We start from the raw sequence: 57,671 nt of genomic DNA on the forward strand, positions 1-57,671 counted from the left end.
TCTCTCAAAATTAGTTTCGTACATATAATTGGGGAGGGTACAAAAATGAAGAAAAAGATGAAAAAGTTCACGGCGGTTGTAGCGCCAGTTTTAGCGATGAGCATGGCGTTGACAGCGTGTTCTGGATCAGGTGGGGAGAAGAAAACAACTACGACGTCTAATGGTGGTGGGGAAGAGAACAAATCCGAAATTAAATACGCAGCAAAACAAGTATTAAATCGTACAGAGAATCAAGAAATTCCGACGATGGATACGTCTAAATCTACTGATACGTTAGGGTCACAAATTTTAGGGAACACGATGGAAGGATTATATCGTCTTGATAAAGATAATAAGCCAATCCCAGCTGCTGCAGAATCTAGTACGAAAAGCGAGGATGGCAAAAAATATACATTTAAACTACGTAAAGATGCAAAATGGTCGAATGGTGATCCTGTAACAGCGAAAGATTTCGTATTTGCATGGCAGCGCTTACTTGATAAAAATACAGCGTCAGAATACGCATTTATTGCTTACTATATTAAAAACGCAGAAGCAATTAATAAAGGTGAAAAACCTCTAACAGATTTGGGGGCAAAAGCAGTAGATGATTATACACTAGAAGTAGAATTAGAAAAGCCAGTACCATATTTCTTGAATTTACTAGCATTCCCGTCATACTATCCGTTAAATGAAAAATTCGTAAAAGAAAAAGGAGATAAGTACGGTTTAGAAGCAGATACAACGGTGTATAACGGGCCGTTCGTGATGTCTTCATGGAAACATGAACAAGGATGGCAGCTAAAGAAAAATGATAAGTATTGGGATAAGAAGACTGTGAAATTAGAAGAAATTAACTATAGTGTAGTAAAAGAAGTTGCGACGAAAGTAAACTTATATGATACAGGGTCAATTGATTTCACACTACTATCAGGAGAGTTTGTAGATAAATATAAATCGAACAAAGAAGAATATGGCGAGTATGCAGAATCAAGTACATTCTTCTTACGTTTAAATCAAAAGCGTAACGGACAAGATACACCGTTAAAAAGCAAAAAGCTTCGTGAAGCAATCGCATTATCAGTTGATAAAAAAGGTTTAGCAAATGTTATTTTAAATAACGGTTCAAAAGCAACGGATCAATTGGTTCCAAAAGGGCTTGCGACAGGACCAGACGGTAAAGATTTCCAAGATACATTTAAAAATGGTCTGAAATATGATCCGAAAAAAGGTGCAGCAGCGTGGGAAGCAGCGAAAAAAGAACTTGGAAAAGATCAAGTTACAATTGAATTACTAAGTTATGATGATGGAACTGCGAAAAAGATTGCTGATTATGTTAAAGATCAAATTGAGAAAAATTTAAAAGGTGTAACGATTAATACAAAAATTCAGCCGTTCAAACAAAAATTAAAATTAGAGACTGCACAAGATTATGAAATTTCTTATGCAGGTTGGAGTCCAGACTATGCGGATCCAATGACATTTATTGATATGTTTGAATCGAAGAGCCCATATAACCAAATGAGTTATTCAAATGCAAAATACGATGAAATGGTACAAAAAGCAGGTAATGAATTAATGGGTGATGCGAAGAAGCGTTGGGAAACGTTAGGGAAAGCAGAAAAATTATTCCTTGAAGAAGATGCTGGACTAGTTCCTTTATATCAAACAGGAAGAGCGTATGTAATGAAATCGAATGTAAAAGGAATTGTGAAACATAACATTAGTCCAGAATATAGCTTTAAGTGGGCGTATGTAACGGAAGGGAAATAAGAAAAAAGAGCGTTTAAAAAATATATTATTTATTTTTAAAACGCTCTTTTACTATTCAATTAAATTTAAATAAATAGAAAAGAATAAGAAAAGTGGTACTTACATATAGTAGATGGGGGAGAATTCGTATAGTAGTAATAGATTGTTATTGAATAAAATAAATTAATTATTATGAATATTTTTAAAAATACTTTACAATTCAAGGAAAATTAGTAGAATGATAATTAGTAATAATTTTCTGATAATTTAATTTAGAAATCTCTCAAAGTTAGTTTCGTACATATAATTGGGGAGGGTACAAGAATGAAGAAAAAGATGAAAAAGTTTACGGCGGTTGTAGTGCCAGTTTTAGCGATGAGTATGGCGTTAACAGCGTGTTCTGGATCTTCTGGTGGGGAGAAGAAAACGACAACGACATCTAATAATGGTGGAGAAGAGAAGAAATCTGATATTAAATATGCGGCAAAGCAAGTGCTAAATCGTACAGAAACGAATGAAATTCCGACGATGGATACTTCCAAAAATACAGATACACTTGGCTCACAAATTTTAGGGAATACAATGGAAGGTTTATATCGCCTTGATAAAGATAATAAGCCAATCCCAGCTGTAGCAGAATCTAGCACAAAAAGCGAGGATGGTAAAAAATATACATTTAAACTACGTAAAGATGCAAAATGGTCAAACGGTGATCCAGTAACAGCGAAAGATTTCGTATTTGCATGGCAACGTCTAGTAGATCCAAAAACAGCTGCTGAGTATGCATTTATCGCTTACTATATTAAAAATGCGGAAACAATTAATCAAGGAAAAGGAGAAGTTTCTACATTAGGTGTAAAAGCGGTAGATGATTATACGCTTGAAGTGGAACTAGAAAGACCAGTACCATATTTCTTGAACTTAATGGCATTTGCGTCTTACTATCCATTAAATGAAAAGTTCGTGAAAGAAAAAGGGAATAAATTCGGTTTAGAGTCTGATACAACAATTTATAATGGTCCATTTGTGCTTACTGATTGGAAGCATGAGCAAGGTTGGAAATTAAAGAAAAATGAGCAGTATTGGGACAAAAAGACTGTAAAACTAGAAGAAATCAATTATAGTGTAGTAAAAGAACCAGCTACTAGAGTAAATTTATATGACACAGGTGCGATTGATTTCACACTTTTATCAGGTGAATTTGTTGATAAGTATAGAAATAATAAAGAAGAGTTTGGCGCATATTCGGAAACAAGTACGTTTTACTTACGTCTAAACCAAAAACGTGGTGGGCAAGATACACCGTTAAAGAGCAAAAAACTACGTGAAGCAATTGCATTATCAATTGATAAGAAAGCTTTAACGAATGTTATTTTAAATGATGGTTCAAAACCAGTGGATTACTTAGTACCAAAAGGTTTAGCGAGTGGACCAGACGGTAAAGATTTCGCAGAAACGTTCAAGAATGGTTTAAAACAAGACTCCAAAAAGGCAGCAGCAGCTTGGGAAGAAGCGAAAAAAGAACTTGGAAAAGATCAAATAACAATAGAGTTATTAAATTATGATACTGGTAATGCGAAAAAAGTTGGGGAGTATGTAAAAGACCAAGTTGAAAAGAATTTAAAAGGTGTAACAGTAAATATTAAACTGCAACCATTTAAGCAAAAACTAAAATTAGAATCAGACCAAGATTATGATTTCTCATATGGCGGCTGGAATCCAGATTATGCGGATCCAATGACATACCTTGATATGTTTGAAACAAAAAATTCGCAGAATCAGATGAGCTATTCAAATTCAAAATATGATGACATTATTAATAAAAGTAAGACAGAATGGATGGCGGATGCCAAAAAACGTTGGACAGAGTTAGGGAAAGCAGAAAAATTGTTACTTGAAGATGATGTAGCGCTTGTACCTTTATATCAAAGTGGTAGATCATATGTTATGAAACCAAATGTAAAGGGGATTGTGAAACATAATATTAGTCCGGAATATAGCTTTAAATGGGCTTATGTAGAAGAGAAATAATAAAGTGAAACTTTAATTAGTGGGGCTCCATTTTCCACTGATTATTAGTCCTCACCAATTGAGCTACCCAGCAAATAGCGGGATAAAAGAAAAAGCATTTTCAAGTTGCGGTATTAGAGCACTTGAAAATGCTTTTTCTATGCACTTTTATTCCTTCCTCGAATATATAAAATAAAAAAGGGAGAATCCCATGAAACGAAATACTTACATCGATTTCCTAGCTTATTACGGAATAGGAAGTGCTCATCCTGGTGGTTTTACGCTAACAAAACAATTGTTAGCACAACTACCTTTTAAATATGGAGCAAATGTCCTTGAGATAGGCTGTGGTACGGGGAAAACAGCGGCATATATGACAAAAGAATATGGTTATAAAGTAACGGCGGTTGAAAAGAATGAGATTATGATTCAAAAGGCGAAAGATAGATGGTCGTTTGAAGGAATAGACATCCAATTAATTGAAGGAAATGTAGAGCAATTACCTTGTTTGCATGACTCATTTGAGTTCGTACTCGGAGAATCAATACTCGCTTTTACAGAGAAAGAAAGGGTTATCCCGGAGTGCTATCGTGTACTACAGAAAGAGGGTAAACTTGTTGTCATTGAAATGATTATTGATAGGCACATTGAGAAGAGTGAGGAAGAAAAAATTGCCCAACTATACGGGATGAAAGAACTATTAACTGAGAATGAATGGGTACAATTATTTCAGAAAGCAAATTTTAAAAGAATTACAATTGCTGGCGGTGGCACAATTGCAGAAACGATCTCGGGCTATATAGAAGAGCCGGAATGGAATGTATCACAATTTATTCCGAATGAGTTATATGAGGCATGGGTGCAACATGAAAATGTACGGCTTATGTACCAACATATTTTAGGTCATCGTATTTTTATATGTGAAAAATAAAGAAAGAGAGTTGACTAAAGATAGTCAACTCTTTACTATGTTAAATGAAAAATAATGCAGCTAATGTAATTCCGAAGATGAAACCAAATCCGAGTTCAAGACCCCATCCACAACCGCCGCCTCCCCAGCCGCCACAACTACCGCAACCACGACCGCCACATCCACAGCCGCTGAATCCACCACCACAACCAAATCCACAACTATCACATCTGCTAAGGCCCCCGCAAAGGTCACAGCCACCGTTTGCATATGCGTCATAGTATCCAAATCCTGTATCAAAAGATGAGCGCTGTTGCACTGGTTCAATCCATACAGAGCTTTTTGTCACATCAATTATTTTGCCTAAATGAATGCGACCATCACGATCTTCAATGCGAACGACTTTACCGAAATAACGTTGGCACGTATCGTAACATTTTTGTCTATGCATGTTCTTTCCTCCTTCCCCATTACAGTAATACGATATGTAACGGGGACAAGTGCGGCTTGTACGAATGTCCTATCTATCATAATTGTTATAGGAAAGGGGAAATATAGGAAGAGGATATATAAGGAGGAAATGGCATGAAATCTACAAATCAGTTTCAGACATATGAAGTACCGTGGGAAGAGTTTATTGAAGCTTTGCGAGAGGAAATGAAGAAGCAAGTTGGGGCAGATATTATCGATACAGTAGTTTGCAATTTAGAAGATGGTTTTGAAGTGTATACATATGTGCAGGGGGATTTGGATTTTGAATATAAGGAAGCGCTGGAAAGGAAATATGGGAGCGATGCAAAAACTCCTAATGTGTTAACGATTATGTTATTAGCTAGTATTTATAGTACAAGTGAAGAGAATTTACGCTTACATGCGGATCATAAAGATAATCCAATTGTTGAAGTGTATGTGAAGCAATAAAACACGCTGTGAAGGCGTGTTTTTTCATTGTATGGTAAAATGTTAGAAAATTAAGAAAGTTGGTGATGGTTTGAAAATTAAACATCTTAATTTAACAGTTTCAGATGTAGCAGCTACTAGAGAGTTTTTAGAAAAATATTTCGGTTTAACTTGTAGCGGAGCAAGGGGAAATGGCTTTGCGGTTATGCGTGATAATGATGGGTTTATATTAACGTTAATGAAAGGGAAAGACGTACATTATCCAAAAACATTTCATGTAGGATTTCCACAAGAAAATAATGAACAAGTAGATAAGATAAATCAAAGGTTGAAGGAAGATGGATTTTTGGTTGAGGCTCCTAAAAGTGCACATGCGTATACGTTTTATGTGGAAGCACCTGGTGGATTTACAATTGAAGTAATGTGTTAATTTAAAATCAAACTTTTTGTTATGTGTTTTCAATATGAAAAGTAGGAAAAGTCTGTTTTAAGTGTAGAGCTTAAACAGGCTTTTTTACTTATAGTATCGGATAGAAAACGCTAGAAGGAATCATATTCAGTATATATATCTGTTTACATAATAAAGTTATGCTGTGCTAGTTGTCCTAAAATACAAGTCATATATCTTGTATCCTCTCATAAATTTAAACATAGGAATTTGTCTACAAAGGTGGCGAAGCCTCATCATGAAAATTCGAATTTGTGCCACATTCATGTTGTTTCTATTTATATGGTTACATCCTTTTTGGACTTTTGCAAAAGGAGAGGAGGCAAAGGAAAGGGTCGTTTCACTTGTATATGATGATTCGGGCAGCATGAGAAATAACGATCGCTGGAAATATGCCAATTATGCTTTGCAAAGTTTAGTTGCGCTATTAGATGAAAAAGATAAATTCTCTTATGTTCCAATGAGCAAGCCGAATGATCCATTAAACATTTCGTTAACGAAGGATAAGAGACAAACAGAAATTGAGGGAATTGGAGCATGGAAAACGTATTTAAATACTCCGTTTAGCGCAGTAGAGACGGCGATGCAATCTATAAAAAAGGAAGCAGATATAGATGGAAAACGTGAATTTTGGCTTATTGTCTTAACTGACGGGGCATTTAATGATTTAGAGAAAGATAAGGTTGGCGGAAAAGAACAAATTACACAGAAGCTAGCACAGTTTAAGAAAGAAATGGATGCAAAAAAGATATCGTTACATCCAATTTTAATTACGATGGAAGAGGATTTAGGGCAGCAAGAAAAGGCACAACTAAATACGTTTAAAGAAATATGGAAGAAAGAGATAAATGGCGTTACGATGCCATCTAGTGGAGAGGATGGTATTGTAAAAAGCGTCAATCAAGTGGCAGCATTAGTTGCAAATCGTGATCCGTTCTCCTCGGTTGAAACGATTGTAAAAACGAAAGTAGTAGGGAAGAAAGTAGAGATTACAACGCCATTTCCGTTAAAGCGTATGACGCTTGTACGACAATCGCCTTCTTTGTCTAATTATCAGGTCACACAAATTTCTAAACCATTACAATTACAATCTTCTTATTCCATACATGCACCAGGAGAAGCGAAATTGTTCGGAAATATAGTTCATATAAGTACGGAAAATCAGGGAGTTATTAAACCAGGAACTTATACGATAGAAGTGGATCGAGATATTGAGAAAGAAGGATTACAAGTACTAGTTGAACCGGCGCTTAACTATACTGTTTCTACTTATGACAAAGACGATAGTAGTCAAAAAAATGTGGAGAAAATGTACGAAGGTGTTACTGCTGTTATTGAAGCGAAGCCTACGGAATTACCAATTCAGTCTTCATATTTTCAGTCAGAAGTAGAAATAGACGGAAAACAGTACCCGATGAAGTGGGACGATAAAAAACACGTATTTTACTACGAAACGAAGATCGATAAAGGGTTAGTGCGCGGGAAAGTTCATATGAACATAAAGGGGTTTTACAGACAGACGAAGGAATTTAAAATCGAAGTAACTGAAAAACCCAAATTATCATTGCAAACTATTACGAAAGATTATGAGGAAAAAGTAACGAATTTAGAGAATAGTAAACCGTTTATTATACAACCACAGTTAGATGGTAAGCCGATGACAGAAGAAGCTGTAAAGAAACTATTAAAATCTACTGGTGTCACATCTAAACAATCAATCAACTATGAAATAAAACAACAGGATAATCAAATTTACATTTATCCTCGCCCTCATTACTCCGACACATTCAATTTCACAGATACCGGCACCGTAGAAGCTACCATCACTATACAAGATTCAAAATTACAAGAAGTAAAGAAAAATATATCACTTCATATTCAAAATGCACCGTTCTATGAAAAATATGCGCTTATTTTTAAGTTTGTTATTCCTATCACTTTATTATTGTTAGTAGTAGGAATAATCGTTTTAGGATGGATTGCTCGTCCAAGATTTCACCGAAAAGCACTATTGTATTACGAATGGGATCAAGAGGTAGCGAAAGATTGGTTATATCAATCTGAGCCAGAATTACTTAAAAATAAATGGTGGAAGCACTATTTTGGTATTCCATTCCGAGCAGAAAGAAAGACTGTGCAATCCGTTACGTTTATAGCAAAGAAAGGATCGAAATCAATATTTGTAGCGAAAGAGTCACAAGTAGTAGGAATGATTATTGATGGGATGTTTATAACAGAAGATGAGGTTGGAATGGAACATAAGACGCTATATCCAAATGAACTTTTAGTAATTGATAGAGGGTATGGTAAAGAAATTTACAAATATGAGTGTGAATAGTAGGTAGAGAAAAGGAGGGAGTCTTATCTTTCTCTCCTCTTTTCAAACAAGCAAGAATAGGAAGGTGGTTCACATGACGTTACAAGTTCCAACGATATTAATTGGTTTAGGTGGAATCGGTAGTACTGTGACACATCAAATATATGAAAGGCTACCTGAGGAGCGCCGAAAAAAGGTAGCAATGCACGTATTTGATACAGATGTGAATACATTGAGTAAATTTGATCATATTCGAAAGTTTAAGACGCAAACGAGTTCTAGTAAAACGCCAAGAGAGTATATTGCAGGAGATCCAACGATTCCAGAGTGGTTTCCGATGGACCCGACTATACTTGATAAACCACTGACAGAAGGGGCAGGGCAGTTACGTGTCATTTCCCGTTTAGCGTTACGTGCTGCGATGAAAGAAGATAAATTGACGTCCTTTTGGCAAGAAATTGAGAAGATTTTTCCGGTTACAAGTGATCAAACGGAATATGGTGTGCGTGTCATTATCGTAACATCACTAGCGGGCGGAACAGGCTCAGGGATGTTTCTGCAAATTGCATTATATTTACGTGAAATGCTTCGAAAAAAACTGCAGCATCATAACATTTTAATACGTGGTGCGTTTCTAATGCCGGATGTGTTGGTGAAGACGAGAACGGTTAGTGGGAAAGAGTTTGAAACGGTGCAAGCAAATGGTTATGCATCGTTAAAAGAATTACATGCCATTACACTCGGTTCTACTGGAGAATTATCAAAACGTGGCGGAGTGACGATTGAATTAGAATATCGACCTGATCAAGTAGATGAAGACGGAAGAACGAATCATACGATTAAACAACACCATTTACCGTACAATTATTGTTTCTTATACGATTACGAAAATTTACATGGACACCATCTGCATAATTTATCAGATTATATGGAGCAAATGGCAAATACGATTTATTTACAGTTATTTAGTCCGATGTCTGCAAATCATTTTGCGCAGGAAGATAATCAAATTCAGCAATTAGCAGAATCAAGCGGGAAAGGGCGATATTGCGGGGCAGGAACGGCAAAGATTATTTATCCATATGAGCACGTGTTAAAATATTGCGCCTTAAAATGGGCCGTGCAAGGTTTAGATGAATCGTGGCTTCATTTAGATCAACTGTTTCAAGAGAAGAAGCAAAGATATGACCAAGACGTCAAACGCGGGATGCAGCGTGAAAAGCCAGAGCGTGGGAAAAGTTATTTAGAAGACTTAGAACATCTTGCTACTCGCCCAGAACAGGCTCATATTTTCTATAGACAAATGTACAATGAAACGCGTGAAGGAGCAGAAGGTGGTAAGGTTGGTGTTGCGAAATCTAAACAGTTTTTAGAGGCTGTAGAAAGCTATGTACAGCGTACGGTGCAAAAAGACGAGGAATTAAATCGTCTACAGCATGAGTGTAAAATTTCAGCTGCGAAACTGAAAATGATGGAACAAATGAAAGGTGAAGTAGCAAGGGTGGATCATGCAGTTCGTTTATATGCGTATGCGATTCCGAGCCGTGTACATGAACATGTAACGACACTTTTATATGACATGATTGAATCAGACCGTTTTTCACCAAGTGGTTCTGAGGGACAGTCCTATCAATTAAATACATGGTTTTTAAAGAAAACAGATCCTGTTCATCCAGTATCAGCTCGTTTTATGTTGTATGAAATTCGAAAGCAGTTAGTCGAAAAAATGAATCGACTACATGAAAATAATGAACAAAAGCGTAATTTAATTCAAAACTACGATAAGAAATTTAATGTGAGTAATATTGATGGAACGGTAACAGCTGTGCGCCGAGTAGAAATCGCGCAGCAACAAGGCTGGTTTGGGAAAATGATGAATAATCAGCGGCGTTTGTTTAAAAAAGAATTTGAAGATATTGTAACGCAGTACGTACACAAATTAAACGAGTATCGTAAAGAAATGCTATTAGAACTCGTTTATCAATCGCTTTATCAAGCAGTTAATAAAATGATTCAATATTGGGAAAGGTTTTTTGATAATTTACATGAAACGCGTGAAAATTTATTGTTTGAAATTCAAAAACGAAGCAAGGAATTTGAAGGGAAAACAAACCCAACGAATGTATACGTATTAGCTGAAGAGAAGTTGCAAGAAAAGATATGGCAAGATATGCAGCAACATTTAAATTTAGGTGTATTACCGAAAGATATCTCTGCGGAAATTTATATGAGTTTATACGGGGAATATTGCCGAGATGCGAAAACAGAAGAGATTCAATCGAAAAAGGTGGAAGACTTTTATCGTGAGCACATACTAAGTTACTGCTACGATGAATTACAAGTACGCTATCGTGATAAATTAGAGCTGAATATTGTTGAAGCGTTACGAAAAGAAGCGGATTATAAGAAGCGTGATCGTGATGAATACGTCCGTGAAAAAATTGAAGACTTGTTCCATTTAGCAAGTCCATTCGTTCCGAAAGTTTCCCATCATAGGGAATTACAATATTGGGGTATACATCCATCTTTAAAGAAAGAACTACAAGAGGAATTAATTCAAGAAATGTTTAAAGAAAAAGATACAGTACATGAAGCTTTTTCGCCATTTGAAGTCATTTGTTATCGTGCGCATTACGGTTTATCGTTGCAAGACTTTCCTAAGCTGTCGTCTGGACATATCGCAAATGGATTTATGAATGATAAAGGTGATTATTTTCAGTCGTACTATCGCCGTGTAAACAAGTTGAATAGTAAAAAATCTAGTTTAACGCCGCATTTAGATAAGTATTGGCACTTACCAGCATTTATGCCAGACTTAAATGCAACGCAAACGAAGTTAGATTACGATAAATGTAATCGCGCTCTACTATACGCGTATATGTATCGCTGGATTAGTTTAGTTGCTGTTGATGGGCAGTTCGTGTATCAATATAACGGCGTTGGACGTAGCTTCTTAATTCAATCGATGGGGAAAAATATTTCAAGCGAAAGTTACAAATTGCATAGAGCGTTGCTTCATAACCCATTTATTTATGAAAACATCTTGTCCAGATTTGAAGAAGAACAAGAAAAAGCTATGATACAGGGCGGACATTTATATACACATCCGTTCGTATTAGGTGCTCAAGATATTAGATGGCTTCGTAAAGAGCATGTCCATAATATTTTAGATATGATTTTAATGTATGACCGTGAGGCGAAATATGATCCAACGTTAGAAGAAACTTCTGATGAATTATTAAGATTATTCCTTGATGAAATTGAGTTGTATTTCCAAAACTATTACGGTACAGGTGCCGATATGGTTGCAAAGAAAGAGAAAGAAATGTTTATTAAACAATTGTGGGATCGTTCGTATGCGAAAGGTTATGTAGATCCAAATAGTGCTCCTTATAAAAAGTGGCAAAATTTATTAAGCGTTCATGATGAAGAGGAAACGCCAAAAACGAATGTATAATGAATGAATAGGGAATCCTTAAAAGTGGTAATACAACTTTAGAAAAGAGGGATTCCGATGCCGTTTTTAGGAAGTGTATATCAAATATTTGGATTGTATCCAGAAATTTATTATGGAATGATTTCAGCCGAACTTGCGGAGCAGCAAAGATTGGAACAGGCGGAAAACGAAGAACCAGAAACAGAAGCGTAACTGTATAGGAAGCTTCAAAATAAAAATGATAACACGCTACTTACTCTTTACACGTATAAGAGCAAGTAGCGTGTTTTTTTATTTAATAATCCCGTTCTCTAAAATTTTAATAGTAGGTGCTACTTTCACATTAGACTTTGAAAAGGCACTCGGCCAATCGTCTTCAACCGTTTTCCATTCTTTATATTGAAATGCTCTCGCATAATCACCAAACCCGAATGGATCAAGTTGCTGTTTTTGAATTTTGTGGATTAAATCGTTTAAATCTTTGTTTAGTTGTTTTGTAATAAGTGAAGTTAATTTCTTTCTACCTTTGTCTATATCCATGTTGAATGTAAGTTCAGATACGGAAACTTTAAAATTCATTGCAATATTAAATTTGAAACGGTTATCGCTATAGCCTGTGTGAATGTCACGATTCATGCTAAGAACATTTATTGTTACGAAGTCGTCGCCGTCTGTATCTTTTAGATGACTATTACTTTCAACTGAATGAGAAGGGATTTTCAGTGTAAGTGAAACGGGTATATTCGCTTTCTTTTGTAATAGAAGAAGAAGGGCACTTTCATATCGATTTAAAGACATTTTATAGATTCCGCGAGAAGTTAATAATGCAGAGCCGGTAACGAGAATATCTTTTTTACCTTTTTTTATTTCTGAGATAGCAGGTGTTATACCTTTATTAAAAGTTTGCCTATGGAATTCATGGAATGTCGTAAACGCGGTTCGATTGTATAGTTTGTTCGTATTAATTAAATCTGTTAAATATTCAGGAAGTGCAGGCTTATCTTTAAAATTATTATATATAACTGAAGAGATTGAACCGTCTACTGCAACCATGCGCATATTTCCAGTATTTTTAGGGTCGCGATACCAAACATCAAGGTAAGGCATAGCTCCTTCTTGTTTTAAAAATTTCGTACTAAATAAAATGAGTTGTAACTTTTCTGTAGATACTAAACCGCTACTTGAACTATTAAATGTTGCTTTTGCTTCTCGAGGGGTATGTACTGTCGCTTCATGAGTTTCGTATTTTTTCTCCACATCTTCATTAAAAATAGGGTTTACGTGGTATACAATTAATTTTCCTTTTGCTTTTGCATCAAACCCGTAAATTAATGAAATGGATTGTTTTTCTAAGTCGAGCCGATCTCCTCCACATCCTGTTAAAAAGGTTATGAGAAAGCAAAATATAGTGAAAATAAAGCGTCTCATTTAAATTTTTCTCCTTTTCCAATGCTGATAAAGTGTCATGTATAAGAGAAATACGACTGGGAATAGAAAAACGATAAAATAACTTGCAGTTCCCCAAAATTCCCGCAATGCACTTATTTGATACGAGGATGGGATATAAAAAAATAAAACGAAAACACACCCGAATAATAAAAACCAAATAGGTAATGAACTCCCTTTTTTGTTAAGTAACTGATTGATTCCATCTGAGGCAGTAAAAATATAAGGAATGCAAGAATCAAAAATAATGAAGAGATAAAATGACAAAAAGATAATTTCAAACCGTTCCAGAAATGAAAAGTGAAATGGTGTAACAAGAGAGAGAGTGGGCCATAAAAACTTAGTTATACCATCTGGGCTAAAATAAACGAAAGAAACGAACGTAACTTGCAGGTAAACGAATAAAGTAATCATATTTGCAATAACGATTCCTTTTTTTGCAGATGATTTATTACTGAGATAAGGATAAAGGACAAATGCAAACTCAAATCCGAGAAAGGCAATAATAGTTGATTTTACTGTGTTGAAAACTGGTAGCCATCCCTCTTTAAGGAGAGGAAGCAGATAAACCCAATGCCCGTCTTTAAGTGGGATAAATAATAGCAATGGCATCCAGAGTGTAAATAAGACAGTAAAAACAGCATAGCGGCTAATAATAAGAACACCTTTACATGCGAGCATAACCATTGGGATAGATAATAACATCATGATTAAAAACATTGGAGATCTAGGTAAAATCCAAATGTGAATAACGTATAAGAGGGAAAAAATTAAGGATACAGCTGCAAGAACAGCATATAAAATCCAAAAAATCATTCCTACTCTTCCTAGCCACTTCCCAAGATAACGAGTTAGCACATCAAGTAAAGTATACCCGGGATGTTTTTCCATAATTTTTACAATACATAGACTGACTAAAGTAGTGATAGCGCATCCTATTATAATAGACATCCAGCCATCTGTATTCGCCCCTTGCGCAACTTCACGTGGCAGTGTAAGTACACCGAACCCTACTTGAACACCACTAATCGTTAAAATGTATTGAAATAAACTAATCTCCCTCTTTGCACGCTTTGTCACTTATCTTCCTCCGTTTCTTCTATATCGCGTTGTCGATTCTCTTGTTTTAAGTTAAGGGATAGTGGTCGTTTCTTCATTAGTTTCCATGGTAAACGTACAAGAATGTCTTTTAAATCCGAAGCAAATGACGGAGAAAAAGGACTACCATAAGGAACACCAAGTGATTCCATAGAAAGAATATGGATGATGATAACTGCCATCCCGACCATAATTCCAATGACCCCAAACAAAGAAGCGGTTATCATCATTGGAAAGCGAAGAAGCCGAATTCCTGCTGACATTTCCATGTTAGGGATGATAAAAGAAGCGACTGCAGTAATAGATACGACGATAACCATAACATTACTTACTATTCCTGCTTGGACAGCAGCTTGTCCAATGACAATCCCTCCTACGACGCCAATCGTTTGTCCAACGGGACCAGGAAGCCGAACCGCAGCTTCGCGGAGCATTTCAAGTACTAGTTCCATCAAAAGTGCTTCTAATATAGGGGGGAAAGGAATTTTAGCTCGAGATTCTCCAATTGTTAACAATAATTTAAGTGGAATCACTTCATAATGAAAGGAAATCATAGCAATATAAAGAGCTGGAGCAAATATTGCAATAAATAGTCCGGTAAAACGAAGTAGTCGTATGAAAGATGGAATCATTGGCCGGAAGCTGTAATCATCTATCGTCTGAAAAAAAGATGAAAAGGTCATAGGTCCAATTAATACGCCGGGTGAGCGGTCTACAATAACAGCAATTCGTCCATCCAAAATGTGATGGGCCGTTGTATCAGGGCGTTCGGTTATTGATAATTGCGGAAAGAGAGTATAGGAATTATCTTCAACAAACCCTTCTAATTCTCCGGTAGTAATAATGGCATCCACTTTGATTGATTCGATGCGGCATGCCATTTCTTGTACAACGTCTTCGTTTGCAACGTCTGCTAAGTACAGCAAAAAAACCTTTGAAGTAGCTCGTTCACCAACAGTGAATTCCTTCACTTTCAATTCGCGATTTGGAATATATCGACGAATAAGTGCAAGACTGTCGCTCGCTACTTCATTAAATCCTTCGTGTGAGCTTTTTATGGCAGTTTCTGTTGTAGGTTCTTCAATACTTCTTTTTGGCGCCGATTGCGTATCTAGTTCTAACGCTGTAAGTTGTCCATTTATAAATAAAATGCTTTTACCATGTAAAAGGGACTGTTCAATGTCTGACCACTGCTGAACTTTCTTTATATTCCCGACTGTAACTGAGGATTCCCAACAATTATCTTCATTCCACTCTTTAAATAGGAGAGGGCGAAGAATATCAATGTTAATAACAGTTTTGTCTACAAGTCCTTCCATATATATAATTGCAGCTACTTTTCCGTTTTTTAACGGAAAAGTACGTGTAATTAATTCTGGAATACCGCTAAAGAGTTTGGACAAGTGCTTTAGATTAAGGGAAAGAGAGGAAGAGATAGATTTATTTAAAAGGTGATCAGCTTGTTCTTGTGCAGAGAATGAGTTTTCACCACGTATCCATTTATTAAAAGACCCCATTTGTTCGCTTACTCCTTGTTATGTTTTATATGGGTTATTATGGATAGTTCCATGCGGACATATGCGTAGTTTAAATTTTATATTGTATATTTTTAGCTTTAACGCTATAATTACAGTGTTAAAGATGGAATCGTGATATGATCTGTTATGAATCTATCGTTTTATTTATGAATAAATGGATTGGTATTTTAGCAAGATGTGCTAATAAACTACTCCACCATGATAATAACGTGCCGAAATGTGGTGCGTATATTTTCGTGGTGGAGTTTTTTTATTCTCAAAAAGGGGGAAAGACCATGAATAACAACATGGTTCATATTACAATTGACGGAAAAAAGTATACAGCGGAGCCTGGTTCAACGATATTGGGTGTTATTAATGAGAACGGGATTGAACATCCGCAAATTTGTTACGTGCCAGAAGTAGATCCTATTCAAACATGTGACACTTGTATTGTAGAGGTTGACGGAAAGTTAGTGCGCTCTTGTTCGGCAGTAGTGACAGAAGGTATGAACATTGAACGTAATTCTGCTCATGCCAAAGAAGCACAAACAGAGGCAATGGATCGGTTACTAGAAAATCATTTATTATACTGTACAGTATGTGACAACAACAATGGGAACTGTAAACTGCATAATACAGCAGAATTAATGGAAATTGAACATCAAAAATATCCTTATGAACCAAAAGTAGATGCAAGTGAAGTTGATATGACGCATCCGTTTTATCGCTACGATCCTAATCAATGTATTGCATGCGGTCAATGTGTTGAGGTGTGTCAAAACTTACAAGTAAATGAAACGTTATCGATAGACTGGGAAGCGGAACGCCCACGAGTTATTTGGGATGAAGGAGTAAATATTAATGATTCTTCATGCGTGAGCTGTGGTCAATGTGTAACCATTTGTCCTTGTAACGCTTTAATGGAGAAAACGATGCTCGGTGAAGCTGGATTTATGACGGGATTAAAACCGGATATTCTTGAACCGATGGTAGATTTAATTAAAGAAGTTGAGCCTGGATATAGCGGCATTTTTGCGGTATCAGAAGTGGAAGCGGCCATGCGTGATACTCGTACGAAGAAAACGAAAACAGTATGTACATTTTGTGGTGTAGGTTGTTCATTTGAAGTGTGGACGAAAGGGCGTAAAATCCTTAAAGTACAGCCTTCTTCTGATGCACCAGTTAACGCAATTTCTACTTGTGTAAAAGGAAAATTCGGTTGGGATTTCGTAAATTCTAAAGAAAGAATTACAAAACCTTTAATTCGTAAAAATGGAACGTTTGTTGAATCTACATGGGAAGAAGCACTAAATGTAGTTGCAAGTAAATTAGGATCTATTAAAGAAGAATACGGTAAAGATGCTGTCGGTTTTATTTCTTCATCTAAAATTACGAATGAAGACAATTATGTAATTCAGAAGTTAGCTCGACAAGTATTTGAAACGAATAATATTGATAACTGCTCACGTTATTGTCAATCGCCAGCGACAGACGGATTATTCCGTACAATTGGTATGGGCGGAGATGCTGGAACGATTAAAGATATTGCAAAATCCGGTCTTGTTATTATTGTAGGTTGTAATCCGACAGAAGGTCATCCTGTTTTAGCTACACGTATTAAACGTGCGCATAAATTACACGGACAAAAATTAATTGTGGCTGATCTTCGTAAAACAGAAATGGCAGAGCGTTCAGACGTCTTTATTAGTCCAAAACAAGGAACAGATCAAGTATGGTTAATGGCTGTTACGAAATATATGATTGACCAAGGCTGGCACGATCAACGATTTATTGATGAGAATGTAAACTTCTTTGAAGATTTCAAAGAGAGTCTGAAAGAATATACACTTGAATATGCAGAAGAAATGACTGGTATTTCTAAAGAAACACTTATTCAAATGGCTGAAATGATTCGTGATGCAGATGGTACATGTATCCTTTGGGGTATGGGAGTAACGCAAAATACAGGTGGATCTGATACTTCCGCTGCGATTTCAAACTTACTTCTTGCAACAGGTAATTATCGTCGTCCAGGTGCTGGTGCATATCCACTTCGAGGTCATAATAATGTACAAGGTGCTTGTGATATGGGTACTTTACCAGGATGGCTCCCAGGATATCAGCACGTTACGAACGATATGGAACGTGCGAAATTTGAAATGGCTTACGGAGTGAAAATTAATAGTAAACCAGGTCTTAATAATATTGAAATGCTTCACGCAATTGACGAAGGGAAAATGAAAGCTATGTATCTTGTCGGAGAGGATATGGCTCTTGTAGACTCTAATGCGAACCATGTACATGAAGTGTTATCGAGCCTTGATTTCTTCGTTGTACAAGATGTTTTCTTATCTAAAACTGCTCAATATGCAGATGTTGTATTACCGGCAGCGCCATCTCTTGAGAAAGAAGGTACTTTCACAAATACAGAACGCCGTGTACAAAGACTATATCAAGTTCTTCCTACACTTGGAGATGCGAAGCCAGACTGGTGGATCGTGCAAGAAGTTGCGAATAAATTAGGTGCAAACTGGAGTTATAGTCATCCAAGTGAAATTTTTGCTGAAATGGCAAGTTTATCACCACTATTCTCACAAGCAAACTATGAAGTACTTGAAGGATGGAATAGTTTCCATTGGGGAAGTTTCGATGGCACGAATACGCCGCTTCTGTTCCAAGATGGATTTAACTTCCCGGATAAAAAGGCTCGTTTTGCGATTGCTGACTGGGTACGTCCAGCTGAATTCCCAGCGGAGTTCGATCTTCACATTAATAACGGTCGTATGCTTGAGCATTTCCATGAAGGGAATATGACAAATAAATCAACAGGTATTCAAACGAAAGTACCTGGTGTGTTTGTTGAAATTTCTCCAGCACTTGCAAAAGAACGTGGAGTGAAAACAGGTTCATTAGTTCGTCTTGTCTCTCCTTATGGAGCATTAAAATTACGTGCACTTGTAACAGACCGTGTAAAAGCGAATGAGTTATATTTACCGATGAACTCTACAGATAATGAAACAGCAATTAATTTCTTAACAGGTCCTGCTGTGGACGTACGTACGAACACACCTGCTTATAAACAGACGAAAGTGCGTATGGAAGTGCTAGAAGTTGATGGCGCAAATCCGATGCCAAAAGCGAACCCGCGTAACAAAAAACGTCATCCTCAAGCTGGTATTGAGGTGAATCGTAAGTGGGCACGTCCAGGGTATGTGCATTTAACGGATAAGTAGGAGGAGAAAAATATGGCTGCACCTATAAAAATGATTCAAAAACAAGAATTAACTGAGGAAGAAATAAAACAGCAAAAATTAGATGATTTAAAAGAGCTCCTAGCTAATAATGAAGAAGCTTTAAATCAAATGTTTAATATTGTTGGGGAATTAAATGACATCGGAATGCTAGAAGCTGCAAATTCTATGCTAAAGGCGAAAGAACCAATCGCAAAGATTGTTCTTGGCCAAGTGACTCGTGAGCCTGTTACAAATTTAATTAATAATATGATGGGTGCTGCGGGTGCTTTAACAGAACTTGATCCGGAACTTACGAAAAAGCTTATAGGTAGCTTATTAGTAGGACTAGAAGAAGGAAATGAACATCTAGAGAGTAACAAAAAAGTAGGGGTATTCGATCTTATGAAAGTATTGAAAGACCCAGACATTAACCGTGCTATCGGGTTTGGACTTCATTTCTTAAAAGGTATGGGGAAAGGGTTAAAAGACGAATAAACTTCATGAAGTGAACCTTTTCGCCCAAATGTTTGTACGAAATAGTTTGGGCGGAAGGATCATTTTGGTAAAATATATAATAAAGTAAAATGAGGCTTTTGGGAGGTATAATTGTATGTCAAAAAAAGTACATGAATTTAATGATATGATACGAAAACTTCGAAAAGAACTTTTCGGAAAAGGGCCAGAAAGAATTCATACTGTATTTGCTGAAAATATGGCGATTGCGACCCTTTATGGAAACTTAACACCTACTGAAAAATTCATTTCAAGTACGATGGACGGTGCGGAAATGGTTCATATGGCTAGAACGAAAATGATTCAAGAAGTGTATGCTGCGAATTCCCGTGAACACTTGGAGGAACTTGTTGGAGCGAAATTAGTGAATTTATTTTCAGATATGAAAGTAGAAGAGGATATTGCAGTTTCGGTATTTGTTTTTGATAAAAATATAACGTGAGAGAAGGATACTGATCGTGAACCCGATACAGGTAGAAAGAGAAATCTTTCGTTATGAACATGGGGCGTTTAAACATATAGAGGACAGTATTGTAACAGAGTTTCCAGTCACGATTAAAATGAACGGACAGGAGTTTGTTACAATGGTTAGTACTCCAGAATATATAGAAGATATGGTAATAGGCTTCTTAGCATCTGAAGGAATCATTCGGAAGTATGAAGAGATTGATGACATATGGGTACAAGAGAAAGAAGGATTTGTACATGTCACGACGGCAAAAGTGAATCCATATTACGAACAAATGCAAAATAAACGATATATTACTTCATGCTGTGGTATGAGTAGACAAGGGTTTGTTTTTGCGAATGATGCACTAAGCGCAAAGAAAATGAATGGAGTCCATGTACAGGTTGCTGCAGAAGACTGTTTTCGATTAATGAAAGAAATGCAGCAATCTGCGGAGACGTTTCGTCATACAGGTGGCGTTCATAATGCAGCTTTGTGTGATGTGAATGGTATTATTTTAAGCCGAATGGATATCGGTAGACATAATGCATTAGATAAAATTTACGGTTATTGCTTAAAAAATAATATTTCTATAAAAGATAAAATCATTGTTTTTAGTGGTCGTATTTCTTCGGAAATATTATTGAAGGTTGCAAAGATTGGTTGTGAAATTATACTGTCAAAATCAGCTCCAACTGAGTTGGCTTTGCAGCTAGCAGAAGAACTAGGTATTACTACGATAGGGTTTATTCGGAATGAATCCTTAAATGTATATACCCATCCAGAGCGTGTTATAAATATAAAATAAGTAAAAGCGAGGCAATAAAGATGAAACCTGTCACATTAGACAAACTACAACGCCCTTTAAAGGATTTACGTATTTCTGTTACTGATCGCTGTAATTTTCGCTGTCGCTATTGTATGCCAGAAGAAATATTTGGTCCGGATTATTCGTTTTTGTCTAATGATAAAATTTTATCTTTTGATGAGATTGAAAGGATAACACGTATTTTTGTTTCTTTAGGTGTAAGAAAGTTACGAATTACGGGCGGAGAACCGTTACTTCGAAGAGGTCTTCCGCAGCTTATTGAGCGCCTTAATAAAATAGATGGTGTGGAGGATATCGGTTTAACAACCAATGGATCACTACTGAAAAAGTTTGCTCCTGATTTATATAAGGCGGGTTTATCACGTGTGACAGTTAGTTTAGATTCCTTAGAAGAAGATCGGTTTTTCTATTTGAATGGTAATAGAAGCAAAGTGCAAAGGGTCCTGGAAGGAATACAGGCTGCAGCTGAAGTTGGTATGAAAATTAAAATTAACATGGTCGTTCAAAAAGGGAAAAATGAACAAGATATTTTGCAGATGGCGCAATACTTTAAGGAAAATAAGCATATTCTTCGTTTTATTGAGTATATGGACGTTGGGAATTATAACGGTTGGGAATTAAGAGAGGTCGTCTCGAAACAAGAAATAGTAGATGCCATTCATCAAGTTATGCCATTAGAACGGATAGAAGCAAATTATGCAGGTGAAGTTGCGACTCGCTATCGTTATATTGGAAGTGATGAAGAAATAGGTATTATTTCATCAGTAACAGATTCCTTCTGTTCATCATGTACGAGAGCACGTATTTCTGCAGAAGGAAAATTATATACTTGTTTGTTCGCTTCTAAAGGAAATGACTTGAGAGAACTACTTCGATCTGGATACACTGACGAGGAAATAACATATATCGTACGCGATATATGGAACAATCGAGAAGATCGGTATTCAGATGAACGCTTAAATAATACAAGTAAAAAAAGAATACCTAAAATTGAAATGTCACATATTGGTGGTTGATATATAAAAGTGACGCTTTGAGGAAGTATATACAAAATGGAAAGTATGCAACGTTTGTAGATTTTCTATTTTATAGTAAAAGTGATGATTGATATCTCTGTAAAAGATGTGCAGAGAAATTAAGCAGCATTCAAAAACCTTTATTTTGAGGAGGTTTTTTGAAGCTGCTTTTTTATTTGGAGAAAATGGAGGAATTAGTAATGGCATTTCATAAACCGGAACAAATTGCTGAGCTTGTAATTGAGGCCGGTGTTCAAAAAGTAAGTCAGACGTTGCCAGCAATGCTTATTCTCGGTTTTTTAGGAGGAGCGTTTATTTCGCTCGGTTTTTTACTTAACATTCGCGTTTTAGGTAACTTACCAGAGCGCTGGGGTAGTTTGGTCAATGTTTTAGGAGGAGCGGTTTTTCCTGTTGGATTAATGCTCGTCGTATTAGCAGGAGGTGAATTAATTACCGGAAATATGATGTCACTTTCTATGGCGCTTTATGCAAAGAAAATTACATTGGTAAGTGTACTAAATAACTGGGTTTGGATTACTTTCATGAATTTCGTGGGAGCTATTTTTGTTGCGTATTGTTTCGGTCATCTTGGCGGATTAACAGAGGGAGATTATTTAAATAAAACGGTAGCGATAGCAGAAGGAAAGTTACATGAAACGTTTGGGAGAACTTTAATTTTAGCGATTGGATGTAATTGGCTCGTTTGTCTTGCGCTTTGGCTCGCTTATGGGACGAGTGATTTTGTCGGGAAAATAATCGGAATTTGGATTCCAATTATGGCATTTGTAGTGATTGGATTTCAGCAAGTGGTAGCAAATATGTTTGTTATTTCAGCAGTTATTTTTGCAGGTCATCTGACGTGGATGGATCTTGCTAGAAATTTTGTTCCTGTTTTTATCGGAAATGTAATTGGGGGAGCTGGATTTGTTGGATTTGCTTATTTTGCTTGTTATCAAAAACAACATTCTAATATGAAATAGAGTTCGTGAGAGGAAGGATATGTAATGGCTGAGCGGTATTCACGACAACAGTTGTTCAAACCAATTGGGAGTAGAGGGCAAGAAAAAATTCGAAATAAACATGTGTTAATTGTAGGAGCAGGCGCATTAGGAAGTGCAAGTGCCGAAAGTTTCGTACGTGCAGGGATTGGCAAATTGACGATTATTGATCGTGATTACGTTGAATGGAGTAATTTACAAAGGCAACAACTGTACTCTGAACAAGATGTGAGAGAGAAAATGCCGAAAGCAATCGCTGCTAAAAATCGGCTAGAACAAATTAATTCGGAAGTACAAATACATGCTTTCATAATGGATGCAGTTGCAGAAAATATGGAGGACCTATTAAAAAATGTAGATGTAATAATTGATGCAACAGATAATTTTGATATTCGATTTATAATAAATGACTTATCACAAAAACATAATATCCCGTGGGTATATGGTTCTTGCGTTGGATCGTACGGTATGAGTTATACGGTTATTCCGCAAGAGACACCGTGTTTACATTGTGTGCTGAAGAACGTTCCTGTTACAGGTGTGACATGTGATACCGCTGGAATTATTAGCCCGACTGTTCAAATCGTCGCAGCATATCAAGTGGCGGAAGCACTCAAAATTTTAGTCAGAGATTTCTCAGCAATTAGAAAAACATTTTTCATGTTTGATATATGGAGTAATCAAAACCATTTTATAAAACTAGGGAAAATCAAAACAGACGATTGCCCCTCGTGCGGTTTGAATCGAACTTATCCTTATTTATCATACGAACACCAAACGAAGGTGGCTGTTTTATGCGGAAGAAATACAGTGCAAATTAGGCCGGTAGAAAATAGGAAGTACGATTTTGACGATATAGAAAAAGTATTAAAAAAACTGGGGGAAGTAGAGCGGAATCCGTATTTACTATCTTGCCAACTAGATGATTACCGCGTCGTTATTTTTCGAGATGGTCGTGTTTTCATTCATGGTACAAATGATATTTCGAAAGCGAAACAATTATATTATCGCGTATTCGGTTAATAGAAAGGGTTGTCAATAATGGAAAGAAGAGTGCCAATTACGGTTGAAGAAGCTGTTCGTAAAGTAATGGGATTTGCTAGTAACGGCTTAAAGGAACTACTACCTATTGAATTAGCTTACGGACGTATATTAGCGGAGGATTTAGTAGCTGACCATGATGTACCTTCATTCAATCGTTCACCGTATGATGGGTTTGCTATTAGAGCAGAAGATACGAATTTAGCGGGTTATGAAACGCCAATTGTATTTAAAGTAGTTGGTGAAATTGGCGCAGGATCGCTATTCGATGAGAAAGTAGGTCCGTTTCAAGCGGTTCGAATTATGACGGGAGCACAAATTCCGAATGGGTGTGATGCGGTTGTTATGTTAGAGCTGACTCGTCAATATGAGGAAGCTGGCAACAATTATATGGAAGTGAAGCGATCGTTCAAAGCGGGCGACAATATTTCTTTTCAAGGTGAAGATGCTCGTAAAGGAACGGTTCTTGCAAAAAAAGGATCATACATTCATCCAGGGATTTCAGCTCTTCTTGCTACGTTCGGATATAGTGAGGTACCAGTGGCGAGAAAGCCTGTAATTGGATTGTTAGCGACTGGTAGTGAATTACTGGATGTAAATGATTCGTTACAGCCAGGGAAAATCCGAAATAGTAATACGTATATGATATTGTCTCAAATTCGAAGAGCGGGCGGCAGAGTAAAATATTTTGGGAAGTTTAGCGATGATTTTCATACATGTTTCACAGCTGTAAAAGAAGCGTTAAGCCAAGTGGATATGCTCATTACAACAGGCGGTGTATCAGTAGGGGATTACGATTATTTACCAGCTATTTACGAAAAGTTAGGTGCATCGGTTCTTTTCAATAAAGTTGCAATGCGGCCAGGAAGTGTTACGACTGTAGCGCAATTAAATGGCAAGTTATTATTTGGTTTATCAGGAAATCCATCTGCTTGTTACGTAGGATTTGAATTATTTGTAAGACCGTGTATTCGGACGTATATGTTTAGTGAAAAAGCACATGTAAAAAGAGAAAAAGCGTTATTAGGAGAAGATTTTTTAAAACCAAATCCATTTACAAGATTTGTGCGAGCAAAACTGACATATAACGAAGGGCAATTAATTGCTTATCCGTCAGGGTTTGATAAATCTAGCTCGGTTTCTTCTCTAGCAGAGACAAATATATTTATTGTACTTCCAGGTGGTACGAGAGGTTATAAAAAAGATATGTTCGTAGATGTTCTCTTGCTGGAAGATAACGAAGGTAGTGAATGGCCTTGGGCATTTTATAAAGTGAGAGGTGTTTCTAATGGGACAAGCGCTATTTGAGATTGTAGATATACCGATTGTAGTTGAAGAAGTAACGAATAAAGTCGCAAGAAGAGAAGCAGGTGCAATTACAACTTTTATTGGTACGGTGAGAGAGTTAACAAAAGGAAAACGAACATTACATTTAGAGTATGAAGCATATAAACCGATGGCAGTAAAACAACTTACGAAAATTGGTGAAGAAATGAATGGAAAATGGCCGGATGCAAAAGTAGCAATTACGCACCGAGTAGGGCGGTTAGAAATCATGGATATTGCGGTCGTTATTGCAGTTTCATCACCGCATCGTAAAGTAGCGTATGAAGCGAATGAATACGCGATTGAACGTATAAAACGAATCGTCCCAATTTGGAAAAAAGAATTTTGGGAAGATGGAACGATGTGGATTGGAGATCAACTTGAAAATACGGCATATCCGGATGGAAAACCGAAGAAGGAAGAATGAGAAGATGATTACAATTTTATTGTTCGCAAATTTACGTGAGGAAGTCGGATCGAATCGACTAGTAATTTTAGAAAAGCAAGAAATGACAGTTCAGCAATTAAAAGAATGGCTCAAAGCAAGCTATTGCTTACAATCGTTTGATAGAGTGATGGTGGCTGTTAATGAAGAGTTTGTAACGGATGAAGAGATGATAAAAGCTGGAGATATAGTCGCATTAATCCCGCCCGTTAGTGGGGGATAATAAGCTTTTTCGCCAAGAAGATGTTGTATATAAATTCGAATACGAGAAGGGATGAGTTCTATGATTACTCAAGAACAAATAATGAACGCATTAAAACATGTAGAGGATCCGGAGTTACACAAAAGTATTGTAGAATTAAATATGGTTAGAAATATACAAATGAATGGAACAGAGGTTAAACTTGAAGTAGTGCTAACGATTCAAGGTTGTCCATTAAAGGCAAAAATTCAACAAGATGTGGAAGAGTCTCTTCAGGCAATTGGTGCATCTAAAGTAGATTTGACATTTGGTTCTATGACACAAGAAGAACGAGCTGCGCTAACAGAGAAATTAAAGAAAAATAGTAGAACAGAAACTGGTATGCCGAGCATGCTTCACCGTGATTCAGGGGTACGATTTATTACTGTAACGAGCGGTAAAGGTGGAGTTGGAAAATCAACGGTGACAATTAACCTTGCAACTGCTTTAGCTCGTATGGGCAAAAAAGTGGGGATATTAGATGCAGATATATATGGTTTTAGCATTCCAGCTATGATGGAAACGAATCAAAAACCGACGATGATTGATCAAACAGCAATTCCGGTTGTTAGTCACGGTGTTAAAATTATGTCGATGGGATTTTTTACGGAAGGAAATAACCCAGTTATGTGGCGCGGACCGATGTTAAATAAATGGATTCAAAATTTCCTCGCGAATACGCACTGGGGAGAATTAGATTATTTACTTCTTGATTTACCACCTGGCACAGGAGATGTAGCTATTGATGTTGCAGCAATGATCCCGCAGGCGCAAGAAATTATCGTTACAACACCACACAATGTAGCTTCATTCGTAGCATCTAGAGTAGGTGTTATGGCAAAACATACGAAACACGAGATTTTAGGGATTGTAGAAAATATGGCTTATTATGAAGAACAAGATGGATCGAAAAATTATCTCTTCGGAAAAGGTGGCGGCGAAATGCTTGCAGAACAATTGCAAACAGAAGTGATTGCACAAATACCTTTTGCAAAACGAGAAGAAAATAACGGTTCATCTGTATATGATGAAGAGTCTCTTGTAGGAGAAGTGTTTACATCGTTAGCGGAGGATATTATTTATAGAGGATAGAGGGGGAAGTTTAGTATGGCGTGTAATATCGATCATTCTATGGAAGATGTAATGAATAAGCTTGAAAGTCAAAAGAGTTTTTTGCCTAAAGAGATTTTTACAGGATTGAAGGGATTTTTGCAAGGTAATCATTCACAGGAAATATTAAATGATATCTTTCATCTTTTAAAAAAGTATGACTTAGTTAGTAAAGAAGAACGAGAGATGAGAAATATTCAATTATTGCTGATTATAAAATAAATACGCTTTGGCTTTTGTTTTTTTGCAGAAGGGGTGAATGTAATGGATATGAAAAAGATGATTGAAACGATAGAAGCAACTAAAGTGACTGACGAAGAATTATCGATTTCTACTTTACATCAAAAGCTTGTGAAGTTGTATAGTCAAAAAGATAGTGCGGAGTATACGGAGATATTAAAATATATTTTATCATTATCCGTGCAGCTGAAGCTGAATCTCGTATTGAAATATTTTGGTGTGCGTCCGGTTGTTGCTGCAGATGAACGTATGCAATTTCAAGAGATATTTAAATGTTTAGCTAAGAAAGATGATAATGGGGAATGGTTTCTAAATTTCGTTTCTTTATATGTAGGACTAATTGTAGTTCTTCATTTTGATGAAAAAGAGATTGAGAGAAGTTTTTTCGATGATATGGTAGTGGATGAAGGGAATGCAATATAAGATTCTGCTTATAACATCTTTCTATTTAATTGCTTTAACTGCGATTTTAGTTCATTATTTAAATATAAAGGTAACTAATTAATAAAAAGTGTTCTTCAGTTGTTTCCATCGTTTTTTCATGTTACCATTAAGCGAATTTTTCATAGGGAGAGAAAGCGATGAAATGGATTTATTTTATTATTATTAACGTTATAGCTTTTAGCCTTATGGGGCTTGATAAACGAAAAGCGAAGAAGAAACAGTGGAGAACGCCAGAAAGTACGTTGTTTTTATCAGCGGCAGCTGGAGGCGCAGTTGGTGCTTGGATCGGTATGTATATGTTTCACCATAAAACACATAAAAAGAAATTTGTTTTCGGTATACCATTACTTGTCGTTATAACAGTATGTTTACTTTTTGTTGTATGAGAAATGTCGAAAGAATTGCAGATTGATTATTGGTAAAGTGAGCATGCGGGACCGTATAATGGAGAAAAATGAGAAGAGGAGAAAAGGGAAGATGGGGAGTCAATCAGCACAGCAAAAAAAAGGGATTATATATGCAGCTGGTGCTTATACGATGTGGGGAATCCTACCAATCTATTGGAAATGGGTTGAGGAAGTTCCAGCAGATGAAATATTAGCACACCGCATCGTTTGGGCGTTTGTTTTTATGTTACTTGTATTAGGTGTTACGAAGAGGTTTCGTCAGTTTATTGGGGAGTTCGTGAACCTTTTTAAACGACCTAAATTATTAATGTCATTAACAATAGCTTCAGTCTTGATTAGCGGAAACTGGTTTGTCTACATATGGGCCGTTAATCATAATCATGTTATTGAAGCAAGTCTTGGATATTATATTAATCCGCTTATTAGTATTTTACTTGGTACAGTCGTTTTAAAGGAAAAGTTAAACTTTTGGCAATATGTTGCAGTTGGTTTAGCTGGAATAGGGGTTATCATTTTAACAGTCCGTTTCGGATCTATTCCGTGGGTTTCTTTATCACTTGCCTTTTCGTTTGGATTATACGGATTAACGAAAAAATTGTTAAACTATGATGCGACAATTGGTCTTACGATGGAAACAATGTTAGTGACGCCGTTTGCAATTATTTATCTCGTTATGACAGGAGCGCATGGATTCGGTTCATTTGGATCTATTTCCATGTCATCGACGTTACTATTAATAGGAGCAGGCATTGTTACAGCTTTACCACTTTTTTATTTTGCAAAAGGAGCACAACTTATTCCCCTTTATATGGTAGGATTTTTACAATATATTGCACCAACGATTAGTTTGATTTTAGGTGTATTCGTATTTGGTGAACATTTCACATCTACTCATATGATGGCATTTTTCTGTATATGGGTTGCATTATTTGTGTTTTCAATAGCGAAAACAAAGTTTTTAGTGCAGAAGCAACCGAAATTTATAAAAAATAAATCAGCAAAAGTATCATAATGCGTAGTATTTTCTACGCATTTTTCTTTATACTGATACTATATAGATTTCCATTATAGTCAGTAGGGAGCTGAGAACGTGGAAACAATTTTACATAATGATCCGCTTATGGCCGCTGTAATTTCATGGTTTCTAGCACAATTAACGAAAGTAGTCTTTAAATTATTCAAAACGGGTGAATTTGATTTTGCAAAGTTTTTCGCTTCAGGTGGGATGCCGAGTTCTCATGCTTCAACTGTTACAGCACTTGCGACAGGTGTTGGCGTTGTGGAAGGTGTGGAAAGTACCTTATTTGCTATTGCTGCTATCTTTGCAATAATTGTTATGTATGATGCTTCAGGAGTAAGACTTGCGGTTAGTAAACAAGCGAAAATATTGAATGAGTTCTTTCACGGTAGACAAACAGAATATAAGAAGTTAAATGAACTTGTCGGGCATACACCGTATGAAGTAGTAGTCGGTGCTTTAGTAGGGATTATTGTCGGAGTGGGATATTGCTTATGAGCAGAACATTTTATATGTTCTGTTTTTCTTTGTTTTCATACATATTTAGCTACCTTTTTGAATATCGTTATACGGATTTCGAAAGGGTGGGTGAGTAACTTGTTATTATATGAAAAAGTGCATGAAGAAATAGCGAGAAGAACAACTGCACTTCAAACGATGCAACGGCAAGATGGTACGTGGCAGTTTTGTTTTGAAGGAGCACCATTAACAGATTGCCATATGATTTTTTTATTAAAATTATTAGGTAGAGATAAAGAGATAGAACCGTTTGTAAAAAGATTAGCATCACTTCAAACAAATGAAGGAACATGGAAATTGTATGAAGATGAAGTGGGTGGCAATTTATCTGCTACAATTCAATCTTATGCGGCCTTACTAGCTTCAAAAAAATATACAAAAGAAGATGCGAATATGAGGCGAGCCGAAATGTTTATTAAGGAACGTGGAGGCGTGGCGCGTGCTCATTTTATGACGAAGTTTTTATTAGCAATTCATGGAGAATATGAATACCCTTCGCTCTTTCATTTGCCAACACCGATTATGTTTCTGCAAAATGATTCACCCCTCAGTATATTTGAATTGAGTAGCTCAGCACGTATCCATTTAATTCCGATGATGGTTTGTTTAAATAAAAGATTTCGAGTAGGAAAAAAGTTACTGCCAAATTTAAATCATATCGCAGGCGGGGGCGGGGAATGGTTTCGGGAGGAGCGGTCTCCGTTGTTTCAAACGTTATTAAGTGATGTAAAACAAATCATATCGTATCCACTTTCTTTACACCATAAAGGATATGAGGAAGTCGAACGTTTTATGAAAGAGCGTATTGATGAAAATGGAACGTTATATAGTTACGCAACTGCCTCATTTTATATGATTTATGCTTTACTCGCGTTAGGACATTCTCTTCAATCATCAATGATTCAAAAAGCTATAGCAGGGATAACATCTTATATATGGAAGATGGAAAGAGGGAATCATTTGCAAAACTCTCCTTCAACTGTATGGGATACGGCTTTACTCAGCTATACGTTACAAGAGGCCCACGCTTCGAAAGATAATAAGATGATTCAACATGCAGCAGCGTATGTATTAAAAAAACAGCATACAAAAAAAGCTGATTGGAGCGTACATGCTCCGGCGCTGACTCCAGGCGGTTGGGGTTTTTCAGATGTGAATACGACAATTCCAGATGTCGATGATACAACAGCCGTGCTAAGAGCGTTGGCAAGAAGTAGAGGGAACGAAAATGTAGATAATGCCTGGAAGAAAGGGGTCAATTGGGTTAAAGGATTACAAAATAATGATGGTGGTTGGGGAGCGTTTGAAAAAGGTGTGACGAGTAATTTATTAGCAAATTTACCAATCGAAAATGCAAGCGATATGATTACAGATCCCTCTACACCAGATATTACAGGAAGAGTGTTAGAGCTTTTCGGGACATACGCGCAAAATGAATTGCCTGAGAAACAAAAACAAAGTGCGATAAATTGGTTAATGAATGTGCAAGAGGAAAATGGATCATGGTATGGGAAATGGGGGATTTGTTATATATATGGTACGTGGGCTGTTATGACGGGTTTACGGTCACTCGGAATTCCATCTAGCAATCCATCAATGAAAAGAGCAGCTTTATGGTTAGAACATATACAGCATGAAGATGGTGGGTGGGGGGAATCGTGCCAAAGTAGCGTGGAAAAAAGGTTCGTTACTTTACCATTTAGTACACCATCCCAAACAGCATGGGCGTTAGATGCTCTCATTTCTTACCATGATGAAGAAACACCAGCTATTCGAAAAGGTATTTCATATTTGCTTGCGAATCCTTATGTGAATGAAAAATATCCTACCGGAACAGGTTTGCCAGGTGGGTTTTATATTCGTTATCATAGCTATGCCTATATATATCCGCTACTTACTTTGGCACATTATATAAAAAAATATAGAAAATAAACCGAGAGGATATCTCTCGGTTTATTTTGTTGGGTAGTAGGTCCCTGTTGAAAAGAATAAGGTTGTGCGTTCTTTATTTTTCTGTTGACTGGCGTTTTTGACGTGCATCAGCGGCATTTGCACGTGCGTTTGCTTCTAAGTCATTGTGGTCAGCGAGTTCACGAGAGAACTCAACATCAATGCCATCAGCAGCTTTGTTTTGCTTGAAATTTTTTTTGTTCATTCGACACAATCTCCTTGTGTTTTATGCGACGTTGCAAAGTTAGTTTGACACAAATAGACTTTTTTATACAAAGAGGAATTGGGAAGCAAAGAGCCGAAATATACAGTATAAGTAATAGAAATGGGGGATAGGGATGGAGTTTTTAAATGGGAAAACAGCTGTAGTAACAGGAGCTGCACAGGGAATTGGAAAAGAGATTGCAAGGGTTTATGCAAAACTAGGGGCTAAAGTATTAATTAGCGATGTAAATGAAGAGAAGCTACAAAAAACGACACGTGAATTATCAGATGAAGGATATGAAGTGAAGCAGTATCGTTGTGATGTGAGTAATCAAAATGATGCGAAGTCCTTAATTGAATACGCTGTCCAAACATTTGGTACACTGCACATTTTAGTAAATAATGCAGGAATAACGCGAGATGCTATGTTACATAAAATGGAGAAACCAGAATGGGAACAAGTACTGCAAGTAAATTTAACAGGTGTTTTTTATTGTATGCAGCCAGCGCTTCTTTACATGAGACAACAAGGGTATGGACGCATTATTAATATATCTTCAATTAGTAGAGAAGGAAACATAGGTCAAGCGAATTATGCTGCTACAAAGGCAGGAGTTGTAGGTTTAACGAAAACAGCGGCGAAAGAAGTTGGAAGCTTCGGCATTACGTGCAATGCGATTTGTCCAGGGTTTATGGATACAGATATGACAAAAACGATACCAGATAAAGTGAAAGAAAAGATGGTTGGCGCGATTCCAGTTGGTAGAATTGGAACGCCAGAAGATATTGCGAACGCAGCTGCCTTTTTAGCGTCAGAATACGCATCCTATATTACAGGAGAAGTATTGAATGTGAGCGGAGGACTACAAGTTTAAAGGAATACATAATGAAAAGAACCTGACCGGATAGGCCAGGTTCTTTTTTCGTTAATTTAAGTTGAGCCAAACGCTCTTCACTTCTGTATAGTTATTTAATGCGTAAGATCCCATTTCACGGCCAAGACCAGATTGTTTAAAACCTCCGAATGGAGATGCTGCATCAAAGACGTTATAACAGTTTACCCATACAGTACCAGCACGTACTTTACTTGCAACATAGTGTGCTGTTTTAACATTTTCTGTCCACACACCAGCCGCTAAGCCGAACTGTGATTTATTTGCACGTTCAATTACTTCATCAATATCGTTAAAAGGTATTGCAGAAATAACTGGACCGAAAATTTCTTCTTTTGCGATCGTCATTTCGTCATTTACGTCGGCGAATACTGTAGGAGAAACGAAGTAGCCTTGATCGAATGGATTGCTTCCTCCGCAAAGTACTTCAGCGCCTTCTTCAATCCCTTTTTCAATGTAGCCCATTACACGTTTTTGTTGTTCTTCGGAAACGAGAGGACCGATTGTTGTTTCAGGGTTAAGACCGACACCTTGATTTAGTTTTTTAGAATAGAGGACGAGATCAGCCATGACATTATCATACATTTTCTTCGGAACAAATAAGCGTGATCCAGCAGAGCATACTTGTCCTTGGTTAAACATAACACCAGAAAGTGCACCAGGAATCGCGCGAGATAAATCAGCATCTGGCAAGATGATATTTGGTGATTTACCGCCTAACTCAAGTGTAACGCGTTTTAATGATTCAGATGCTTGTCGCATAATTTGTTTACCGACTGGAGTAGAACCAGTAAATGCAATTTTATCAACGAGTGGATGATTAACGAGAGCTTGTCCAGCTGATTCACCGAATCCAGGAACGATATTAATAACACCTTTCGGGAATCCAGCTTCTTCAATTAATTCAGCTAAGTATAGAGCAGATAGTGGAGTTTGCTCTGCAGGTTTTAAAACGATTGTACATCCTGTAGCAAGCGCTGCTCCCATTTTCCACATTGCCATAAGAAGTGGGAAGTTCCAAGGAATAATTTGACCGACGACACCAACAGCCTCATGGCGTGTATAGTTAAAGTAATTACCAGAAACAGGGATTGTTTGACCAACGATTTTCGTAGCCCAGCCAGCATAATAGCGCATATGTTCAATTGCAAGTGGTATGTCTGCTGCCATTGTTTCACGGATTGGCTTTCCGTTATCTAATGTTTCGAGCTGTGCAAGCTCTTCTTTATGTTCTTCCATTAAATCAGCTAACTTGTACATAAGACGGCTTCGCTCAGCAGTGCTCATGCGAGACCAAGGACCTTCGTCGAAAGCCATGCGAGCTGCAACGACAGCTTTATGAATATCTTCTCGACCAGCCTCAGAAACGACGGCAAGTGTTTCGCCGGTTGCTGGGTTAGGTGTTTTAAATGTTTTTCCGGAAGCGCTCTCAATGAAGGATCCATTCACATATAACTTTTTTGTACCTTGAAGAAACTTTTCTACCTTTTCATGAAGATTTACAGCTAGTTGACTCATTGTATAACCCCCTTGAAAATATAATGTAAACGCAGTACGAGACGGCGTTTATTCCGAAATCAAGGATGTGGGAACTAGATGGAAAGCCTCTAATTTTAATCATAATTAACAAATACTGAAAATTCAAATTTCATTTGTGTTACAATTGTAAAAAATATGTAATGTAAGAGAAACTTCTATATGATTATAAAAAATCCTGCTTGTTTTTGCTTTCTAGTAGGAAAAACTAGAAGAACAATGGTACAATAATACATCGTGAGAGGAGGGAGAAAATGAAGAATTATCATGATGATCCACGCTTTCGAATTGCCCATAGAGAAGCGTTAATTGGTCTTGGACTTGCTATTATCAATTTTATAATATGGTACGGATTTGCTTATGGGCTTGGTAGTGAAAATCCAAGTGAATATACATATGTATTCGGTTTTCCAGCATGGTTTTTTTATAGCTGTATCGTTGGATTTATCGTTATGGTTATTTTACTTAGTTTAGTTGTTCGTTTTGTATTTCAAGATATTTCACTCGATGAGGAAGAAAAAAGTGAGGAATAATAGATGAATTGGTATGTAATCATTCCAATGATAATTTCGTTTATCGTTGTATTTTTAATTGGTGTATATGCTTCAAGACGCGTACAAGCGACTGCTCATAATAAATTTTTACAAGAATATTTTCTTGGTGGGCGTGAACTTGGCGGTTTATTATTAGCGATGACAATGATTGCTACGTATGGTAGTGCTAGTAGCTTTATTGGTGGTCCAGGTATTGCGTACAATATGGGCCTCGGATGGGTATTATTATCTGCGATTCAAGTTGTAACAGGGTATATAGTTTTAACGGTTATCGGTAAAAAGTTTGCAATTATCGCTAGGAAGATGGAAGCCATTACTCTTATCGATTATTTAAAGGGAAGATACAATAATAAAGCAGTTGTTATACTTTCTGCGTTATGTATTATTATCTTCTTATTTTCAGCAACAGTAGCTCAATGGGTCGGCGGTGGCCGATTAATTGAATCACTAACGGGTCTATCTTATACAACAGCACTATTTTTATTTACTTTTTCTGTACTTGTGTACGTATTAATTGGTGGATTTCGTGCAGTTGCTTTATCAGATACGTTATTAGGAATTATTATGTTAGTTGGAACGACAATCATTTTAATTGCTACTGTCATTGCTGGTGGTGGAATTGAAAAGATTATGCAGGAACTTATTCAAATCAATCCGAATTTAATTACACCATTCGGAGCGGATGGTAGTTTAACGAAATCATATGTGACATCATTTTGGATTTTAATTGGAATTGGTGTTGTTGGTTTACCGCAAATTAGCGTGCGTGCCATGTCTTATAAAAATTCAAAAGCTATGCATCAAGCATTAATAATTGGAACGGTTGTTGTAGGTACAATTATGATTGGTATGCATTTAACAGGTGTATTTGCACGAGTCGTACTTCCGGGTATAACGGTACCAGATAAAGTAATGCCGCTACTCGCGATGGAAGTGTTGCCACCTTGGTTAGCCGGAGTTTTTTTAGCCGCGCCAATGGCAGCAATTATGTCTACAGTAAACTCGTTATTGTTACTTGTAAGTTCATCAATTATTAAAGATATATACGTAAATTACATAAATAAAGATGCAGCAGACAGTACGATCAGAAAAGGAAGTTTGTGGATTACTGGTATCGTAGGGCTACTCGTTTATGCAGCAGCAATTAAACCACCAGATTTTTTAATATGGTTAAATTTATTTTCTTTCGGTGGGTTAGAAGCAGCATTCATTTGGCCAATCGTATTAGGGTTATATTGGAGAAAAGGAAATGCAACAGGAGCGCTTGCCTCTATTTTAGTTGGGGTAGGGTCATATATGTGTATTCATCTTTTCTATCCAAATCCGTTCGGTATACATACAGTTGTCTTCCCAATTTGTTTTGCGTTTATAGCTTATATCATTGGAAGTATGGGTGCTGTGAAGAAAAACAGTATAGGTTAGAGGAAGAACGTAGTCCTTATAGAGGACTACGTTTTTTTGTGTGAATTTATTCTTTTTTATTCTGTATATGTAAGGTTATTCATAAATTAATAACAATTGAGGGGATGGAGTTGAGGTCGATGAAAAAAGTATTATTTTTGGGAGACCCAGGAATTGATGACTCTTTAGCCATCATGTACGGAATTATGCATCCTGATATTGATATTGTTGGTGTTGTAACCGGATATGGAAATGTAACACAAGAAAAGGCGACAAGTAATGCAGCATATTTGCTACAAATGGCAGGGCGGGAAGATATACCTGTTATTAATGGTGCGAAAATTCCTTTATCCGGAGATGTTACAACGTATTATCCAGAAATTCATGGGGCAGACGGTTTAGGACCAATTAAACCTCCAAAAGCTTTTTCGCCAAATATAAAACCTTTTTGTGCTTTTTTTGATATTCTTGAAAAGTATAAAGGAGAATTAATCATTGTTGATGCTGGTAGGTCAACGACACTAGCGACAGCATTTATTTTAGAAAAGCCGATGATGAAGTATGTGAAAGAATATTATATAATGGGTGGTGCTTTTTTAATGCCCGGCAATGTGACACCAGTCGCAGAGGCGAATTTCCATGGTGATCCGATTGCGTCCCAATTAGTTATGCAAAATGCCAAGAATGTGACATTAGTGCCACTTAACGTTACATCTGAAGCAATTATTACGCCAGAAATGGTGAAATATATTACGAAACACTCTAAAACGAGTTTTAATAAATTAATTGAACCGATATTTACGTATTATTATAAAGCGTATAAAAAGTTAAATCCGAAAATAACAGGTAGCCCAGTACATGACGTTGTTACAATGATGGTTGCGGCGAATCCGTCTATTTTGGATTATGTGTACCGTCGTGTTGATGTGGATACAGTAGGGATTGCAAAGGGAGAAAGTATTGCGGATTTCCGTCCACAACCTGATGCAAAATCCTTAAAGAATTGGGTGCGAATTGGTTGGTCATTACATTATAAAAAATTTCTCGAAGACTTCGTGAAAATTATGACGTAGACATAATAGGAGAATACAAGTTAAAATAATGGAGATGATTACTAAAATAATCATCTCCATTATTTTGTTTGAAAGAGATAGATAGAGAAGAGTTATACAATAGGAGAGGAATTTTACTTGAAAAAAACTATAGTATGCGCAGTGATTGTGGGTATTTTCGTTTTGCTAATATCGGGTAATTTTTTAGTGAAAAAAGTGTGGAGTTCAAATAATGATGATGCACAGTATATCGCATCCTTTATTGAAGAACATAAAGATGAAAAAAATAGTGCGCTTCTCGTGAAGAGAAATGATAAAGTTGTTTATTCTGTAAATCCAAATGTTGTATTGCCAGTTGCTAGTACGATGAAGTTAATTGTGGCGCTTGAATATACGAAACAAGTTACGGAAGGGAAAATTGATCCGTCTAGTTTCGTTTCCATTAATGATATAAATCGTTATTATGTGCCGAATACAGATGGCGGTGCACAAGATAGATGGCAAAGGTATTTGCAAAAGACAGACAAGATAACAGAAGGGGCAGTTTCTTTAGAAGAAGTGGCAAAAGGAATGGTTAAGTTTAGTTCGAATGCGAATGCTGAATATTTGATGGAAGTGTTAGGATTAGATAATATTAATCGTAATTTACAAAGTTTATCGCTTCCAGCACATCAGCCGCTATTTCCGATTGTTTCATCTTTATACATCCCTGGATATTTGCATAAAGAACTACATGTTCCGAAATATAAAATAGAGAAAAAGTTAAAAGAAATGTCTCAAGAGCAATATCGTGAATATGCGATGATTATTCATGAACGCTTAAAAAAGAAGGGGCCATTATTACAGAAGGAAATACCTCTTTATTTAGAGGAACGTTACGATAAAATTTGGTCAGATCGATTACCAGCAGCTTCTGCAAACGATTATATGGTACTGCTTCAAAAGGCAAATCATAAAGGTGGACTGACAGAAGCCGAAGAAAAAGTGTGGGCGAATATCGTTGAAACAGATATGAGTGCTAAGAAATATCGTAAAACATTTAGACATGCAGGGCAAAAAAATGGCTATACGCCATGGACTGTTACAAAAGCAGTTTATGCGATGGATAAACGCGGGAACTGTACAGAAATAGTGTTCTTAGCAAATGATTTAAATGAAGACGACAGTGCAGAAATACGGAAACATTTAGCAAACTTACATTTTCAAGTGTTGCAAAGTGATAAGTATGATGCGACTTTTATTAAGTAACTCGGTGCAGAGAGCACCGAGTTTATTTTTATGTACAAGCACTTTTTTCCTATCTCTGGGTATGATGGGTAATAATACTTAGGTGAGAGGGGAAAAGGTGATGAAACAAAGTAAAGAAGATTTTATAAAGAGTGAAGGCGCTGATTTCCCTGGAAAAACATATGTGGATTGCGTATTACAACATGTATTTCATTTTCAGCGAAATTACTTATTGAAAGATATGTTTCAAGTGCATAAAGCGCATATTGTGATGCTAACAGAAGAAAGTCTAATGAAAAAGGAAGAAGCTAAAGTTATATTAAACGCTCTTAAAAAGGTAGAGGGAATTCCAAAAGATCAATTGCTATATACAAAGCAGCATGAAGATCTCTTTTTTCTAGTTGAACATTTAATTTCTCAAGAAGCGAAATGCGATTTTGTAAGTAATATGCATATTGGTAGAAGTAGAAATGATATGGGGGTAACGATGTATCGTATGAGTTTAAGGCGATATGTACTACGATTAATGGAGCATCATTTGTTATTGCAAGAAAGTATACTACAACTTGCTGCTGATCATAAGGAAACGATTATGCCAGCTTATACACATACACAACCAGCGCAGCCCACAACATTTGGTCATTATACGTTAGCGATTTATGATACGATGCAGAGAGATTTAGAACGAATGAAACGAACGTACAAACTTTTAAATCAGTCTCCAATGGGAGCCGCCGCTCTTTCTACAACAAGTTTCCCAATTAAACGAGAGCGAGTTGCCGATTTACTTGGGTTTACAAATGTAATTGAGAACTCATATGATGCTGTTGCTGGAGCGGATTATTTATTAGAAGTTAGCTCGTTACTTATGGTAATTATGACGAATACGAGTAGATGGATTCATGACTTTTTACTATTAGCGACGAAAGAATATGATGGTATTACTGTTGCAAAGCCATATGTACAAATAAGTAGTATTATGCCGCAAAAGCGAAATCCAGTTTCCATTGAACACGCCCGTGCGATTACGAGTAGTGCTTTAGGAGAAGCATTTACAGTATTTCAAATGATTCATAATACACCATTTGGTGATATTGTCGATACGGAAGATGATTTGCAGCCGTATTTATATAAAGGAATTGAAAAGACCATTCGTGTTTTTTGTATTATGAATGCAGTTATTCGAACAATGAAAGTAGAAGAAGAAACGTTAAAAAGTCGTTCTTATAAACATGCAATTACGATAACTGATTTCGCAGATGTTTTAACAAAAAACTATAGCATTCCATTTCGGCATGCGCATCATGCAGCGAGTGTTATTGCGAATATGTCATTGGAGCAGAAAAAGGAGCTACATGAATTACATTTCAAAGATGTAAATATATACTTACAAGAAAAATTTAAAGTACATTTGTTAGAAAAAGAGTGGGAAGAAATTGTATCGCCAGAAGCTTTTATTCAAAAAAGGAATGTATACGGTGGACCGAGTAAAAAAGAAATGGAGCGTATGATTAAAAATCGAAAAGAGTCATTTCAAAAAGAAGAAGAGGTATTTGAAAAAGAAAAACAGAGAATTTTACAAGCTGAAACTGATTTGAATATGTTAACTTCGAATTATATTGAATCGTAAAAGAAGGATTTAATGAATTAATCGCCAATACTTAATTAAAATATAGATGGAGAGAAGAGATTGTCGATGATTCAATTACACGTATATAAAGAGATTCTTCATTTTAAAGAAGATGTTACACCATTTTTAGAAAAGAATGAGCAGGAAAATAATTTAATGTTAGGTATATTACAAGTAGCTCAAGAACCGACGTTTATGGGCGTAGCGAAACGAGGAGAAGAAATTGCAATTGTATTTCTTCAAACAGAAGAGAAGATACAAATGATTGTTGCAACTTCTGAAATTCCGGAAGTAGATATAGTGAAACTTGCAAAAGAGTTATCGAAAGTATATCCAGACATTCCTGGATTGATCGGTAATAAGGAAACTGTACAGAGATTAGCGGAAGAGATTGCCGTGTTAGAAAATAAGAAAACGAATGTTGTAATGGAACAGGGTGTGTATGCATTACAACAAGTTAAGAAGAAGTGGACCGAGGATGGGGCTTTTCGAGAAATAGGTAGTGATGAGCTACCATTAATAGAACAGTGGATTTATCAATTTTGCGAAGATGTAAGGCTTCCTACTACGAAAGAAGAAGCGAAACAAACCGCTCATACATTAATTACGAACCGTCGGCTATTTGGTTTAGATGTAGATGGGAAGCTTGTTTCTGTAGCTGCAAAAACGAGACCGACTACAAACAATATAACAGTTAATTTCGTATATACACCGAAAGAAGCGCGGAAAAAAGGGTACGCATCTAGTTGTGTCGCTGCACTTAGTCAACGTATGTTAGATGAAGGATATAAGACGACTACGTTATATACTGATCTAGCGAACCCTACGTCTAATAAAATTTATCAAGAAATTGGTTATGAACAAATTGCGGAGTCTGTGCTCATATTTTTAGAGAAGTAGAATAAAAAGGCGTGCTATTTTAGCACGCCTTTTTATTATTCATCAATTCTAATAAACTCGCCTTGCGGGAAGTTCTCAGTTTCTAGTAAGCTACGAATAGCTTTTGCCACATATTCAGGTGATAATAGCTTTCCTTCTTCTTTTAGTGTGATGAATCGTTCTAAATTAGTGAAGTCTTCTTTATTTGTTTCACGAATTTGTGCTTGCATATTTGTATCCACAACACCAGGTGCAAAAGCGACGATTTTTACTGGATATTCTTTTTCCTCTTCTTCAGTCGCTACGCATTGTGTAAACATATTTACACCAGCTTTCGTTGTACAATAAGCGCCCCATCCAAAGTAAGGATTTTTTCCTGCACCAGATGAAATGTTAATAACACGTTTATCTACTTTCCAGCCTTTCGTATGTTTCATGAATGTAGATGTAAGAATCATAGGGGCAAGTAAATTAATGTGAACGTTCGTAATGAATTGTTCGCTTTCTGCTTTTTCAATCGGCTTCATAGGTGCAACTGTACCCGCATTATTAATTAAATGAATAGAAGATACATTGTCTTCTTTAATGGATGAAATGATTTCGTTAAAGTTAATTTCTAAATGATGTACATCTTGAAGATCTAAGGAATGGAAAATGCAATTGCTGTTATATTGCTCTGCAAGTTTAGTAAGCTCTTTATTTTCTCTTCTAGAAATAGAGATGATGGTTGTGTTTTCCTCTAATAATTGCGCGGCGATTGCCTCACCTAAACCTTGTGAAGTTCCTGTTACGATAACATAGCGCATAGTTTTATAAACTCCTTTCGTATGTGCGGAATTTTGTTGGACAACGTACATTGTATAGTTTGTCTACATTTTATAGTATAGAGCACTTTTTACTATAATTGAAATGAGATGATTGTGTGCCTTTTATGAATCGCTTTACGACAACAGTAACTGGTGCCGTCACGTTCACTGGGAATACGTTGGGACTTAGTCCTACATCGCCTGCGCCAGGTAATATTTTTGGTACACTTGCTGTATTTACGACAGTAAATACAGCGCTGCAAGTACCAGGATTCCCAGCAGGGACAACAGATGACTGGCAATTGAATTCTTCAAGTGCAATTTTAAACCTTCCGGCAGGGAGTAGTATTTTGTATGCAGAGTTGGTTTGGGCTGGTACTTTTCGGACTGATACGGAAGATGTTTTACCATTTTTAAATGATAATATTACATTTACAACACCAGCAGGAACGTTTTCAGTTACGCCAGACCCTGCTACCGCGCAGCAAGGTTCAGTAGGAAACCAGTTTTATTATGCTCGCTCTGCTAATGTAACGAATCTTGTAAGTGCAGGTGGGGCAGGAACTTATACGACAGGGGCCGTACCGGCTACAAGAACTTCAGCTGATCCAACAATTAGTCGTTCAGCTGGCTGGACGCTTGAGGTTGTGTATCAAAATGCAAGTTTACCGCTTCGAAATTTGTCAGTATATGCAGGTCAAGAAATTATCGATGCTTCATCACCACCAGTTGATGCTACTATTTCTGGATTTGCTACTCCGGCAACAGGAGCTGTAACAGGAAGGGTACTTGTAACTGCCCAAGAAGGTGATTCTAACATTTCTGGAGATCAGCTTCGCTTTGGGCCGAATGCGAATACTACAGTTGCGTTATTCGGACCAAGAAATCCCGCGAATAATTTCTTTCAGTCACAAATTTGTAATGACAGTGGAAATTTAGATACGAGCGGTACATTTGGAGATTTGAATCAGCCGTTAGGGGTAGCTTTGGCTGTCCGAAGACAAGGGTGGGATATTACGAATGTAGATGCCTCTTCATCTTTAATAAACAATCAAACGTCAGCAACGGTTCGCTTCGTTACAAATGGAGATGGATACGCTGCAGCTGGTTTTGGTGTTCAAATTGATGCAACGGGGCCAATTATTAATCCTGTTAAATCGGTCAATAGAACAGTCGCAGGGGTAGGGGATACTCTCACCTATACGATTACGGTCCCGAATACAGGAACAGGAAGCGCAGAAAACGTTGTATTACGTGATAGTATTCCGAGCGGAACGACGTTTGTTGCAGGTAGTGTAACGGTAGGGGGAGTAACGCAGCCGAATGCAAACCCTGCTAATGGAATTAATTTAGGTACAATCCCAAATAACACGCAAAGAATTGTTACATTTCAAGTTCGAATAACATCATTCCCGAATCCAAATCCTATTTCAAATCGTGCAATGGTGTCATATCAATTCCGTCCTTTCGTCGGTAGTCCACCTATTACAAGTACCTCTTCTTCCAATACAGTACAAACGACAGTGAATCAAGCAACTATAAGTATGCAAAAATCTGTAGATTTACAGACGGCAACGCTTAATGATGTATTAACGTACACGGTTAATGTGACGAATAATGGAAACGTTACCGCAAATAATGTTATTTTTGTTGATAGTATTCCTGCAGGAACAACATTTGTAGCAAACAGCGTTACGGTAAATGGAGTAGCACGTCCAGGAGCAAATCCAGCAAGTAGTATTAATCTAGGAAGTATTAATGCTTCGCAAACGACGGTAGTGCGCTTTCAAGTTCGAGTAACATCTAATCCTCTTGTCAATCCAATTCCGAACCGTGCGAGTGCAACATTTACCTTTACTCCAGTACCTGGTCAACAACCAGTTTCCGGGCAAGCGACAAGTAATACTGTATTTACTACTATTAATATAGCTGACATAAGAACAAGAAAAACAGTAGATAGAGCTTTTGCGACAGTAAATGACATTCTTACGTACACTGTAACAATTGAAAATACAGGAAATGTACTTGCAACGAACGTTATTTTTCAAGATCCAATCCCAATTGGAACGACTTTTATCGCAAATAGTGTGACTGTGGATGGGGCTTCACAGCCTGGAGCAAATCCAGCGACTGGGTTTACAGTAGCAAATATTTCTCCAGGTGGAAGTAGGACGGTTACATTTCAAGTCCGGGTGACATCTACGCCATCGGGAGGTACGATTGCGAATCGCGGAAATGTATCTGCTAATTTCGTCGTTAAACCGAATCAACCACCAGTAACGATTAATAGGCAAACGAATACAGTTGTGACACAAGTGAATACAGGTGGTTTAAATGTAATAAAAGAAGTGAATACAACGCAAGCAGCAGTCGGTGACACTTTAACGTACACGATTGCCGTTCAAAATACAGGAAACGTTCCGTTAACAAATGTATTTTTCCAAGACACTATTTCTTCCGCTGTTTCTTTCGTTGCAAATTCTGTAACAATTAATGGAGTACCGCAAAGTGGACTGAATCCGAATACAGGATTTACTCTTCCAAATATTCCTGCGGCTCAAACAGTTGTAGTGACATTTGACGTATTAATTGTACAGGATCCAGAAAATGAAGATATTTTAAATCAAGCAAATGTAACAGCAAGTTTTCAAGTGAATCCGAGCGAACCGCCAGTAACAATCAATGTTCCGAGTAATATTGTGAATACAACTGTACAATCAGGGAACTTTGAAGTTGTGAAAGCAGTGAATACGGATGTTGCAACTGTAGGGGATGTTTTAGTATATACAATCGAAATCATAAATGCAGGTAGTGTACCAGCTACAAATGTATTTTTCCAAGATTCAATTCCACAAGGGACATTATTTATTGAAAATAGTGTAGTTGTTAATGGTGTTTTACTAGAAGGGGCAGATCCAGAACTTGGATTCCAATTAAATAATTTGCCTACTGGCGCGAGTGTAATTGTTACGTTTGAAGTATTAATTGATGAAATTCCCCAAGGAAATAATGTCGTAAATAATGCGAATGTAACTGGTGATTTCCTTGTAAATCCAACAGAGCCACCGATTACTGTAACAGTACCAAGTAATACTGTTATGACAGTCGTGAATTCTTCAGGGTTAAATGTAATGAAAAGTGTAAGTGCTACTGAAGCAGGAGTAGGAGATACGTTAACGTATACAGTTCGTATACAGAATAGTGGAACAGTAGCAGCAACAAATGTATCATTCCTTGATCCGATTCCTACTGGAACAACGTTTGTAGCAAATAGTGTAACGATAAATGGAGCGCCACAACCAGGTTTAAACCCAACAACTGGATTTCCACTTGCTAATATTCCAGTAGGAGGGATGGTAACAGTTACTTTTCAAGTGACAATCACGAGTGTACCACCAAATAGAGTTCTTCCGAATAATGCGAATGTAACTGCGGATTTCCAAGTAAGTCCTCTCCAGCCGCCAATTACAATCGTAACGATTAGTAATATTGTTGTGACGCGAGTGAATGTAGGATCACTTAATGTAATGAAGAGTGTAAATACACCACAAGCAGGAGTAGGAGATACGTTAACGTATACGATTCTTATTCAAAATACAGGAACTGTTCCTGCAACGAATATTATTTTTCAAGATCCAATTCCGTCTGGTACTGCGTTTGTAGCAAATAGTGTGACGATAAATGGAGTTGTTCAACAAGGCGCGAATCCTATGGCAGGTTTCCCAGTACCTAATATTCCAGTTGGGCAAACTGCTACAATTACGTTTCAAGTTACAGTGACGAGCGTGCCGAGTGGTGGGAATATAAGAAATCAATCGAATGTAACTGCAAGTTTTCTTATAAATCCGGCTGGTCCTCCTATAACGACTGTTACGAATAGTAACTTTGTAGTGACGCAAGTAAATACAGCTCGGTTAAATATACAAAAATCTTCATCTGTACAACAAGCAGCACTTGGAGAAACTTACACGTATTCTATTGTCATTCGAAATAACGGCACAGTAACAGCAACGAATGTCTCTTTTATTGATCCAATTGCTTTAGAAACAATATTTGTAGTAAATAGTGTAACGATAAATGGAGCGCCACAACCTGGATTTGACCCAAATATTGGTTTCCCGCTTCCTAATATTGCAGCTGGAACATCATTGACAGTAACGTTCCAAGTTACGGTAGTTGCACCGTCTACACGTGGGGCAGTATTAAATACAGCATCTGTTACAGCCACTTTCTTATTAAATCCTTTACAACCACCTGTAACAACAACGAACTCAAGTAATACAACGGTAGTTACAATCCCGTTACCTCCTCCTGGTGAAGTAACAGCAACAAAAACAGTTGATGTTGCAACTGGGGCTGTTGGGGATGTATTAACGTATACTGTGCTAATAACGAATGTAGGGATTATCCCTGTTACAGATGTGTTCTTCCAAGATGTCATTCCAGAAGGAACAACATTTGTAGCAAATAGTGTAACGATAGGTGGAGTGCAGCAACTTGGTTTAAATCCAGAAATAGGATTTACAGTTACTCCATTATTAATTGCTGGTGGAAATATTGAGGTAACGTTCCAAGTGACGATTACAGAAATTCCAGATAATGAAGTCATATTAAATGATGCAGACGTTACGTTTACTTCACAACCAAATCCTCAGGAACCACCGATTACGGAAACGATATTAACGAATTTAGTCGTTACGACAATTAATATAGCTTCGATTTTCCCATTAAAACTAGTAGATAAAGAAGTAGCCACTGTAGGAGAAATATTAACGTATGATGTATTGATTTTTAACTTTGGAACAGTGGCAGCGACGAATGTTGAATTTATCGATACTACTTCCACTGGTGTAGCATTTGTACCAGGAAGTGTGAGCATAAACGGGGTACCGGCACCAGGATTAGATCCTTTCATAGGTTTTACAGTTCCAGATATACCTGTAGATGATTTTGTACTTGTCACATATCAGGAAGTGGTTACAAGCATACCAGAAGGTGGAACGATTGTTAACTTTGTAGACGTTACAGCTACATTTGCTGTAAGTGGAACAGAACCACCTATTACAGAGACGACGACAAGTAACACGACATTAACAGAAATAAATGAACCTGGTCTGAATGTATTAAAATCAGTAAGTCAGCCGATTGTTGCAGTAGGCGATATAATCACATATACAACAGTAGTTCAAAATACAGGGACAGTGGTAGCGACGAATGTTCAATATAATGATGTATTACCGTCCTCGATCACATTTGTCCCAGATAGTGTAACGATAGATAGTGTGTTACAACCTGGATTCAATCCTAATAATGGATTCCCGCTTCCAGATATAACTCCAGGTGAAAGTGTAGAAGTTACGTTCCAAGTAACAGTTGTCAGTGTTCCATCAAACGGAACAATTGCTAATACTGCAAATATTACGGGAAGCTTTATATTAGTACCAGGAGAACCACCAGTTGTAGTAAACCAACCGAGCAATACAACACTTACAACTGTAAATAGAGGACGATTTAATGTTATTAAACAAGTAAATAGGGCTGCTACTCTCGTTGGAGATGTATTAACGTATACAGTTCAAATAACGAATACAGGAACAGTAACAGCTAATGATGTTCAGTTTATTGATACAATTTCAGCAGGAGCGTCATTTGTACCAAGTAGTGTAACGATAAATGGAGCCCCGCAACCAAACTTAAATCCGATTACTGGCTTTGGAGTTGGAGATATACCAGTTGGAGAAACAGTTATCGTGACGTTTCAAGCGACAGTTACAAACATCCCGTCATCAGGAACCATTACGAACGTTGCAAATATAACGGGAAACTTTACTTTAGTACCAGGAGAGCCACCAGTTGTAGTAACAGAGCCGAGTAATACGACAATAACAAGGGTAAATAGAGGCCGATTTAATGTTATAAAAACCGTAAATAAAGAAGCAACACGATTAGGGGATACGTTAACTTATAGTGTGCAAGTTACAAATACGGGAACGGTAACAGCGACGAATGTTCAGTTTATCGATGTTCCGTCACCTAGTTTAGAATTCGTTCCTGGAAGTGTGCAAATAAATGGAATTCCGCAAGTAGGTTTAGATCCATTTGTAGGCTTTTCATTACCAGATCTTGCAGTAGGGGATAGCTTATTAATTACATTTGAAGTAAATGTAATCGCGGTTCCACCTTCTAGTAGCATTATGAATACAGCGAGAGTAACTGGTGATTTCGAATTGATTCCAGGAGAACCACCGTTTACAATTACGAACTCAAGTAATACGACAGTCACACCAGTAAATAGAGGCAGTTTAGATATGCTGAAAGAAGTAGATCATCCGATTGTTGGAGTAGGAGAAACGGTAACGTATACTGTTCGTATATTAAATACAGGTACTGCTGATGCGATGAATGTTCAATTTATAGACGTGTTATCTCAGGAAGCTGAATTTGTTCCAAATAGTGTAACGATAAATGGAGTTCCGCAGCCAGGGTTAAATCCACAGGCTGGATTTACGATACCAGACATCCCAGTCGGTGAGACGGCACTTGTAACATATGAAGCTACAATTACAAGTTTTCCAGATGGTGGTACAGTAGTGAACGTTGCTGGGGCGTTAGCAGAGTATATTTTAGTACCAGGAGAGCCGCCGGTTACAGTAATGGACACGAGTAATACTGTTATTGTAACAGTAAATACTGCAATTTTATTTGTTGCAAAAGGAGCGGATTTTGAAGTAGCGATGGTAGGAGATGTTGTCACTTACGGAATTGCTGTTATAAATGATAGTACAGTTCCTGTGACGAATATTGTTTTAACGGATATCATTGATCCGAATACGTTATTTATAAATGGCACGGTAACGGTAAATGATGTACCTCTTCCGTTTGCCAATCCGAATACTGGTATTCCGTTAGGGGATTTTCAGCCAAATGATGCGGCAATTATTAATTTCCAAGTTGTAATAACAGGCGGGCAAATAAATAACTTAGTTACAAATACAGCTACGGCGAGTGGGCTTGCAATTGTGAATCCAAATGAACCGCCTGTAGTAGTTGAAGGCGATAGCAATACAGTTGTTATCCCGTTTATTCCTCAAAATGTCTCAACGACAGTCGTAAAAACGGCAGACCATCAAACAGCAACAATAGGAGATGTTATTACGTTTACGACAGTTATTACAAATACGGGTGATACTGTAATACAAAATATTCGTTTTCAAGATATGTTAGATAGTAGTGTTCAATTTGTCCTTGGAAGTGTAACGGTTGATAATACGCCAGTGCCAAATGTAAACCCAATATCAGGATTTCTTATAGGAAGTTTAAATCCAGGTGAAGCACGCACAGTCTCGTTCCAAGTAGTAGTTCAGAGCGCGCCAAGTGGTTCAGGAAATTATATAAATCAAGCGAGTATTCGCTTCGAACACCAAGTAGGTACAGTGTTACCGCCTGTTACACAAATAATAGAAAGTAATATTGTGGTCATACCGTTCGTCCCAACGATCGAACAAATTTGTGAAACAAACTTTAATTGCTTAGATAGAATTCCATTTCAATGTTCTCCGTGTAATCATTTGCACGAACATAAAAAATAAAACAAAAAAGAGCATTTTGTGAAGTGCCCCCTAAAAGTTAGACACGGTTATTTCATTAGGCAGCTTGATAAAAGTGAGTCCGGTATGTACCGGGCTCATTTTTAATTTTGCCTTAATCCGTAGTGCTTTTTCTATATCATTTAAAGCAATGGATCTATTGTTAAAAAAGTCAAATGATTTTTAAAATTTAAAAATATTTTAATTTTTTAATAAATGAACCTAAATCATAACCTGTTTTTATTATAGCTATAGCTGAAATCACAATTAATGGATATTTAATATATGGATTGTTGAGGAGTTCCATTATGTTTTTCATGTTGTAAACCTCCTTGGCATTATTTATATCATTATATTTATAATATAGAATATAATGATTAACAGTCAATATAATGTAAAGAAAGATACTTAATTGAAGGAGAACTAAACAAAATAATAGATAAAAAAACCTTTATTTTTATCATTTCTTCTACAAGTAATTAAGAGTCAGTATAGCATATAGAAACAGATCTTAGGAAAGAAGCTATTAGGCAATTGAAATAAGCCTCTACTTTTACCGTATTTAGTTTAAGAATTAGTTTGTCCAATTCTTTTGAAACATAACTATAATAATTTAATTTCAATATCATAAGCAACTCAATTATTATATAGAAATACAAATTCAATGACTTGAGTTCAATGTTTTGTTACGCTATAAATAGCTTGATTTGTTTTTAACTTAAACATATTAAGAGTACTTAATAATTTTGATGAAGGTGTACTTACAAGTATTTCAGGAGATAGTGCTCAAGATTTACAGCAACAGGGAGACTTAAATCAGTCTAGTACTCTATCAAAAGAGGATGCAAAGAACCAGATTTTTAATCTATACGGGAACGATCTTAAATTTGTTGAGGAACCTGAGATCAAAGAAGTAGTATATGTGAATACGTCCTATAAAGTAAAATTTATGCTCTGGATCTTTAGCTCAGCTGGTTAGAGCAAACGGCTTATAACCGTTCGGTCGTAGGTTCGAGTCCTACAAGGTCCACTTATAAAAACAAGGAGAAAGCACTCAAATGGGGGCTTTCTCCTTGTTTTTAATAAATAAAATGTCTTTTTTTCTTTAGCAAGGTTTATAAAATTCTAAGAGTTCAACTGGAATATTATTTTTGTATGCTATACATGCTTTTGTATCACCAGGCTGAATGGTCTTTTGGTCAATTAACAAAAGCGCAGCAAACGTATTTGCTTCTATCTCTAATTTGTCAACGGAAAAGAATGTATTCTTACGCAGAAAAGGTGTATTTGCATGAGTATGTAGGACTGCATGTCCTAATTCATGAGCACAAACAGTTCTCTGCATAGATGGAGATAAATTAGTATTAATAACAATGAAACGATTTCTTTTTTCATATTTATAAAAACCATTTATTTCTTCATGTAAATCCCATGTTAGTACATGTATTTTTAAGTAATCTGCAAGCTCATAGGGGTTTGTCGTGTTGTATTTGTTGCTAAGTTGTTGGACTAGATCTCTAATGACGAATTTCAATGTATTCCCTCCTAAGCTCGCATCAGTTATCGTCTGGGTTACGATATTTCTTAGGCACGTATTTTTTATTGATTACTTTCGTTTGTTTTACAATATACTCCATTGCATCTAATAGTGATTCTACAGCTTCTTGACTCATAGGTTCACCAGAGAACATTAAGCCATCTTCTCCTTGAAGGTCTTTTTTTATTTCTTCCATTCTTTTTGCTATGTCTTTCTCATCTTTTGGCGTTAATTGCTTCTTAGTTTCGTCCGTAACAGCTCGTCCTAGTAAATAGTCAGCTGAAACTGAAAAACAATCCGCTAATTTAGTTAGAACATCATGTGGAGGGAATCTTTCTTCTGATTCGTAGTAGCCTATCATTCTTTGGGATACTCCAATTTTTTCAGCCAATTGTTTTTGTGTTAAATTTTCTTTTTTTCGTAAGGATTTTATTCTAACTCCTATCACATTGTTCACCTCTCTGATTGAACTAATTGTTCTCTTTTGAATTTATTTTAGCACAAATTGTTCTTTTTTGCATTGACACAGAACAATTAGTTCTGTAATCTATATTTAGAACTAATTGTTCTTTCGGAAGTGGGATAATGGGAAATAAAATGTACGATCCGCAAAAGAATTTATATAAAGAAATTGCACATTATTGTGGAGTGACTGAACGGTATATTCGAATGGTTGATCAAAAAGAAAGAACTCCATCAATGGGAACAGCTAAGAAGATTGCTAAGTATTTTGATATGAGTATAGATGCTCTTTTTTTTAGTAATAAATCGAACTTAAAGTTCTTTTTAATGTCGTGTTGGTTTGAAAGGAATAAAAAGTAGGTTTCATCATGGGGAAGTTATTGATAGTGAGTACAGAATCTCGAATGTAGGTATTTGATCTTGACAATAGTGGAGAGGTAGATATTATGGGGATTTTTAGAGTTAAAAAGGATAATAATTATTCCGTTATTAATAATACGGGTTTACAAGATAAAAGGCTTTCTTGGAAGGCGAAGGGGATATTAGCATACATACTTACACTTCCAGATGATTGGGTGTTTTATAGGGAAGAATTATCGCAGCACGCAAAAGATGGTATTAATAGCTTAAGAGCTGGAATGCAAGAATTAAAAGAGTACGGATATATTAAGAGATTTCCTATTAAAGATGTAAAAAACAAAATTGTTAGGTGGGAGACTATTATTTACGAAATCCCATTGGAGGATTTTCCACCAGTGGAAAACCCACCTGTTGATAATCCTGTTGCTGGGAACCTAACGGTGGAAAACCGCAAGCTACTAAATACTGATATACAAAGTACTAAAGAACTAAATACGGATATACCAAATACAAATTATCATCATGATAATCAAGATAAATCACTATCACAAAGATTGATGGATGAAGATTTTAAAATAGCTTATAGCTATTTGCTGAAAAACGGTATTTCGTTAAGTAAAATAGCTATCGCAGAGCTTGGTGAATTTTGTGGAGTATTGGGAAGTGAATTGGTTCTTGAAGCAGTAAATAGATCTCTTGATGAAAATGTACCGAAATGGAGATATGTACGTGGGATTCTCAAAAAGTGGGAAACAAAAAAAGTAAAAACACGAAATGACGTAGCTGTACTAGATGAACAGTTTGATCTTAGTAAAAATAAAAAACAATCTGGTTCAGGATACACAAAACGAAATGAAATGGTACCAGGATGGTTACATCAAAAGGAAGATGAAGACTCAGGAGAACAACATAGACATATTAATGAGGTAACGATTGAAGAAGAGCGTGAGAGGTTAAAAGCTTTATTAAGAAAATACAAATCACAATAAATATCCGTTTTTCCGATTAAATTGATTATTAAGGTTAGTTTATCTTTGGTTACATCAATAAAAGCAGAATTTAAATAAAGAAAAGTAGGGGGATTATTGTATGTTTGACTGGCTGAAAGATTATCAGAAACTAGAAGAAGAAATTACATATTTAGAATATAACTTAGACAAATCAAAAGCGGAATTAAAGCGCTGGACTAGTGGTGACTTGCAACATGTACGATTAACCGCTGAATCGGAAGGGGCTAAAGTAGAAGACCGGATTGAAGCTATTGGATATGAATTAGGACATAAGATGAATGAAGTGTTCAATTTAAAGATTTTAATTAATAAGTTTACAGGACTAGATCATCAAATACTCAAAATGAAGTATGTTGATGGAATGACCTTAGAACAAATAGCGTTTGACTTGCATTATAGTACAGGCTATATCCGACGAAAACACGCTGAAATAAGAAAGATTGTTAAGTTTTTAGATGGGTTTTAATGTTACCTTTTTGTAGGCTACATGCAGTGTACAGAAAGTATTGAAAAAGTGATTTATAGTAGTAATATAAGATTTCGACGAAAGAGCAACTATTTTATGGTTGCTCTTTTTGTTGTGAAAGAAGCTAAGTACTATGGAGTAATTCAATAGGTTAATAGGTATTTAGAAGTTAAAAGTACTTAGTAAAATAGTAGTGTTTGGTCCAAAAATAATAGGGAAATAAGGAGATGTTTAGTAATGGGTATGTTAGCTACGTCAGTTAAGACAAAGAATTTGCCGCAACGGGTCCTCCGATGGCAGACAATGGTAGAAAATGAATGTAATGCACAAGGGGTACCTGAGTTAGTACCTTATGTATTAGGAATTATTATGGTGGAAAGTGATGGTAATGCTGAACAGACGCCCGATATTATGCAGTCAAGTGAATCTCAAGGGAGACCGATGAATTCAATTGACAATCCTAAGGAGTCAATTCATTACGGGGTAATGCACTTAATAGGAGCTTTTGCAGATGCAAAAAAATATGGTATTACAGATTTAAGTGCAATTGTTCAAGCATATAATTTTGGGCGTTTTTACATCCGTTGGTTAGCCTCTAACAATAAACAGCATTCACTGCAGGTGGCAGAACAGTATTCTAAAACTGTTGTTGCGCCATCTCTTGGAAATAGCACTGGCGCAATGATTCGATATAGTCATCCTATCGCTGTGGCATACAATGGTGGCTATAAATATAAAAATGGTGGAAATTTCTTCTATGCTGAAATTGTTAAACAGTATGTAGATTTTGTCGGAGGAGTTGATCCTACTGATGTAGATACGCGTAAAAACGTGACGCTACCTTCTGATTGGTTAACTAATAACTTAGGTTGGTTACAATGTATAGAACGACAATCTTGGGTGTATAAAGAACCAAATGAACTTGCGGAAGTAGTAGGAAAGATTCCTCTTGGCAGTGGGCATGTGTATTTAGAGACTGCATGGGATGGGAAAAGATTTTGGTTTAAAATTGCCAATGATAACTGGGTTCCTGAAACAGTAATGCGTATTGAAAAAGATGGTAGAAGTAAAGGTGTCATTTGGAATGAATGGGATGGGCTAGAATGTTACCATCACGCAAATTACAACAGTGGTATACGCGATCGAGTAGGTGTAGGTCAATGGGTAATTGAGTTTAGGGATAACAACTGGATTTACATTACAGATAAAGGGTGGGTAGAGTTTGACGAAAAAATCATTCGTTGGATTCGCTAAAAAAGATAGTGCTCTTATTGAAGTACTTCACAAAAGTCACCTGAGAAAACTAAAGTATATCTGGATGTGTTAAACATACATTATATTTTGAAAACAATACATGGTTAAAGGAAATCTTGATGTAAGGTAACGACGGAGAACTTTTTTCTATCAATCTTATGGTATGAAAAATTAGTATATAGGCCAAAAATATATAAATAGTAAATCAAGGTGCTTATGTAAGTACCTTTTTTATATGGTGTGAAAAATAGAAAGGAAGATTAATATGGCAAAATTTATTTATCCAACAGATACAACAAGGGTAACAAGTGGTTTTAGAGGCAGCAGACCAGATCATCATGGGGTAGACCTTGCAGAACCAGGTTATCATCCGATTTATGCAGCGGCTAGTGGACAAGTTAGTCGCTCTTATTATTCATCTAGTTATGGTGAATGTATTATGATTGTGAATAATATTGATGGGGTCAAATGGGAAACTGTATATGCTCATATGCGTAGTGGTTCTCGAACGGTGAATGTAGGGGATTATGTTACACAAGGACAAACTATTGGAGTTATGGGGAACACTGGAGATTCTAGTGGCCAACACTTGCATTTTGAAATGCATAAAGGTGGCTGGGATATTAATAAGAGTAATGCTGTGAATCCGTTAGACTATCTGGGAAAAGGAGACGGTGGTAACACTGGAAATGATTCTGATCCTACTGATGTAGATACACGTAAAAACGTGACGCTACCTTCTGATTGGTTAACTAATAACTTAGGTTGGTTACAATGTGTAGAGCGACAATCTTGGGTGTATAAAGAACCAAATGAACTTGCGGAAGTAGTAGGAAAGATTCCTCTTGGCAGTGGGCATGTGTATTTAGAGACTGCATGGGATGGGAAAAGATTTTGGTTTAAAATTGCCAATGATAACTGGGTTCCTGAAACAGTAATGCGTATTGAAAAAGATGGTAGAAGTAAAGGTGTCATTTGGAATGAATGGGATGGGCTAGAATGTTACCATCACGCAAATTACAACAGTGGTATACGCGATCGAGTAAGTGTAGGCCAATGGGTAATTGAGTTTAGAGATAACAACTGGATTTATATTACAGATAAAGGCTGGGTAGAGTTTGACGAAAAAATTATTCGTTGGATTCGATAGATTTGTTAAAAAGAAGAGTAGGTCCTTATGGAGCGACTCTTCTTTATTTTTTATTAATTAGAATCACAAGCTAAATAACAATGTAGCTAGAAAAAGGATTTCTATCAATGATTAACAAAGGAGCATGTATAAATGAAGAAAATAGCAGATATATCTTATCATAATGGAAATATAAATTGGGCTGAAGCGAGTAATGATTTGGAGCTGGCTATTATTCGTGTACAATATGGATCTAATAAGGTTGATTCAAAATATAAAGAATATGTCCAAGGTTGTAAAGCATATGGAGTTCCATTTGGTCATTATGCTTATGGATGTTATACAAGTGTCCAAGACGCTATTGTAGAAGCAAGAGATTTTATGAATCGTGCAGACAAGGATGCAAAATTCCTTGTATTGGATGTAGAAGATGACACACTTGCTAGTTGTGGACCCACTAACTTAGCAAAAGCATCTCAGGCCTTCATTGATACATGTCGTGCAGCGGGCTGGAAAGTTGGATTATACGTGTCACATCACATGTATACAAGTTATGGACTAAATAGTGTGAGTGCAGATTTCTTATGGATTCCTCGTTATGGTGGCAGTAAACCTGCATATAGCTGTGATCTATGGCAATATACTGAAACTGGTAGCGTTGCAGGAATTACTGGTAATGTAGACTTAAATTACTTAGTAGGAAATAAAACTATTGAATGGTTTATAGGAAAGGGCTCTAATTCAAATAATCCTGATCCTACAGATGTAGACACCCGAAAGAATGTATCATTACCACCAGATTGGTTAACCAATAACTTAGGTTGGTTACAATGTGTAGAGCGACAGTCTTGGGTATATAAAGAACCAAATGAAATTGCGGAAGTAGTAGGAAAGCTTCCTCTTGGCAGTGGCCATGTATATTTAGAGAGTGCATGGGATGGGAAAAGATTTTGGTTTAAAATCGCCAATGACAACTGGGTTCCTGAAACAGCAATACGTATCGAAAAAGATGGTAGGAGTAAAGGTGTCATTTGGAATGAATGGAAAGGATTAGAGTGTTACCATCATGCGAATTACAACAGTGGTATACGTGATCGAGTAAGCGAAGGACAATGGGTAATTGAGTTTAGGGATAACAATTGGATTTACATTAAAGATAAAGGTTGGGTAGAATTTGATGAAAAAATCATTCGCTGGATTCGCTAATTAAAAAAATTATTTGTATTAAAGTAAAACTAAAAAAGATGAAACATATCGATAGGATAGTTTTAGAACAAATAGCGTTTGACTTGCATTATAGTACAGGCTATATCCGACGAAAACACGCTGAAATAAGAAAGATTGTCAAGTTTTTAGATGGGTTTTAATGTTACCTTTTTGTAGGCTACATGCAGTGTACAGAAAGTATTGAAAAAGTGATTTATAGTAGTAATATAAGATTTCGACGAAAGGGCAACTATATTTATGGTTGCTCTTTTTGTTGTGAAAGAAGGTGAGCAACATGAAGTAATTTTATAGATTAATGGGTATTTGGCTGATAGTCATATTTAATATGGTAGTAGTTTTTTAGGCAAGCATAATGGGAAAATAAGGAGATGTTTAGTAATGAGTATATTAGCTACTTCAGTTAAAACAAAGAATTTGCCACAACAAGTGTTACGTTGGCAATCAATGGTAGAAAGTGAATGTTCTGCACAAGGAGTACCTGAGTTAATTCCTTACGTACTTGGAATCATTATGGTGGAAAGTGACGGGAATTCTGAAAAAACACCTGATATTATGCAATCAAGTGAATCACAAGGGTGGCCAATGAATACAATTAAAAATCCTAAAGATTCAATTTATTATGGAGTAAAGCATCTAAAAGGAGCTTTTGATGATGCGAAAAAAAATGGTATTACAGATTTAAGTGCCATTGTTCAATCATATAATTTTGGACGAGCTTACCTTCGCTGGTTAGCTTCAAACAAGAAACAACATTCATTACCGGTGGCGGATCTGTATTCTAAAACGGTTGTTGCACCATCACTTGGAAATACAACAGGTGCCATGGTTCGATATAGTAATCCAATTGCTGTGGCATACAATGGT

General features: G+C 36.6%; 50 protein-coding genes, 1 tRNA gene and 1 pseudogene (1 of these 52 only partly in view). 42 read left to right on the top strand and 10 right to left on the bottom strand.

From position 1 onward, the window contains the following. Positions 1-45 precede the first annotated feature (45 nt). The 3 genes from QEP67_RS09575 (at position 46) to QEP67_RS09585 (ending at position 4,672) form a co-directional block, all read left to right on the top strand. A complete protein-coding gene (locus tag QEP67_RS09575; protein ID WP_000728452.1) occupies positions 46-1,752 on the top strand; it encodes a peptide ABC transporter substrate-binding protein in 1,707 nt (568 codons plus the stop codon). 303 nt (positions 1,753-2,055) lie between these two features. Next, entirely contained in the window at positions 2,056-3,762 is a 1,707-nt protein-coding gene (locus tag QEP67_RS09580) for a peptide ABC transporter substrate-binding protein (protein WP_000728485.1), read from the top strand. 190 nt (positions 3,763-3,952) lie between these two features. Then, the gene (locus QEP67_RS09585; RefSeq protein ID WP_000828240.1) at positions 3,953-4,672 is read left to right on the top strand and encodes a class I SAM-dependent methyltransferase; all 720 of its coding nucleotides are present in this window, start codon (positions 3,953-3,955) and stop codon (positions 4,670-4,672) included. A 40-nt stretch (positions 4,673-4,712) separates the two neighbouring features. Here QEP67_RS09585 and QEP67_RS09590 read toward each other — a convergent pair whose 3' ends face one another. After that, positions 4,713-5,102, bottom strand: a complete 390-nt coding sequence (locus QEP67_RS09590) for a hypothetical protein (protein WP_064460211.1) — start codon at positions 5,100-5,102, stop codon at positions 4,713-4,715. Between the two features lie 134 nt (positions 5,103-5,236). Between QEP67_RS09590 and QEP67_RS09595 the strand changes: the two genes are divergently transcribed. From QEP67_RS09595 to QEP67_RS09615, 5 genes are all read left to right on the top strand, one after another. Further along, on the top strand, positions 5,237-5,572 hold the full coding sequence (locus QEP67_RS09595; protein WP_000843273.1) for a hypothetical protein: 336 nt from the start codon (positions 5,237-5,239) through the stop codon (positions 5,570-5,572). A 70-nt stretch (positions 5,573-5,642) separates the two neighbouring features. After that, positions 5,643-5,981 (top strand): VOC family protein, encoded by a 339-nt coding sequence (locus QEP67_RS09600; RefSeq protein ID WP_000693977.1) that lies wholly within the window; start codon positions 5,643-5,645, stop codon positions 5,979-5,981. A 256-nt stretch (positions 5,982-6,237) separates the two neighbouring features. Next, on the top strand, positions 6,238-8,337 hold the full coding sequence (locus QEP67_RS09605) for a vWA domain-containing protein (RefSeq protein WP_000702096.1): 2,100 nt from the start codon (positions 6,238-6,240) through the stop codon (positions 8,335-8,337). A 73-nt stretch (positions 8,338-8,410) separates the two neighbouring features. Beyond that, positions 8,411-11,773, top strand: coding sequence for a tubulin-like doman-containing protein (locus tag QEP67_RS09610; protein WP_353706566.1), 3,363 nt, complete (start codon positions 8,411-8,413; stop codon positions 11,771-11,773). A 57-nt stretch (positions 11,774-11,830) separates the two neighbouring features. Beyond that, positions 11,831-11,965 (top strand): hypothetical protein, encoded by a 135-nt coding sequence (locus QEP67_RS09615; protein WP_001116178.1) that lies wholly within the window; start codon positions 11,831-11,833, stop codon positions 11,963-11,965. Positions 11,966-12,043: 78 nt separating this feature from the next. Here the strand turns inward: QEP67_RS09615 and QEP67_RS09620 are convergent, their stop codons facing one another. Genes QEP67_RS09620 through QEP67_RS09630 form a run of 3 tightly spaced genes read right to left on the bottom strand, consistent with a single transcriptional unit; the run spans position 12,044 to position 15,813 of the window. Continuing rightward, positions 12,044-13,180 (bottom strand): Ger(x)C family spore germination protein, encoded by a 1,137-nt coding sequence (locus QEP67_RS09620; protein WP_001252183.1) that lies wholly within the window; start codon positions 13,178-13,180, stop codon positions 12,044-12,046. Further along, complete coding sequence (locus QEP67_RS09625) at positions 13,181-14,278, bottom strand: endospore germination permease (protein ID WP_000166511.1); 1,098 nt, start codon at positions 14,276-14,278, stop codon at positions 13,181-13,183. After that, positions 14,275-15,813 carry a spore germination protein gene (locus tag QEP67_RS09630; protein WP_000534527.1) on the bottom strand — a complete coding sequence of 513 codons (1,539 nt, stop codon included), beginning with the start codon at positions 15,811-15,813 and terminating at the stop codon, positions 14,275-14,277. The genes QEP67_RS09625 and QEP67_RS09630 overlap by 4 nt, the downstream gene beginning before the upstream one ends. 296 nt (positions 15,814-16,109) lie before the next feature. Here QEP67_RS09630 and fdhF point away from each other — a divergent pair, with 296 nt between their 5' ends. From fdhF to QEP67_RS09715, 17 genes are all read left to right on the top strand, one after another. After that, complete coding sequence (gene fdhF / locus QEP67_RS09635) at positions 16,110-19,049, top strand: formate dehydrogenase subunit alpha (protein ID WP_001063660.1); 2,940 nt, start codon at positions 16,110-16,112, stop codon at positions 19,047-19,049. A gap of 12 nt (positions 19,050-19,061) precedes the next feature. After that, on the top strand, positions 19,062-19,544 hold the full coding sequence (locus tag QEP67_RS09640) for a DUF1641 domain-containing protein (protein ID WP_000729894.1): 483 nt from the start codon (positions 19,062-19,064) through the stop codon (positions 19,542-19,544). A gap of 115 nt (positions 19,545-19,659) precedes the next feature. Next, complete coding sequence (locus tag QEP67_RS09645; protein WP_000039582.1) at positions 19,660-20,004, top strand: DUF2294 domain-containing protein; 345 nt, start codon at positions 19,660-19,662, stop codon at positions 20,002-20,004. Positions 20,005-20,020: 16 nt separating this feature from the next. Continuing rightward, the gene (gene fdhD / locus QEP67_RS09650) at positions 20,021-20,818 is read left to right on the top strand and encodes a formate dehydrogenase accessory sulfurtransferase FdhD (RefSeq protein ID WP_001068303.1); all 798 of its coding nucleotides are present in this window, start codon (positions 20,021-20,023) and stop codon (positions 20,816-20,818) included. A gap of 20 nt (positions 20,819-20,838) precedes the next feature. Next, positions 20,839-21,855 (top strand): GTP 3',8-cyclase MoaA, encoded by a 1,017-nt coding sequence (gene moaA, locus QEP67_RS09655; protein ID WP_000805854.1) that lies wholly within the window; start codon positions 20,839-20,841, stop codon positions 21,853-21,855. Positions 21,856-22,055: 200 nt separating this feature from the next. Next, a complete protein-coding gene (locus QEP67_RS09660; RefSeq protein ID WP_002107908.1) occupies positions 22,056-22,835 on the top strand; it encodes a formate/nitrite transporter family protein in 780 nt (259 codons plus the stop codon). Positions 22,836-22,859: 24 nt separating this feature from the next. Beyond that, the gene (locus tag QEP67_RS09665; RefSeq protein WP_000840960.1) at positions 22,860-23,876 is read left to right on the top strand and encodes a MoeB/ThiF family adenylyltransferase; all 1,017 of its coding nucleotides are present in this window, start codon (positions 22,860-22,862) and stop codon (positions 23,874-23,876) included. A gap of 18 nt (positions 23,877-23,894) precedes the next feature. Beyond that, a complete protein-coding gene (moeA, locus tag QEP67_RS09670; protein ID WP_000442217.1) occupies positions 23,895-25,202 on the top strand; it encodes a molybdopterin molybdotransferase MoeA in 1,308 nt (435 codons plus the stop codon). Next, positions 25,183-25,647, top strand: coding sequence for a molybdopterin synthase catalytic subunit MoaE (gene moaE / locus QEP67_RS09675; protein ID WP_000529381.1), 465 nt, complete (start codon positions 25,183-25,185; stop codon positions 25,645-25,647). Before moeA ends, moaE begins: the two co-directional genes overlap by 20 nt. A 4-nt stretch (positions 25,648-25,651) precedes the next feature. Continuing rightward, entirely contained in the window at positions 25,652-25,888 is a 237-nt protein-coding gene (gene moaD / locus QEP67_RS09680) for a molybdopterin converting factor subunit 1 (RefSeq protein ID WP_000628506.1), read from the top strand. A 60-nt stretch (positions 25,889-25,948) separates the two neighbouring features. Then, positions 25,949-26,998: a P-loop NTPase gene (locus QEP67_RS09685; protein ID WP_000632628.1), complete on the top strand. Its 1,050-nt coding sequence runs from the start codon at positions 25,949-25,951 to the stop codon at positions 26,996-26,998. Between the two features lie 15 nt (positions 26,999-27,013). After that, entirely contained in the window at positions 27,014-27,238 is a 225-nt protein-coding gene (locus QEP67_RS09690; RefSeq protein ID WP_000752392.1) for a hypothetical protein, read from the top strand. Positions 27,239-27,280: 42 nt separating this feature from the next. Next, the gene (locus QEP67_RS09695; protein WP_000367290.1) at positions 27,281-27,679 is read left to right on the top strand and encodes a hypothetical protein; all 399 of its coding nucleotides are present in this window, start codon (positions 27,281-27,283) and stop codon (positions 27,677-27,679) included. Positions 27,680-27,837: 158 nt separating this feature from the next. Beyond that, positions 27,838-28,086 carry a DUF1294 domain-containing protein gene (locus QEP67_RS09700; RefSeq protein WP_000871327.1) on the top strand — a complete coding sequence of 83 codons (249 nt, stop codon included), beginning with the start codon at positions 27,838-27,840 and terminating at the stop codon, positions 28,084-28,086. 91 nt (positions 28,087-28,177) lie between these two features. Continuing rightward, the gene (gene rarD / locus QEP67_RS09705) at positions 28,178-29,119 is read left to right on the top strand and encodes an EamA family transporter RarD (RefSeq protein ID WP_000535553.1); all 942 of its coding nucleotides are present in this window, start codon (positions 28,178-28,180) and stop codon (positions 29,117-29,119) included. A gap of 78 nt (positions 29,120-29,197) precedes the next feature. Continuing rightward, entirely contained in the window at positions 29,198-29,623 is a 426-nt protein-coding gene (locus QEP67_RS09710; RefSeq protein ID WP_000447816.1) for a divergent PAP2 family protein, read from the top strand. A 99-nt stretch (positions 29,624-29,722) separates the two neighbouring features. Beyond that, entirely contained in the window at positions 29,723-31,576 is a 1,854-nt protein-coding gene (locus QEP67_RS09715; protein ID WP_000928141.1) for a prenyltransferase/squalene oxidase repeat-containing protein, read from the top strand. 73 nt (positions 31,577-31,649) lie between these two features. Here QEP67_RS09715 and QEP67_RS09720 read toward each other — a convergent pair whose 3' ends face one another. After that, positions 31,650-31,799 carry a YfhD family protein gene (locus QEP67_RS09720; protein WP_001035806.1) on the bottom strand — a complete coding sequence of 50 codons (150 nt, stop codon included), beginning with the start codon at positions 31,797-31,799 and terminating at the stop codon, positions 31,650-31,652. A gap of 133 nt (positions 31,800-31,932) precedes the next feature. Between QEP67_RS09720 and fabG the strand changes: the two genes are divergently transcribed. Next, positions 31,933-32,673, top strand: coding sequence for a 3-oxoacyl-ACP reductase FabG (gene fabG / locus QEP67_RS09725; RefSeq protein WP_000395032.1), 741 nt, complete (start codon positions 31,933-31,935; stop codon positions 32,671-32,673). 51 nt (positions 32,674-32,724) lie between these two features. On the opposite strand, the gene dhaS is transcribed toward fabG, so the two are convergent. Further along, positions 32,725-34,209 (bottom strand): aldehyde dehydrogenase DhaS, encoded by a 1,485-nt coding sequence (gene dhaS / locus QEP67_RS09730; RefSeq protein WP_000080285.1) that lies wholly within the window; start codon positions 34,207-34,209, stop codon positions 32,725-32,727. Positions 34,210-34,481: 272 nt separating this feature from the next. Here dhaS and QEP67_RS09735 point away from each other — a divergent pair, with 272 nt between their 5' ends. The 6 genes from QEP67_RS09735 (at position 34,482) to QEP67_RS09760 (ending at position 40,991) form a co-directional block, all read left to right on the top strand. Further along, positions 34,482-34,760, top strand: coding sequence for a YhdT family protein (locus QEP67_RS09735; RefSeq protein ID WP_000800717.1), 279 nt, complete (start codon positions 34,482-34,484; stop codon positions 34,758-34,760). Positions 34,761-34,763: 3 nt separating this feature from the next. After that, the gene (gene panF / locus QEP67_RS09740; protein ID WP_001104813.1) at positions 34,764-36,203 is read left to right on the top strand and encodes a sodium/pantothenate symporter; all 1,440 of its coding nucleotides are present in this window, start codon (positions 34,764-34,766) and stop codon (positions 36,201-36,203) included. Positions 36,204-36,322: 119 nt separating this feature from the next. After that, the gene (locus QEP67_RS09745) at positions 36,323-37,255 is read left to right on the top strand and encodes a nucleoside hydrolase (RefSeq protein WP_000756435.1); all 933 of its coding nucleotides are present in this window, start codon (positions 36,323-36,325) and stop codon (positions 37,253-37,255) included. A 117-nt stretch (positions 37,256-37,372) separates the two neighbouring features. After that, positions 37,373-38,482: a serine hydrolase gene (locus QEP67_RS09750; protein ID WP_000751363.1), complete on the top strand. Its 1,110-nt coding sequence runs from the start codon at positions 37,373-37,375 to the stop codon at positions 38,480-38,482. 82 nt (positions 38,483-38,564) lie between these two features. Then, positions 38,565-40,091 carry an argininosuccinate lyase gene (gene argH / locus QEP67_RS09755; protein WP_096001605.1) on the top strand — a complete coding sequence of 509 codons (1,527 nt, stop codon included), beginning with the start codon at positions 38,565-38,567 and terminating at the stop codon, positions 40,089-40,091. Between the two features lie 60 nt (positions 40,092-40,151). Next, positions 40,152-40,991 carry a GNAT family N-acetyltransferase gene (locus QEP67_RS09760; protein ID WP_002107915.1) on the top strand — a complete coding sequence of 280 codons (840 nt, stop codon included), beginning with the start codon at positions 40,152-40,154 and terminating at the stop codon, positions 40,989-40,991. A gap of 35 nt (positions 40,992-41,026) precedes the next feature. Here QEP67_RS09760 and QEP67_RS09765 read toward each other — a convergent pair whose 3' ends face one another. Further along, complete coding sequence (locus tag QEP67_RS09765; RefSeq protein WP_001271086.1) at positions 41,027-41,776, bottom strand: (S)-benzoin forming benzil reductase; 750 nt, start codon at positions 41,774-41,776, stop codon at positions 41,027-41,029. Between the two features lie 116 nt (positions 41,777-41,892). Between QEP67_RS09765 and QEP67_RS09770 the strand changes: the two genes are divergently transcribed. Continuing rightward, positions 41,893-49,365: a hypothetical protein gene (locus QEP67_RS09770; protein WP_353706567.1), complete on the top strand. Its 7,473-nt coding sequence runs from the start codon at positions 41,893-41,895 to the stop codon at positions 49,363-49,365. Positions 49,366-49,552: 187 nt separating this feature from the next. On the opposite strand, the gene QEP67_RS09775 is transcribed toward QEP67_RS09770, so the two are convergent. After that, entirely contained in the window at positions 49,553-49,681 is a 129-nt protein-coding gene (locus QEP67_RS09775; protein WP_000789922.1) for a hypothetical protein, read from the bottom strand. Between the two features lie 417 nt (positions 49,682-50,098). On the opposite strand from QEP67_RS09775, the pseudogene QEP67_RS09780 reads away from it, so the two are divergent. Both QEP67_RS09780 and QEP67_RS09785 read left to right on the top strand, forming a co-directional pair. Further along, positions 50,099-50,296 (top strand): annotated as a pseudogene (locus tag QEP67_RS09780) (peptidase M4 family protein); the annotation flags it as partial. 22 nt (positions 50,297-50,318) lie between these two features. Then, positions 50,319-50,392 (top strand) — tRNA-Ile (locus tag QEP67_RS09785). Positions 50,393-50,467: 75 nt separating this feature from the next. Here the strand turns inward: QEP67_RS09785 and QEP67_RS09790 are convergent. Next, positions 50,468-50,896, bottom strand: a complete 429-nt coding sequence (locus tag QEP67_RS09790) for an ImmA/IrrE family metallo-endopeptidase (protein WP_000673783.1) — start codon at positions 50,894-50,896, stop codon at positions 50,468-50,470. 22 nt (positions 50,897-50,918) lie between these two features. Further along, positions 50,919-51,347 carry a helix-turn-helix transcriptional regulator gene (locus tag QEP67_RS09795; protein ID WP_000580595.1) on the bottom strand — a complete coding sequence of 143 codons (429 nt, stop codon included), beginning with the start codon at positions 51,345-51,347 and terminating at the stop codon, positions 50,919-50,921. Positions 51,348-51,484: 137 nt separating this feature from the next. Here QEP67_RS09795 and QEP67_RS09800 point away from each other — a divergent pair, with 137 nt between their 5' ends. The 7 genes from QEP67_RS09800 to QEP67_RS09830 form a co-directional block, all read left to right on the top strand. Then, a complete protein-coding gene (locus QEP67_RS09800; RefSeq protein ID WP_000527105.1) occupies positions 51,485-51,721 on the top strand; it encodes a helix-turn-helix transcriptional regulator in 237 nt (78 codons plus the stop codon). Positions 51,722-51,807: 86 nt separating this feature from the next. After that, the gene (locus QEP67_RS09805) at positions 51,808-52,710 is read left to right on the top strand and encodes a DnaD domain protein (protein WP_000510884.1); all 903 of its coding nucleotides are present in this window, start codon (positions 51,808-51,810) and stop codon (positions 52,708-52,710) included. Between the two features lie 100 nt (positions 52,711-52,810). After that, positions 52,811-53,197 carry a hypothetical protein gene (locus QEP67_RS09810; RefSeq protein WP_000460741.1) on the top strand — a complete coding sequence of 129 codons (387 nt, stop codon included), beginning with the start codon at positions 52,811-52,813 and terminating at the stop codon, positions 53,195-53,197. A gap of 237 nt (positions 53,198-53,434) precedes the next feature. Further along, complete coding sequence (locus QEP67_RS09815) at positions 53,435-54,451, top strand: lysozyme family protein (protein ID WP_353706568.1); 1,017 nt, start codon at positions 53,435-53,437, stop codon at positions 54,449-54,451. Positions 54,452-54,716: 265 nt separating this feature from the next. Further along, positions 54,717-55,601, top strand: a complete 885-nt coding sequence (locus QEP67_RS09820) for a M23 family metallopeptidase (RefSeq protein WP_341056635.1) — start codon at positions 54,717-54,719, stop codon at positions 55,599-55,601. 132 nt (positions 55,602-55,733) lie between these two features. Further along, positions 55,734-56,786, top strand: a complete 1,053-nt coding sequence (locus QEP67_RS09825) for a glycoside hydrolase family 25 protein (RefSeq protein ID WP_000716768.1) — start codon at positions 55,734-55,736, stop codon at positions 56,784-56,786. 399 nt (positions 56,787-57,185) lie between these two features. Then, positions 57,186-57,671 carry the 5' end (the start) of a lysozyme family protein gene (locus QEP67_RS09830; RefSeq protein ID WP_000025241.1) on the top strand. 633 nt of this gene lie beyond the right edge of the window, so only the first 486 of its 1,119 coding nucleotides appear in the window; it begins with the start codon at positions 57,186-57,188; its stop codon lies beyond the right edge, outside the window.

The organism is Bacillus cereus group sp. MS39 (assembly GCF_040448665.1).
GTDB classification, from domain to species: domain Bacteria; phylum Bacillota; class Bacilli; order Bacillales; family Bacillaceae_G; genus Bacillus_A; species Bacillus_A wiedmannii.

What these genes read in the sequence shown, in the direction of transcription:
- QEP67_RS09575 (WP_000728452.1), top strand. Translation starts at nt 46, where the DNA reads ATGAAGAAAAAGATGAAAAAGTTCACGGCGGTTGTAGCGCCAGTTTTA.
- QEP67_RS09580 (WP_000728485.1), top strand. Translation starts at nt 2,056, where the DNA reads ATGAAGAAAAAGATGAAAAAGTTTACGGCGGTTGTAGTGCCAGTTTTA.
- QEP67_RS09585 (WP_000828240.1), top strand. Translation starts at nt 3,953, where the DNA reads ATGAAACGAAATACTTACATCGATTTCCTAGCTTATTACGGAATAGGA.
- QEP67_RS09590 (WP_064460211.1), bottom strand. Translation starts at nt 5,102, where the DNA reads ATGCATAGACAAAAATGTTACGATACGTGCCAACGTTATTTCGGTAAA.
- QEP67_RS09595 (WP_000843273.1), top strand. Translation starts at nt 5,237, where the DNA reads ATGAAATCTACAAATCAGTTTCAGACATATGAAGTACCGTGGGAAGAG.
- QEP67_RS09605 (WP_000702096.1), top strand. Translation starts at nt 6,238, where the DNA reads ATGAAAATTCGAATTTGTGCCACATTCATGTTGTTTCTATTTATATGG.
- QEP67_RS09610 (WP_353706566.1), top strand. Translation starts at nt 8,411, where the DNA reads ATGACGTTACAAGTTCCAACGATATTAATTGGTTTAGGTGGAATCGGT.
- QEP67_RS09615 (WP_001116178.1), top strand. Translation starts at nt 11,831, where the DNA reads ATGCCGTTTTTAGGAAGTGTATATCAAATATTTGGATTGTATCCAGAA.
- QEP67_RS09620 (WP_001252183.1), bottom strand. Translation starts at nt 13,180, where the DNA reads ATGAGACGCTTTATTTTCACTATATTTTGCTTTCTCATAACCTTTTTA.
- QEP67_RS09630 (WP_000534527.1), bottom strand. Translation starts at nt 15,813, where the DNA reads ATGGGGTCTTTTAATAAATGGATACGTGGTGAAAACTCATTCTCTGCA.
- fdhF (WP_001063660.1), top strand. Translation starts at nt 16,110, where the DNA reads ATGAATAACAACATGGTTCATATTACAATTGACGGAAAAAAGTATACA.
- QEP67_RS09640 (WP_000729894.1), top strand. Translation starts at nt 19,062, where the DNA reads ATGGCTGCACCTATAAAAATGATTCAAAAACAAGAATTAACTGAGGAA.
- QEP67_RS09645 (WP_000039582.1), top strand. Translation starts at nt 19,660, where the DNA reads ATGTCAAAAAAAGTACATGAATTTAATGATATGATACGAAAACTTCGA.
- moaA (WP_000805854.1), top strand. Translation starts at nt 20,839, where the DNA reads ATGAAACCTGTCACATTAGACAAACTACAACGCCCTTTAAAGGATTTA.
- QEP67_RS09660 (WP_002107908.1), top strand. Translation starts at nt 22,056, where the DNA reads ATGGCATTTCATAAACCGGAACAAATTGCTGAGCTTGTAATTGAGGCC.
- QEP67_RS09665 (WP_000840960.1), top strand. Translation starts at nt 22,860, where the DNA reads ATGGCTGAGCGGTATTCACGACAACAGTTGTTCAAACCAATTGGGAGT.
- moeA (WP_000442217.1), top strand. Translation starts at nt 23,895, where the DNA reads ATGGAAAGAAGAGTGCCAATTACGGTTGAAGAAGCTGTTCGTAAAGTA.
- moaE (WP_000529381.1), top strand. Translation starts at nt 25,183, where the DNA reads ATGGGACAAGCGCTATTTGAGATTGTAGATATACCGATTGTAGTTGAA.
- moaD (WP_000628506.1), top strand. Translation starts at nt 25,652, where the DNA reads ATGATTACAATTTTATTGTTCGCAAATTTACGTGAGGAAGTCGGATCG.
- QEP67_RS09685 (WP_000632628.1), top strand. Translation starts at nt 25,949, where the DNA reads ATGATTACTCAAGAACAAATAATGAACGCATTAAAACATGTAGAGGAT.
- QEP67_RS09690 (WP_000752392.1), top strand. Translation starts at nt 27,014, where the DNA reads ATGGCGTGTAATATCGATCATTCTATGGAAGATGTAATGAATAAGCTT.
- QEP67_RS09695 (WP_000367290.1), top strand. Translation starts at nt 27,281, where the DNA reads ATGGATATGAAAAAGATGATTGAAACGATAGAAGCAACTAAAGTGACT.
- QEP67_RS09700 (WP_000871327.1), top strand. Translation starts at nt 27,838, where the DNA reads ATGAAATGGATTTATTTTATTATTATTAACGTTATAGCTTTTAGCCTT.
- rarD (WP_000535553.1), top strand. Translation starts at nt 28,178, where the DNA reads ATGGGGAGTCAATCAGCACAGCAAAAAAAAGGGATTATATATGCAGCT.
- QEP67_RS09720 (WP_001035806.1), bottom strand. Translation starts at nt 31,799, where the DNA reads ATGAACAAAAAAAATTTCAAGCAAAACAAAGCTGCTGATGGCATTGAT.
- fabG (WP_000395032.1), top strand. Translation starts at nt 31,933, where the DNA reads ATGGAGTTTTTAAATGGGAAAACAGCTGTAGTAACAGGAGCTGCACAG.
- dhaS (WP_000080285.1), bottom strand. Translation starts at nt 34,209, where the DNA reads ATGAGTCAACTAGCTGTAAATCTTCATGAAAAGGTAGAAAAGTTTCTT.
- QEP67_RS09735 (WP_000800717.1), top strand. Translation starts at nt 34,482, where the DNA reads ATGAAGAATTATCATGATGATCCACGCTTTCGAATTGCCCATAGAGAA.
- panF (WP_001104813.1), top strand. Translation starts at nt 34,764, where the DNA reads ATGAATTGGTATGTAATCATTCCAATGATAATTTCGTTTATCGTTGTA.
- QEP67_RS09745 (WP_000756435.1), top strand. Translation starts at nt 36,323, where the DNA reads ATGAAAAAAGTATTATTTTTGGGAGACCCAGGAATTGATGACTCTTTA.
- QEP67_RS09765 (WP_001271086.1), bottom strand. Translation starts at nt 41,776, where the DNA reads ATGCGCTATGTTATCGTAACAGGAACTTCACAAGGTTTAGGTGAGGCA.
- QEP67_RS09775 (WP_000789922.1), bottom strand. Translation starts at nt 49,681, where the DNA reads ATGAAAAACATAATGGAACTCCTCAACAATCCATATATTAAATATCCA.
- QEP67_RS09800 (WP_000527105.1), top strand. Translation starts at nt 51,485, where the DNA reads ATGGGAAATAAAATGTACGATCCGCAAAAGAATTTATATAAAGAAATT.
- QEP67_RS09805 (WP_000510884.1), top strand. Translation starts at nt 51,808, where the DNA reads ATGGGGATTTTTAGAGTTAAAAAGGATAATAATTATTCCGTTATTAAT.
- QEP67_RS09810 (WP_000460741.1), top strand. Translation starts at nt 52,811, where the DNA reads ATGTTTGACTGGCTGAAAGATTATCAGAAACTAGAAGAAGAAATTACA.
- QEP67_RS09815 (WP_353706568.1), top strand. Translation starts at nt 53,435, where the DNA reads ATGGGTATGTTAGCTACGTCAGTTAAGACAAAGAATTTGCCGCAACGG.
- QEP67_RS09820 (WP_341056635.1), top strand. Translation starts at nt 54,717, where the DNA reads ATGGCAAAATTTATTTATCCAACAGATACAACAAGGGTAACAAGTGGT.
- QEP67_RS09825 (WP_000716768.1), top strand. Translation starts at nt 55,734, where the DNA reads ATGAAGAAAATAGCAGATATATCTTATCATAATGGAAATATAAATTGG.